A 55265-nucleotide genomic window follows, 5' to 3' on the forward strand; every position below is an offset into this window, starting at 1 on the left:
CGCGCTGATGTCGCCATCCTGCTGGTGACGTTCTGTCTGACGGTGTTCGCCGACCTGGTTGTCGCAGTGAACATCGGCGTGATTCTTGCGACGCTGCATTTCCTACGCAAGATGGCCGCTAGCGTTGAGGTCCGCGCCAGTACCGACCAGGAGCTGCAGTCCGAACTTGCTGCCCAAGGGGTGAGTGCGTTGCCGCCAGGTGTACTTGTCTATGCCGTTGAAGGGCCGTTCTTCTTCGGCGCGGTGGAGAATTTCGAACGGGCGCTGGCCAGCACGCATACCGACCCACGTGTGTTGATCATCCGTTTGCGTTGGGTGCCGTACATCGACATTACCGGGCTGCAGACACTGGAGGAGGTGGTCAGTGACCTGCAAAGACGGGGGGTGCGTGTCGTGATTTCCGGGGCGAATGACCGTGTGCACGCCATGCTCGAAAAGGCCGGCTTGATTGCGCTCATTGGCATGACCAACTACTTCCGTCACTTCAATGCGGCACTGGCTGACTGCGCAGCGCATACAGAGGGGAACGCAGCGCGCAGGAAGTTGAGCCAAGTGGCTGAGGCTTGGCTTGCGACCAGCAAGCAGTATTTCGACGGCGCGCCTAAGGACTCGAACGACCAATGAACGTGTCCGGCGCTATTGAACGGGTGTTTGTCTGATGCCGGTAACGCATCCGCCTGCAATCACACTCGAGATGCTGCGTATTGTCGGTCCGCATTCGGTCCGGTCTTGGCGAATCGGGTTGTCTCAGTTGGCAGAGGCATCCGAGGTGAGCTGCCGACTGGTCTGCGAAAGTAGCGACGACATCGAGATACTGGTCGAGTCGACGCGGGGCCGAATCGAGCGCTTCGGCTCGGACATCCTGCATGGCGCACTGGGCTACCTCCCGCAGTACATCGAAGTCAGGTGCCCGTTTTCAATTTCGTACTACCGTCGCAGCCGCGACGAATAGGTTTCCCCGTGTCCGATATTCCGATGAACTTTGATGCGCTGTTGGCAGCCGGCAACGACAAGCAGGCATTCGTCATGCGCGGCGGTGCTTTCCAGAGCCTGCATTTCGACCTGACGGCCGTTCAGAGCAAGATGGCGATAGATGATCCGTACCGTCTGGTACTCGGCTATACGAAGACGATGTTGGCGTTCCGCTTTTTTGTTGCCAGCCCCAAGCGCATTGCCATGATCGGCCTTGGTGGTGGTTCGCTGGCCAAGTACTGTCATCGTGCATTCCCGCTGGCAACCATCGAAGTCTGCGAGATCGACCCGACGGTCATCGCATTGCGCGACGACTTCCTGGTTCCGCAGGAGAGCCCTCGATTTACCGTGCGCTGCAGCAATGGTGCGTACTACATGCGTAACTGCGCCAAGCAGGTAGAGCTGTTGCTGGTCGACGGCTTTGACCTCAAGGGGCTACCGGCAGCTTTGTGTTCTCAGTCGTTTTATGACGACTGTGCAGCGGCTCTGGCTCCGGAAGGTATCGCGGTGTTCAACCTGCTGGCGCTGGACGCCGGCAATCCGACGCATGTGTACCGGATGAGCCGGGCCTTCGGGAACAACGTGATCGTTATTAAGGCTGAGGACGGTTTGAACTACATTGCGTTTGCCAGTCGTAACGCGGCACTGCTCGGAACGGCTGACACCCGGTTGTTGCAGCATGCAGAAGCGCTTGAGCAGGAGTCCGGGTACGGATTTCTGTCCTATGCACGACGCCTGATCGCCAGTCGCCGTAGCTACGTCAATGCCGAGGAGATTTTTGCGGCTAACGAGATCAATGCGAGAGTCGTAAAACGACGCTGAGTCCAGTGGACTTACTTGACCTTGGGATTGCCGCGGGAGATGGAGTCGTAGCTGACGTTGTGCTTGGACAAGTAGTCCCGAATCAACTGACGGACGACTTGAGAAGGGGTGAGATCCTGAGTCTCACACAACTCTTCAAATGCCTTTTTTTTGGCGGGGTCGATCAGAACCGTCAAGCGGGCGGTCTTGGCTTCCATGGCAGCGCGACACAATCCAATGATGATCATTGGATGATAATTCAGTTCACATCCATCCAGGAAATGGAAATTGTCGTGTCCGCTTAAGCAGGTGCCGCTGCTACTTCAAGAGCATGCCCATCCAGCGCATACGACGATTGTTTCACGTTGCTGTGAGGCTGTGCTCGGTTCTTGCTGTACGGGCTGCCTTGGGTGACGAAGTGAATCGCCACCACTCATCTGGACACCCAAGAGCCTCTTATCTTTGGAGTGTGGGGGCTTCATGAGCGGAAAACAGATATACGGAAAAATTCAGGGTCAAGGCCGTCAAACACCTTACCGCAGCGGCCCCACCTTGTTCGCCCGCCGGTAGTGTTTGGTCATCCCCATGGTCGAATGCCCCAGCCGCTCGTTGGCGCGGAACAGGTCGGTTTCGTCGGTGGCCGATTTGGCGCGCAGGTCGCGCAGCTGGAAGTGGACGCCGGCGGCGGTTCTGGCCTGTTCGAACATCCGCCGTAGCTGGGCATAGCCCAGCGGCTCGCCCTTGGCGTTGCGGACCAGATGCAGCGAGGCGACATTGCCCGCCGGGCAGGGGCGGGTGAGCAGGCGCTGGATCACGTCGGCGAGCTGGCCTTCGATCGCGACGCCGATGAGCTTGTTGGTCTTGGCCTGGCGGATCCACAGCCGGCCGTCGCGGATGTCGGTGCGCATCAGCCGGGTGATGTCGGTGACGCGCTGGCCGGTCAGCAGATACAGATCCATCGCGTCCTGCAGCGGCGGTTCGGCCTGGTCGTACACGGCACGGAACTCATCGTCGTGCACGTAGCGATCGCGTCCCCGTTCGGAGAAGCCCTTGATGCCGGCGCAGGGGTTCGGCGCTTCGGTCGCGCCCCAGGCGCGTGCGCAGTTGAACAGGTGCGAGAGCAGGGCTTTCTCGCGGTTCGCCCGTACCTTGGCCTTGGCGCCGCGTTTGTCCATGTACTGGCGGACGTGGATCGGCTTGATCGCGTCGATGGGCATCGCGCCGAACACGGCGATCAGCCTGGCGAACTCGCGTTCGTTGTCCTTGCGGGTGGCCGGGCTTTTGCCCGGGTAGACGTCGCGCCGATAGCGCTCGACCAGCGTCGTGAACAGGTTGACCGGCCTGGCCTCGATGACGGTATTGTCGAGGTCGGCGTACCGCTTCAGCGCCGCTTTCTTGTCTTGGCCAAGATTGATCCAGCGCTTGCCGCCATCCGGGCGATCGGCGACGTAGTAGTACGTCGTCGCATGCACGCCGGCTCGGGCAAACATGCGGGCCGGCAGGCTGCGGTTGACGGACTTCGGCCGGGCCACGGATCACCTCAATCCAGCGCATCGAAGTTCGGCAGGTGCAGCGCGTCGGCCGCGCCGACGGCCTCACCCAAGGCCTGGCGCACCCTGACCCGGCTGACCTGCGGCCAGCCGTTCAGCGCCGGCAGGAAGGGAATGCCGTGCTTGCGCAACCAGCGCCGTACGCGCGCGGCGGTCGCCGTACCGTCGTCAACGCCGGCCAGCTCGATCAACTCCTCACGGGAGAGCCAGGGCGAGGGCGGGACGTAGGTGTAGCTCGGCGCGGGTGTCATGGGCTGCTCCTGTGCAAGTTGCCGCCATTAACCGACGGGACCGTCCACAACGCAATTCAGGACCGTGCTACACAAACCCGATCCGGCCGGTGTGCGGTGCGGCAATGTCGACCGGCATCGGCAACAGCGTCCCTTTCAACCGCCCGAATTCTTCGGCACTTGCGATGCTGTCGACTGCGGCGGCCAGCGCCGCTTCGAGGCGCAAACGCAGCGCGCGGATGCTGCTGCAATTTCGCAACAAGGGCGCGAGCAATGCGTCCGGCAAGGTCGCGGCGAAGACGCCGTCGAGCTGCTGCTGTTTCAGCACACTGCGATAGACGTGCTGCACCAGCGCCGGCCACTCGGCCGCCGTCGGCGGCGCGATTTGCGTCGCCCGGCAGCGCGAGCGCAACGGCGCATCGATCGGCGCCGCGTCGTTCGCCGTCAGCAACAGGCTGCAGTGGCTGAAGTCGACCGGCACCGCCAGATACTTGTCTTCGAAGCGCCTGGCATTCTCGGGCTCGGCGAGCATCAGCAACACATCGGCGACGCGGCCGTGCTGGTTGCCGCCGGTCTTGTCGACTTCCTCGAACAGCAGCAGCGGATTGGCGATCGGCGAACCCGCAAGGAAGCGCACCAGCTCGCCCGGGCCGGAACCCGACCAGTGACGCGAACTGCCGAGCAGCAACAGCGTGTCGCCCGAGCCGCCCAGCTGGAACTCCGCCAGCGGCAACGCCAATTTCTCCGCCAGCTGATGGCACAGCCACGACTTGCCGTTACCGGGCGGACCGAGCAACAGGTGCACGCCGAGGTGCAAGGCCTGTTGCTGAAACACCTGCAGCTTCACCCGCTGCGCCAGCGGCGCGAGCAGGCCGGTGAGACTCGGCGTGTCGTGCGCCAGCGCCTCGAGGATATCCAGATCCGCCGCCGTGGCGATGCGCAATGGTTTGGCCTCGCCCAGCCTGGCCAGCGCCTCATGGGCCAGACCGCGACCCGGATCGACGTGCAATCGCGCAGCCAGCTTCGCCGGGTCCGCCAGCCGAACACCCTCGCCGTCGGCGACCACCACGGCAGGACGCAGTTGGGTCGCCGTCCCTGCGAATCCATGCCGTGGCGTGCCATCAAGCGCCAGAATCTGGCGCTGGTAACGCGCCAGCAACGCCGGTGACAGCGCCGGCGGCCGCACCACCTTGAACGCCGTCGGCGAACACGGCGATGCGGTTGGCGGTGAAGCAGGGCGGCGGGCCATCACAGCACGCTCGCATGCACGGTCGCCCAGAACCGCAGCGTCGCTTGCAGGCATTCGCGCAAGCGCAGCACCAGCCAGCCACGATCAGCGCCGGGCGGGCACGACAGCATGAACGACTGATGCAGCGAGATCTGCCCTCCGTCACACCTCACCGCTGCCCGACCGAGCCCGGCGCCGAGATTCGCCTGGTTCACCAGACTCCACAACATCGGCAGCTCCGTCTCCGACCATCCCCGATGCGAACCCACCGTCAGATAGATGCACGACTCCAGCGCCGGGTTTGGCGCCGCCGGCGCATGCCAGCGCAACGGCGACACCGCAACTTCCAGCCGCAATTCCTGCTCGCCGGTCTGCAGCCGCATGACTTCGGCGCCGGTGCGCAAGGTCAGCCGCGGCGCCGGCATCAGCCCGGCGGCCGCACTGCCAAGCAAGGCTTGCACCGTATCGGTATGCAGCTCGCCAACGTCGTCATCCAGCGATGTCAGCCGCAGATCCTGCAATAGCGGCAGACACAGCAGCTGCATCGGCGCCGGAAACGCACGCCGTACCAGCCAGTGATCGGCCAGCAGCTGCAATACCACCGGCCACTGCCTGGCCGGCACCCCCAGCAGCGCCTGCGCCAGTGTCGGTGGCAACACCGGTGGTACATCCAGCCCCTCGGCCAGCCCGGCCCAGCGATGCCGGATGCGCAACAAGGCATCGACCGCCGGCTGCATCACCAGCCACTGCGCCGGCGGAATGAACCAAACGGGATCGGCGGCGTGCCACCACAGCCACACGCCACCGTTGGCCAGCGCCTGCCAGTCCGACGCATCAGGCGCCCGAGCCGGATCGAGCCACAGATACAGCGAGGCCATCATCGCGGCACTCGCATCGCTTGCCGCATGCCAGCGCAGCGGGTCATCGACCAGCGCATAGCCGGCCTCGGCCGCCAGACTCCCGACGCGTTGATGCAGCCATGCCAGATCGTCGCCGCCGTCGACGCGAACCAGCAGCGGCGGCAACACCGCGCCGGCGGCCAGCAGCCGCAATCGCGCATCGAGCAGCGAGCGCAAGCCGGGCCAGTCGGGATCGGGGAGGGGCGCGACTGGTACGTCGTCCGGCGCCGGCAGCGACGACCAGACCGGATCGCCGTTGCACAGCAACAGCACTTCATCCGGCTCGTTCAGCCCATCCAGTCCGTCCAATCCGCCGCACTCGTTCATGATCCGGTCCTCGCCACAGCAGGAACCACCGCCGGCGGAATCACCACCGGCTGCAGCGGCAAGCGCCGCGCACTGTGACGAATCTCGAGCGGACAGCCACCATGCTCGAGCCGCACGTCGTCCCGCAACCGCAACAATCCCACCAGCTCGGCACGGATCAACTCAGCCTGATCATGGCGCAGCACGACGCGCCAGCCGTTGCGCCGCTCGTCCCAGTGGAAACGGTGCCGCCACAGCCACGTCTGCAACGCCGCATCGGGCCGGCCGAACACACACAGCTCGATATACAGCGGCAGGCATTGCCACAGCAGCCCCCACAGCGCCGTGGTCGTGTAGCCGGGAAACGGCGCCGCCAGAATCGTCGCCAGCATCTCGGCATCGTGCGCCGCGTGATGCGGCAGGAAGTGCAAGCGGTACTGCGTCGCCAGCGCCAGCAACGAGTGGTCATGAATCCGGAACGCATCCCAAGGCACTTCGCGCAGCGAACACGCCCAGCGTACGTGCTGCAGGCACGGCAGCGCCGCTTCCAGCCGTGGCCGGTCGAACGCTGCATTGTGACTGACGATCAGAATCGCCCCGGTCAGCAGCCTGGCCACCACCGCGGCATCGATCGGCCCGGTCTGCCAGTCGGACAACGGCAGCACCGGCGTCACATCATCGCGATGCAGACACACCCGCGCCGACACGCCCCGCACTTCGCCGCTCGGCCAGTCGAAACACACCACCACCAAGGCCAGCTCGCGCAGACGTGACTCAAACGCGCCACAGCAATCGAACTCGGCATCGAGCACGACCACCTGCTGCAGCGTCCCGGTCGCCGCCACCGCAATTCGCGGCAGCGGGCATTGCGGTCGACGCGACACGCTAGCTGGGTTTGGTTCGTTGAGCATGACGCACCTCCTGAACTCCCGTAACCTGTTGGAATCAATCCGGGCTGTTGACGGGCTTTATGATCTACTGAAGATCAGATTTGGATGAGCCAAGTGATTCTTGCAAGCTCTTTTTGATCTTCAGGAGATCGAACGGATCAGAATGAACGCAATGGTCAGATGTAACCTGTCGCGCTTGCTGGGCGAGCGCCGCATCAAAATCAGCCAACTGGCGCGTGATACCGAGATCAACCGGGGCACGTTGACGCGGCTTTATCACGAAACCGCCGAGCGCGTGGACCTCGTCGTCATCGAGCAGCTGTGCCGCTACCTCGGCGTCTCGGTCGGCGAGCTGTTCGAACTCGTCGACGATACGACGACCACGGCACAGGAACCGCGCGACCGGCGTTGAGTCCGCGTCACTCGACCGGGCTGCCCTCATCGTCCTCGGGCGGAGGCGAGATGCCGAGAAGCTGTTCGATGGACATCAGTTTGCCCTTGTCGTCATAGATCTGCTTGTCGCGAATCCAGTCATTGCAGGCGGCTTCCTCGTCCAGATACCGCAGCGCGGCCACAAGGCGTTCGAACCGGACGACGTCGCCGTCGTCTTGCCAGCAATAGGGATCGAGCCACGCCCGATCGTCGCCGAACGGTGCCAGGATCTGCGAGTAAAACTTTATTGGTAACCCCGGACAACTTTGCGCCGTGTCCGGCTCGGTATGATGTTTCTGCACGAGCTGTTCGGCATCGGCCTGCAGGTCGGCTTTGATCGCTGCGAGGGTTTCAGGTGGCGTTGGCGCAGACGTCACCCACCGCCAGTCCCGGTTTTCGACCTGATCCAGCAATTCGATCAGTGCCTCGCCTCCCTGTGACCAGTAATGGAGAAATTTGGCCCATTCTTTGCGCGTGACTGCCATGACCAGTTCGACGGCAGCCGGATCGACCGGGGTTCCCGCCTTGAAGCGTTCATCCACGAGGGCCTGGAGTTTGGCTGCGGCGCGGCGCGCGCGTGTTGCGAACGTCCAGGAGCCGTTGCCAGCGCTGGAGCGCCAGTGTTTGATGCCTTCGTGTTGGCGCCAGGCGGCGCGATCTACGGTGTCGTGCAGGAGTTTGTCGGCGAGATAGGAAAGCCAGCCTGTTTTGCCGTTTTCGCCATAGGCTTCAACAAAAAAGCCGAGTCGCCTGAGAATGGCCAGTGCCTTGGTCACATGATCAGGGTCGACATAGAAGAATCCGTGATCGTGTGCATGCCGGGCACACCGGCCATCTGGATGATTGGCCAGATGCGGTTCCCTGATGCATTGGCTTCGGGCTTCGATATTATGTCGGCGAAATTGACGCTTGGCACTCGCGTGTGCGGTATCCAGCTGGGCAATGCTTTCTGCTGGGTTCTTTGAGTTCGGTGCCGTCAGCGTAAAAATCAGCGCACAACGGTTGAGCGAAGTGGTTTGGTATTCGAACTCGGAATAAAGCCGCGCCGTATTGACTCTGCGTTGATGCGGAATTCTTTTGCGCTCAAGCTCGCCAATCGATAACTCAATATGGGTTGTTGTTTTAACGCCATTCAGGTCATGGCTGGTGTGCTCCCGGCTGATTCGGGTGTGGTTGGCAAGGTTCAAGCTGCTACGGCGGCGGCGTACATAATGGCGAATGGCCCTTGGCGAAGCGGCCGTCGGACGATACGGATTGAATGAGCGATTTTCATATTGCCTGTTGAACCGGCGCCACATGACCTCGTTCAGCCATTTGGGCGTGAGTGTGTCAGGCCATTTGATTTCACCGACTTCATCCGGAAACCCGCCGATGATATCCTCGTACTTGTATTGGCTGAGGCCGGCGCGAACGCAATCCAATGCACCGATGACAATGATGCGGCTGATGATGCTTTGGGGTGGTCGCTGCGCACTGGATGGGCAGAGCGGAATGCAAAAGCCTTGTTTCGTATTGCTGGGCGAGTTGGCGCCTGAGGGAGATTGATGCGGACGGATGACCAAGGCCGAATCGGAGATAGAGGCGATGTCGCTAGAGGACGGTGAATGTGCATGACCGTATTTTTCGGCCAAATAGTCGTGTGCGGATTTCGAACTCATGGCAGCAGCTCCTCAATACGAAGTGGCGTTGGACTTCCGTTGTCGCGGCGATCGCGCGGGGTGCCGCGATGCAGGTCATCGGTGTTGCGCCGCGTTTTTAGCACCGGGGCACCTGGCGAGCAATTCGGGAGCGTCGTCTCTCCGGCGCCGTTACAACATGAGGACCGCACGCTCATCGAGTCTGCCTAGGGCGTGGGTACGTTGATTCAGACCTAGACGTTACCCGGTACCTGCGCGCCGGTCCGACGCATATTCCACATGCACTTTTACGCTTATTCCACGCCCGCAGGGCAGTGGAATAAGTGGGCCCAAGGTGGCGAGGCAGACGCCGAGCCACGCACGGAGTGCGACTGGGCCTCGAGTACACCCGAGTCCAGGAGGGGGTTACGGTTGGAGGTTCCGAGGTCGGCAAGTGTCGACGCAGTCGGGCGCCATACTCAGGAGCCCGGTCGGCTCAGGCATCACGATCGGCACACGCCAGTCTTGTTGGGGCCGCTTGCAGTATGTCTGATCGCATTGATCTGTCGAGATTGCCCCTGGACGGTGTATCGCAAACATCCCGGTTCAAGCTGAAAAGCCTGCCGGGCGCGGCGCGCCATGGTATTGCGTTCAAGTGCTATTGACAGTTGTCGGCATCCAAACCGGCGGGTAACGTCAGGATCGATCCGGCTGAATCTGTTGCGTCGCTTCTTCAGATTGAGGTCGTGGCCGGATTGATGATCCGTGTTGCTATTTCATGGCGTTCTTTCAGGGGGAAGTGAAATCATGATGGTCAATGACGAAACAACGAACCAAGCCGAAGCGCTCAGCGTCGAGGAGCTGAAACGGATGCGCACCGATCGGGATGCCTTGCGGAAAATCGTAAACGCAGAAAAGTATGACTGGTCGAAATCAACACTGAATCAATACAGTGCCATTTGGGAGCGAGTGAGGAAGAGCAACCTCAATCCCTTGGTATTTTTGAATGCATGTGCCTCCAAGCCGAGCTACGATCAAACGCGTGCAGCAATTCGTTTTCGGTGCTTGGAAAAATCCAAGCAGTATTTGGTTGATTGGGGGCGCCTTGATCAAGGTTCCGACGCCGAAAATTATCCGGCTTTGGTTGAGCTGAACAAAAAAATACTGGAAGTGTATAATTTCCTTAGCGTTATTCTGCCAAAGCGCGCCTGCGATGAAATTGCCCGCTCGGGGAAGAGCGAATTTCAATGCAAAGTAGATAAAGGCGTCATTAAACCAGGTAAGACAAAAAAGAAGGGCAAACGCCGCTCGATTATAGGTTTGTCCAATGACTGGCAAGTGGCCGTGCTCAAGAAAATACCAGAGCAACATCGCGAAGCCTTTGTGATCCAGACATTGACGGGGTGTCGCCCCCGTGAATTGAAACTGGGCGTTGAGATCGGTTTTGATCCGAATACCCAGGAGTACAGGATCTTGATCCAGGGGGCAAAGGTGACAGCAAAGAACGGTCAGCCGACACGAACGATCCGTGTCGTGTTGGACGAAGCGCATGAGGTTTATCGCGATGTGCTCGATCAGTTGGTCCAGCAGCAGGCGCAACAACAGAAGCAGTACGTCATGATGCAAACAACGAAAGCGTACGGAATGGCCGTGACCCGGGCAGCGGCAAAGCTGGAGATGAAAAAGTTGTCGCCGTATTCACTCCGGCATCAGGTGGCGTCGGATCTGAAGGCAAGCGACCGGTTCACCGAAGAGCAGGTTGCGGAGGTGATGGGGCACTGTTCGACCAAAACGCAAGGTTGTTACGGCCGCAAGTCGACAGGTGGGCACTGTGCCGTTGTGGGGGCCGATGCAGCACGACAGGTTCGGACGGCATCACGCACGACAGCGACTCGGTCAAGGACGGGATCGAGCACCGACAATGAGCCGGAGTAAGCGCAGATTGCGGCTCCCGCGCGCGTACGACGGGGCGTTGAGATTGTCGGGAAGGGCGCTGGAGACGGGGAGTTATTGCAAGTTGCAATAACTCCAGCTTCTTGAAAGCAGAGTTGTCAGCGCAGAACAGGCTGCAACCCGCATAAAACCTATGGTGCCCAGGGTCGGACTCGAACCGACACGCATTGCTGCGGGGGATTTTGAGTCCCCTGCGTCTACCATTTCGCCACCTGGGCGGGCAAGGGCGGGATTATCGCCGAAGTGGCGATGCCCGGCAAGCCTATTCCGCGGTGTTCTTCAGCGTCAGCGCACGTTCGTACAACAGGTTGCGCGGTGCGCCGGTGATCGACTGCGCGAGTGCAACGGCCTGTTTCAACGGCAGTTCGGCAACGAGAGGGGAGAGCACCGCATCGTGCGCGGCTTCGTCGGTGTTCTCGACCGGTTCGGCGGCGTCGACGACGAGGACGAATTCGCCGCGCTGCTGATTGCTATCCGCCTGAACCCACTGCAGCAGTTCGCCGAGCGTGCTGCGACGGATGGTTTCGAAGGTTTTGGTCAACTCGCGCGCCATCACCACCTGGCGTGCATCGCCGAATACTGCCGCGAGGTCGGTCAGGCAGTCGACGATGCGGTGCGGTGCTTCGTAGTACACGGTCAGGTAGGGCAGCACGACCAATGGCGCGAGGGCGTCGCGGCGCTGCTTCGATTTGGGCGGCAGGAAGCCGTAGAACAGCGTGTGCGGGCAACTGAAACCCGCGGCCGACACCGCGGCGGTCAGTGCGCTGGCACCCGGCACCGGCACCACCGGGTAACCGGCGGCATGCACCGCGGCGGCGAGCACCGCTCCGGGGTCGGAGATGCCCGGTGTACCCGCGTCGGAAATCTGGGCGACCGATTCGCCGGCGGCCAGCCGCGCGATGATGCGCTCGGCCATGGCACGTTCGTTGTGCTCGCGCAGGCTGAGCAGCGAATTCTGGATGCCGAAATGTCGCAGCAATTGGCCCGAGACACGGGTATCTTCGGCGGCGACGACGTCGACACCGGCGAGGACATCCAGCGCACGCTGGCTGATGTCCCGCAGGTTCCCGATGGGCGTGGCCACCACATATAATGTAGCCCGGGCTACCTGGTAAGGATCGTGATGCACATTCAGGCTCCATGGCGCGTGTTGCGCCGGATAGGATACGGCGGCGGCCGTGGATTGCGGGCGCTACTATACGGCGCGCTGCTGGCCGGTGTCAGTACCGGCTGCGCCACCAAACCCGCGCCGGTCGCGTCGCAGCCTACCCCGGCGCCCAGCGTCGTGGCGCGTCCGGCGCCGGTCAAGCCATCGCCGGTAGAAATCACGCCGCTGCCGCACGAACCCGTCGTCACCGCGCCGGTGCAGCACGATGCCTACATTGCGCTGCTGTTGCCGACGTCGAGCAAGGCGCTCAAGCCGGCGGTGCAGCAGATCATGGACGGCGTGATGGGCGCCGAGCGCGTCTACGGTCAGGGCAAGGAACCGCCGGTGCGCGTGTTCGATACCAGCGACCAGGACGACGACGTGCTGGCGCAGTACAACAAGGCCATCGACGGCGGCGCCGCTGCAGTGATCGGCCCGCTGACGCGCAGTGCGGTCAATTTCCTCGCCGACAACGGCCGTTTCCCGGTCCCGGTCGTGGCGCTCAACGGCTTCGATGCGCAGACATTGCGTCGCGCCAACCTTTACAGCTTCAGTCTGTCGGTCGAGCAGGAGGCCAGCGAAGTCGCGCGGCTGATGCGCGAGGACGGCGTGCGCAATCCGGTGATCGTCCAGGCGCCCGGCGTGCTGACCCGGCGCATGGCGCAGGGATTTTCCGCCGTCTGGTCGGCCGGTGGCGCAACCCCGCCACCGGTGATCGACATCGGCAATACGCCGGCACTGGGCGGGCTCAAGGCCCAGCTCAAGGGCTACGACGCGGTCTTCCTTGCCAGCGGCTTCAAGCAGGGCCGCAAGCTGCGGCCCTTCATCGGCGCCGATGTACCGGTTTACGCAACCTCGCAGATCAGTCCGGGACCGCTGCCGGCAACGGCGCTGACCGATCTGGCCGGCGTGCGTTACCTCGACATGCCCTGGCTCGCCAATGCCGACGATCCGTATTACGCGCTGTTTGCCCGGGCACGCACGCAGTCCAACGATCTGGAGCGGCTGTTCGCGCTTGGCGTCGATGCCTGGCGGGTGGCTGCGGCGCTGGTCGTGGCACCGGGCCAACCGGTGGCGTTCGACGGCGTCAGCGGCCAGCTGTCGCAGGGCAAGGACGGCGTGATCGAACGACGACTGCTGCCGCAACGGATCGGCGACAGTGCGCCGGCGAGCAGCGACATCGTGCCGGACGACGGTGTTCCCATCCTCTAAACGAGAGGCCGGTGCCGCGGCCGAACAACGTGCCGCGGATTACCTGTGCACGCAGGGTCTCTCGCTCGTCGCGCGCAACTGGTCGTGTCGGCGCGGCGAGATCGACCTGATCTGCCGCGACGGGAACACGCTGGTGTTCGTCGAGGTCAGACAGCGTGCTTCCGGCCGTTTCGGTGGCGCCGCAGCCAGCATCACCCCGGCCAAGCAGGCCAGACTCGTTGCTGCGGCGCAGACCTATCTTCTTGGCGTTTCGCCCGTGCCGCCGTGTCGCTTCGACGCGGTATGCATCGACGGCGACGCCATTTCCTGGCTCAAGCACTGTATCGAGGCCTGACCCCCGGCGGGGCGGCTCATTGAATTGGAAAGGCAAGCACATGGATTTACTGCAGCGGGTGCGCCAGCACTTCGAAGAAAGCGTCACCACGCAACAGATGGCGATGGACGTCCTCGGTCCCAGCGTCGGTCTTGCGGCCGAAAAGGTCGTACAGACGCTGATCTCCGACGGCAAGGTCCTCGCCTGCGGCAACGGCGGCTCGGCCGCGGTGGCGCAGCATTTCGCCTCGGCGATGGTCGGGCGTTTCGAGCGCGAGCGCCCGGGTCTGTCGGCGGTGGCGCTGACGACCGATTCGTCGGTGCTGTCGGCCATCGCCAACGACTACGACTACGATCTGGTGTTCTCGAAGCAGGTGCACGCGGTCGGCCGTGCCGGCGACGTGCTGCTGGCGATTTCGGCCTCGGGCAATTCGGCCAACGTCGTCGCCGCGATCAATGCCGCGCACGAACGGCAGATGAGTGTGATTGCGCTCACTGGCAACGATGGCGGCCAGATCGGAGACTTGCTGGTCGGTGACGACCTGCACCTTTGCGTGCCGGCCGAGCGCACCGCACGGATTCTGGAAGCACACATCACCCTCGTGCACGCGTTGTGTGACACGATCGATTACATGTTGTTGGGAGGCGAGTAAATGAAGAAGTCCCGTATCGTAGCGGCCGCGCTGGTGGCGTCGCTGTCCCTGTCGGCCTGCGTGCCGATCGTCGTGGCCGGCGCCGTCGCGGTCGGTGCGATGGTCGGTTCCGACCCGCGCCGCGCCGAAACGATCAAGACCGACTTCGACCTCGGCGCACGGATCAGCGCCAGGATCCTCGACGCCTACAAGGACCGGGCGCACGTCAACGTCAACACCTACAACGGCATCGTGCTGCTGTCGGGCGAAGTGCCCGATGCGGCCGCGCAGCAGAAGCTGACCGAGCTGGCGCGCACCGAGCCGGGGCTGCGCAAGCTCTACAATGAAACCGTGGTGGCGCCGGTGTCCGGCAGTACCGATCGGCTCAACGACACCCAGCTGACCGCCAGGGTGAAGACGGCGATCATGACCAGCGCCGGTGACAGCGGCGCGCTGCACCTGATGGTCGTGACCGAGCGCAAGGTCGTCTACCTGATGGGTATTTCGCGGCCGGACATCGCCGATGCGGCGGCGCGCGCCGCCAGCATGGTCGACGGCGTCGCACAGGTGGTGAAGCTGGTCGAAGCGAATCCGGTCGGTCCGGCCGACGAGGCGCTGCGCAAGTAAACCTGCCGGGGGCGCAGCGCACTGCCGTTCGCAGGAGGAACGGTCGTGAAGCGCTGTGCCCTGATTCTGCTGCTGGTCCTCGTCGCCGGTTGCGTGCCGCTGATGCTGGCCGTCAACCTGATCGAGATCGGCGTCGTCGTCGGCACCGATCCGCGTCCGGTTGCGGTGATCAAGGACGATTTCGAACTGGCCGGCCGGCTCGGCAAGGCCATCGACGCCGAGTTCGCCGGGACGGCCCATGTCAGCGTCAACGTGTTCGACGGTGCGGTGCTGCTGAGCGGCGAGGTCCCCGACGCCGATGCGCGCGGGCGGCTGGCTGCGCTGAGCAGGGCCGATCCCGGCGTGCGCCGGCTGTACGACGAAACGGTGGTCGCGTCCCCGTCGTCGCCCGCCGAACGCGCGACCGATACCCGCCTGACCGCGCAGGTGAAGGCGAACGTCATTGCCTATGCTAGCGACAGCCTCGATTCGATGCACCTGATGGTCGTCACCGAACGGCGCGTCGTCTACCTGCTCGGCAAAACCCGACCGGCCTACGCCGCACACGCTGCCGTCGCGGCCAGGCTGGTCGGCGGCGTCGAGCGCGTCGTGGTGCTGATCGATACCGGTGCGGCCGATGCCCTGCTTGCACCGACGGACGCACCGGGCGACGCTGAGCCGCCCGACGATGGCGTGCCGACACCGACACCGACACCGACACCGACACCGACACCGACACCGACACCGACACCCGGTTCAGAGTAGCGGTGCGAGGTCCCTGGCGATCATGGCCGCGATCGCCGGCTGCGCATCCGCAACCGGATGCAGCTGGTCGGGCTGGAACCAGTCCGGCCGGTTGATCACCGGGGCCAGCAGAAAGGGCGTCAATCCGGCGCGGTACTGCTTCGCCAGGGCCGGATACATTGCGGCGAAGTCGCGTGTGTAGTCCGGGCCATAGTTTGGCGGCATCTGCATGCCGACCAGATGGACCCTGGCACCGGTTTTCTGCGCTGCGGCGATCATGGCGCCGAGGTTGCTCCTGGCCTTGGCGACCGGCAGTCCGCGCAGGCCGTCATTGGCCCCCAGCTCGATGATGACCAGCCTGGGTTTGTGGATTTTCAGCGCTTGCGGGAACCGCGTGAGCCCGCCGTCGGTCGTTTCTCCTGATACGCTGGCATTGACGACGGTGTACGGCTTGCCTTTTTCCGACAGCAGCGACTCGAGCCGCACCGGCCAAGCCTGATTGGCGGCGATGCCGTAACCGGCCGACAGGCTGTCGCCGAACACCAGCAGTACCGGTTTCGCCGCCTGTGCGCCGCCGGCCAGCAGCGCGATGCCGCAGAACACCGTAAGCTGAAGCAGCATCCGTCCCCACACCTTTCCCATCCGGTCCCTCATGTCCATTGCCAGTTCTGCTCCCGTGTCCGATTCCGTTCTTGAATGCCGTGCGCTCGGCAAGCGCGTACTTGTGGCCGACGGCCCGCTCGACCTGCTTGCCGATATCTCGTTCTCGCTGCCCGAAGGCGAAAGCCTGGCCATCGTCGGCGCGTCCGGGTCGGGCAAGTCGACGCTGCTGGCGCTGCTCGCCGGGCTTGACCTGGCCAGCAGCGGCAGCGTTGCACTGGCGGGGACCGATCTGGCCTCGCTGGACGAAGATGGTCGTGCACGGCTGCGCGGCCGGCTGGCCGGCTTCGTGTTCCAGTCCTTCCAGCTGCTGCCCGAACTGACCGCGATCGAGAACGTCATGCTGCCGCTGGAGCTGGCATCCCGCAAGGGGGCGCGCGACATCGCCGCAGGCTGGCTCGAGCGCGTCGGCCTCGGCAAGCGGCTCGAGCACACGCCGCGCACGCTGTCGGGCGGCGAGCAGCAACGCGTCGCGCTGGCGCGGGCATTCTGCACCGAGCCGCGCATCCTTTATGCCGACGAACCGACCGGCAGCCTCGATACCCACACCGGCGAGAAAATCGCCGACCTGCTGTTCGAGCTGAACCGTGAAACCGGTGCAACCCTGGTGCTGGTGACGCACGACGAGGCGCTGGCCGCACGCTGCAGCACCAGTCTGAGGATTGCCGCAGGGCGCGTGATCGAGCAACGCGGGTTTGCCGCATGAAGCTCGCGCTGCGCCAATTCCGCCGGGGCCTTGCTGCCGGCGACTACCGGACGCTGATCGCCGCGCTGGTCGTGACGATTGCCGCGCTGACGGCGGTCGGACTGTTTGCCGGCCGCATGGCCAAACTGCTCAACACCGAGGCGAACAACCTGCTGGCCGCCGACGCGGTACTGACCGCCGACCACCCGATCCCGGCGCATTTTGCCGGCGCAGCCCGCGCTGCCGGGCTGGTCGTCGCGCAGACGCAGGCGTTCCCGAGCATGGCAGCCAAGGGCGACGCGGCGGTGCTGGCCAGCGTCAAGGTCATCGACGGCGCGTATCCGCTGCGCGGCAAGCTGTGGCTGACCGGGCACGCCGAGTCCGCTACCGGCGCGCCGCCGGCAGGGTCGGTCTGGCTGGATCCGCGGCTGGCGAACCGCTTGAACCTGAAGGTCGGTGATGCCCTGCGGTTGGGGAACACGCAATTCAACGTTGCAGCGCTGATCGAACGCGAGCCCGACGCCGCGCTCGACTTTGCCAGCCTGCAGCCACGGCTGATGATGAATGCCGCCGACCTTGCCCGGACCGGGCTGGTCGGCTTTGGCAGCCGGATCAAGTACCGTCTGCTCGTTGCCGGCCCGCCGCAGGCGGTCGCCGCGTGGCAGCAGCAGGCGCGTAGCGCGCTGGCGCGCGGCGAGCGGCTCGAGGACGTGCGCGAGGCACGGCCCGAGGTCAAGACCGCGCTCGAACGCGCGGAAACCTTCCTGCGGCTGGTCACGCTGCTCGCGGCGACGCTGTCGGGGACTGCCGTACTGCTGGCGGCCCGCCGCTTCGCTGCCCGCCGTGCCGATGCCGTTGCGCTGTACGTGACGCTGGGGGCCACACGGGCGCAGATTCGCGGCATCCTGCTCGGCGAATTGCTGTTGCTGTTCGTGTTCGGCGCGCTCGCCGGAGGTGCTTTGGGCTGGGGCGCGCAGGAGGTGCTGGGCTGGGCGGTACGCGACCGTCTGCCGGCACCGCTGCCGGCCGGCTCGGTCTGGCCGTGGATTGCCGCCTGCGGTTTCGGCGGCGTGCTGCTGATCGGTGTCGCCGGACCTGCGCTGCTGCGGCTGGCGGCGACGCCGCCGATCCGCGTGCTGCGGCGTGAAACGACCGCGCCGCCACGGCTGTGGCTGACGCTGGCGCTGACCGGTATCGCCACGGCAGCGCTCTTCGTCGGCGTGGCGGGCAACGCCAAGCTCGCCGCCATCGTCGCCGCCGGCATCGCCGGTGCGCTGCTGGCGGCCGGCCTGCTGGGCTGGGCCTTGCTGCTGCTGTTCGGCCGTTTCGCCAAGGGCTTCGCTGCGCGGATTGCCGTGCGGCAACTGGCCCGCCGACGCTGGCTGGCAGCGGCGCAACTCGGCGCGCTGGCGGTCGGCCTGCTGGGGCTGTGGCTGCTGACGGTGGTCGAACGCGATCTCCTGAGTGCCTGGGAGAAACGCGTCCCGGTCGATGCGCCGAACCAGTTCGCAATCAACATCCAGCCCGATCAGGCGGCGTCGTTCGACAAGGCGTTTGCCGATGCCGGCTTCGCACCGCCGGCACTGCAGCCGATGATTCGCGGTCGCTGGGTGGCGCAGAACGGCAAGCCGGTCGATCCGAAACGTTTCGAGGAAGACCGCGCGCAGCGGCTGGCCGAGCGCGAGTTCAACCTGTCCTGGGGCGAGACGCTGCGGGCGGACAACCGGCTCGACGCCGGTACACCGCTCGACGAATCGAAACCGGGCTACTCGGTCGAAGCCGGGCTGGCGAAGACGCTGGGCATCAGGCTCGGAGATACGCTGACTTTCGACGTCGCGGGCACCTGGGTGAGCGCGCCGGTCGTCAACCTGCGTACGGTCGACTGGGATTCGTTCCGGGTCAACTTCTTCGTCGTCGGCACGCGGTCGCTGTTCGCCGAGCTGCCGGCCAGCCTGATCACCAGCTTCCACCTGCCGGTGGAGCGTCGCGATGTCGTCGCGCGCTGGTCGGCACAGTTCCCCAACGTCACCTTCATTGATGTCGGCGAGGTGCTCGGCGAAGTCCGTCGCGTGCTCGAGCTGGCATCGAGCGCCCTGCGGCTGGTGTTCGGCTTCTGCCTCGCGGCCGGGCTGACCGTGCTGCTGGCCGCGCTGGAAACGACCGCGCCCGAACGCCGGCGCGAGGCGGCGGTGATGCGCGCGCTCGGCGCCAGCAGGGCGCAGATCACCAGGGTGCAATGGATCGAAGGCGCGGCCATCGGCGCGACGGCGGGGCTCGTTGCCGGCGTCGCGGCCAGTGTGTCGGGCTGGCTGCTGGCGCGCGAAGTGCTCGAATTGACGGTGCCGTGGAACTGGCAACTGCCGCTGATGAGTCTGGCAACCGGCGTGCTGCTTGCCGCACTGATCACCGCGTGGGAGCGGCGTCAGCTGTCGCGTGCCTCGGCGCTGCGCTTGTTGCGCGATCCGGGCTAGCGCCGGGCGAACGGCACGGGCAGTGCGGTGTGCGATCAGCCGCTGCAGGCGGCGGCAACGGCCTTCGGTTCGGTAACGAAGCGGTTGCCGTTGCCCTGGATGGCGGCAATGCGCCGGTCGCGAGCGGTCTCCCAGGCGTCGACCGGGTAGGTTTTCGCCCACGCGCACATCAGCTGCTTTTCCTGCCGGCTCATCGTCAGGCCGTAGCGCTCGTACATGTAGAGATAGGTCCGGCCGATGCGGCCACGGACTTCCTCACGCGGCTGGGCCCGGCGTTGCTGGAAGTCGACGATGGTCCGGCACTGGCCGTACATGGGCACAGGATTGCGCGTCCACGCGCCGTAGCCGAAGTTGCTGCGATCGCCGTTGACTTCGCCGACAGCAGGGACGAGGTTGACCAGGTCGCCTTCGGCGGTCTGGAACACCGGGTCGCTGTCGGCGCATTGCTTGCGGCCGCCCTTTTGCCAGCACTGCCGCTGGTGGCCCAGATTCCACGCGGGAACGATGTGTTCCCATTCGATGCGTGCGGCACGTTCCGGGTTCTTGCGCGGCTTGAAGCCGCAGGACGACCAGTTCACCTTCTTGTCGCTGTAGTCGCAGCCGCAGTAGAACTCCTCGCGCAGATCGCCGGTAAAGATGCGCGGCAGTACGCGCTTGGCGTTGACGAAATCGCGGTGGCCGACATCGGCGGCGCGGCTCACCAGTGGCGCGGCGCCGACGCCCGAATCCTCTCCGGATGTCGTTTGCAGCAACTGATCACCCAACCTGGCCAGCGCCTGGGTGACTTCGTGACGGGCGAGCTTTTGCAGCTCGCGCTGGACATCCTTGGGAACATCGTCACCGCAGGCGGTGAGTGCGAGGGAAAGCAGGAGGGGGGGCAGGTAACGCATCGGCGGCATTCTTGCCGCCGATGCGTCCGCTTGCCATGTGAATAAGCCCTTGCCAGCGTGCGCGGGCTTTGCTCCGCGGTCTGGCGGGGTACCGAGGCCTAGACGCGGATCATCGGAGTGTCCTTGAGGGCCGCCAGATCGCGGCCACCGGCATAGCTGATCGACGACTGCAGGTCCTGCTGCAGCTCGACCAGCAGCTTCTCGATACTGCCCTTGTAGGGCACAAGGATTTTCTTGCCCTCGACGTTTACGTACGCACCCTTGTTGTGCTCGGAGGCGCTGCCGAAGTATTCCTTGTAGTGCTTGCCGTCGATCTCGATCAGTCCGCCTGCCGATTCGTCGTAGCCGGCGAACAGCGAACCGGCCATGACCATGGTCGCGCCGCAGGCCAGTGCCTTGGCGATGTCGCCGTGTTCGGTGATGCCGCCGTCGGCGATCACCGGAATCGTCACCGCGCCGGCGCAATCGAGCGTGGTCGAGATCATCGGCCGGTGGAAGCCGGTCTTGTTCTTGGTGATGCAGACGCGGCCACCGGCAATGCCGGCCTTGATGGCATCGCAGCCCCAGCTTTGCAGATCGCGCGCGGCGTCGGCGGTGGCGATGTTGCCGCCGATCAGGTAGGTGTTCGGAAACAGCTTCTTCACGTGCGCAATCATGCGCTCGGCCTTGACGCACCAGGCATTGGCGATATCGAGTGTCATGTATTCGGGGGCGATCCCTGCAGCACGCAGGGCGTCGAGCTGGGCGTAAGTGTCATCGTTGACTCCGACCGAGATCGATGCGAACAGCCCGGCATCGTGCATGTTGCGGCAGAAGGTCACCGGATCGACGTTGAAGCGGTGCATGGTGTAGAACCAGCCGCGTTCGGCGAAATGGCGGCAGGTCGCTTCGTTGATCACGCTTTTCATGTTCGATGCGTAGACCGGCATCGCGAAACGTCGCGGACCGAAAGCGACCGAGGTGTCGCAATCCTTGCGACTGTCGACGACGGTTTTCTGCGGTACGAGGTAGACGTCGCCGTAGTTCAGTTCGGGGGTGATGGTCACGATGGACATCGGGTGTATTCCTCTCCGTTGGCATGGACCGGGTGTGCACCGGCCCTGCACGCCGGAACGAAGTTCGAGCGCGCAGACTGCAATTGAAAAAAAACGGGGGCCCCAATAAAAAAGGGAGCGGTATGCCGCTCCCTTTTCTCAAAAAAACCTTGCAAAAATCCTTGCTTCGTCAGCCACTTAGCGGCCAAGCACGCTTCTGAATCTAAGCTGCATCGGCGACGAAGTCAACCCTGTGACGCCCGCCCGATGCACGTCGCTGACCTGGATCAATCCGTGCCTGGACAACGCTGCACATTCGTTGACGGCATCGCCGTCCGTTGCCGACTACTGTGCGGCCTTCCAGCTGCCGTCCGGGTCGAAGCGCGTCATCCGTTCGGCAACACTGGCAGTACGGGTTCCAAGGTTCTTCTCGAACACGGTGCCGTCCTGATTGACCATGAAGGTCATGACACCGGAGACGCCGTACTTGGCCGGCCAGGCGACGAGCGCAAAGCCGCCGAGCATCTTTCCCTTGGCCATGTAGTCGTACGCGCCGCCTTTGGCGTTCGGCCCCTGTGCGGACAGGATGCGGTAGTAGTAGCCGTAATAGGGTGCGCGTGCCTGGCTCAGTTTCTTGCCGTAGCCGTGTCGCGTGGCGTCGGCAAACAGCGGTCCCAGCGGGCTGGCTTCTTCGGCATCGGCGGTTGGCCAGTACAGGCCGTCGCGCTCGCCCGCGGTACTGACCATGCGCTGCGCGTAATGCAGCAGGCCGGAACGGTCCGGATCTCGCCGGTAGAATTCCTCCTGTGCATCGACATAGGCAAGGGCCGCCTGGATGGTGGCGTTCTCGTTCCGGCCGATCCTGCGATTGATCAGCTCTTCGCGGCCTGCGGCGGCATCGAACTGCCACTGGCCGTCGAGCTTGCGCAGCGGAATCGGAAACGGCCAGCGGTTGTCGCCGACCACCAGCGTGGCGCGGTCGGCGGTTTCATCCTCGATTTCGTGATGTGCCTGATATGCGGTGGCGAACTGCTCCCGGCCATACCGGTCGGCCACGGGGTCGCCGGAGTCGATGAGCGGCTTGGCCTGATTGCCGAGAACCTTCAGCATGGCTGCCGGTTTGCCCGACTGGACTGCCGATTGCAATGCGGCTGCGGCATCGTCGGGGGTGGCGTAGCGGCCGGTGGCGGTGGCCAGTGCGGGTGCCGCGAACAAGGCCACAGCAGTCAGCAACGAGGCGATTTTGAGCGAGGCAAGGCGCTTTTCGGTCATCGGTGCGCTCCCCGTTTAGCGGCGTCCGCCGCGGGACGGCGTCGGGCGGTTGATCTGGCCGCGGCTCGAGGCACCGCGCATGCTGTCCTGACGGGCCATCCCGCCACGATCCATCTGGTTGAAGGAGTTGTTGCGCTGGCCGGCGTGGTCACGAGCGGCGCTGCGGTCGGTCGACGTCCGACGCTCCGCGGCACTGCGGTCTGTTGCACTGCGGTCGGTGCCGCGATCGATCCCGCCTTGCGAGGGGCTGCGCACATCCCGGGTGCCGGCTGTGTTCTGGCGGTTCTGTCCGGCGTTGGGGCGTTCCCGCAGCGAGCTCTTGTCGACATTGCCGAGCTGACCGCGTTCCTGATCGGCACGACCGCGGAAGGCTTCGCGGTTGTCGGTGCCGGTGCGGTTGTTGCCGCGATAGCGCTGCTGCGTCGCGTTGTCGCGGTACTGCACGCCGCGGCGGTGGTCGACGTTGTGGTTCCAGTTGCTGTTGCTGATGTTGGTGCGGTTGAAGTTGTTGTAGCGGTTGACGTTGATGTCGACGTCGCCGCGCCCCCAGTTGCAGCCGCCCCAGAGTGCGGAGCCGACGATCACCCCGGCGGTGAACGAGAAGAAGGCTGCACCGGCGGCGTAGCCGGGCGGGTACCAGTAGTACGGCGTGTATGCCGGATACGGCCACGGCCCGTAGACGACGGTCGGGTTGTAGGTCGGCACATAGACGACTTCGGGCTGGGCCGGTTCGATCTTGATCACCGTGGTCCCGCCGCTCGAATCGGAGCTGACGGTCTGTTCCTTGCTCGACTTCAGGTTGCCTTGCGCCTGTGCCTTGTTGCGCAGCCGTTGCGCGGCGTCGAGCACGTCCTTCTGCTGGGCGAGGAAGGCGTCACCGAGCTTCTGCGTCCAGTCGAGCTTGTCGTTCATCATCTGCAGCACCTGCGGGAATGCGGTCAGCGATTTGACGCTGGCGTCCCAGCTCTGCTTCTGCAGTGCGTCCTCGAGCGCCTTGTCCTTCAGGTTCGGGTTGGCCTGCCGCCATCGCTGCGCCTCGACGACCTCGAGCGGATACGTCGACGCCATGAGGATCTGCGCCAGTAGCGAGTCGGGATAGAGGGCGATCGGGGCGACCAGCTGTTCGAGTTCTTCCGGTTTGAATGTTGCCGGAGCGGACTGGTCGTCGGCGGCATGGGCCAGACCGCACACCAGCAGCACGACGAACAGCAATGCACGCATCAGTGCTTGCATCTTTCTTCCTTGAAAGCTGACAAAACGTGGAAAGATGCATCACTTTAGTTGCTGGTGACGGCCCCGACAACGCGAACTCGCCCGGAGGGCGATGACTGCCTCGTTCGTGAGACAGGCCGGGTTCAGTGCGCTGCGATCACCGCGAGGAATTCGTCGCCGTACTTGTCGAGCTTGCGGTCGCCGACGCCGGTGACGCGACCCAGTTCGTAATGGTCACCCGGACGCAACCGGACCATTTCCTTCAGCGTCGCATCGCCGAAGATCACGTAGGCCGGGACGTTCTGTTCGTCGGCCAGCGCCTTGCGCTTGCGGCGCAGCGCCTGCCACAGCGCGTTGTCGGCCGGGCTGTCGAAGCCGGCGTCGCGGCTCTTGGCGGTGAAGGTCTCGCTGCGCGCGCGCAGGAAGACGTCGGCTTCGCCCTTGAGGATCGGTCGGGCCGCGTCGGCCAGCGCCAGCCCGCCGCGGCTTTCGGGCGACAGTTGCAGCGCGCCGCGCGCGACCAGCTGGCGGAAGATGGCCCGCCAGGTGGCTTCGGGCGTGTCCTTGCCGATGCCGTAGGTCGACACCGTCTGGTGGCAGTGCTCGCGCACCTTGGCGTTGTCCTTGCCGAGCAGCACGTCGACCAGGTGGCCGACGCCGAAACGGTTGCCGGTGCGGAACACGCACGACAGCGCCTTGCGCGCCGCGTCGGACACGTCGACGAGTTTGGGCGGGTTCAGGCAGTTGTCGCAGTTGCCGCAGGCCTGGGTTGCTTCGCCGAAGTAGCCGAGCAAGGTCTGGCGGCGGCAGTCGGTAGCCTCGACGAAACCGAGCATCGCGTCGAGTTTGCGGCGCTCGACCATTTTCTGTTCGTCCGGGGCGTTCGAGCCTTCGATCATCTGCGTCAGCAGCATCAGGTCGTTCAGCCCGTAGGTCAGCCATGCGTTGGCCGGCAGGCCGTCACGGCCGGCGCGGCCGGTTTCCTGATAGTAGTTCTCGATGCTCTTGGGCAGGTCGAGGTGGGCGACGAAGCGCACGTCGGGCTTGTCGATGCCCATGCCGAAAGCGATGGTCGCGACCATCACCACGCCTTCGTCGCGCAGGAAAATCTTCTGGTGATTGGCACGGGTGCTGGCGTCGAGCCCGGCGTGATAGGGATAGGCGCGGATCTGCTTCTCGCGCAGCCACACCGCCGTGTCTTCTACCTTCTTGCGCGACAGGCAGTAGACGATGCCCGATTCACCCTCGTGCTCGCGACGGATGAAGCTCAAGAGCTGGTCGCGGCCGTTCTGCTTTTCGACGATGGTGTAGCGCAGGTTGGGGCGGTCGAAGCTCGAGACGAACTGGCGTGCGTCCTTGAGCCTCAGCCGTTCGGCGATTTCCTCGCGCGTGGCGTGGTCGGCGGTGGCGGTCAGCGCGATGCGGGGTACGCCGGGGAAGTCGTCGGCGAGGATCGACAGCTGCAGGTATTCGGGGCGGAAATCGTGGCCCCATTGCGAGACGCAGTGCGCCTCGTCGATCGCGAACAGTGATACCGGGCCGCTCTTGATCAGCCCCATGAAGCGCGGCGTCATCAGCCGCTCGGGCGCGACGTAGAGCAGCTTGAGCCTGCCCGAGAGGAAGTCGCGCTCGATCTCGCGTGCGGCGTCGAGGTCGACGGTCGAATTGAGGAAGGCCGCGGCGACACCGAGTTCCTTCAGCGTGTCGACCTGATCCTGCATCAGCGCGATCAGCGGGGAAACCACGACCGCACAGCCGTCGCGCAACAACGCCGGCACCTGATAGCACAGCGATTTGCCGCCACCGGTCGGCATCAGCACCAGCGCATCGCCACCGCCGGCGACGTGTTCGACGATCTCGCCCTGCTGGCCGCGGAAGGCGTGATAACCGAAAACGTGTTCGAGGACGGAAAGCGGGCTGGCGGACATCGGGGAGCTTGGAGCGCGGGAAGGGCGCCATTGTACGCCGGCCCGGGCAACAAGCGGCTGCGGCACGGCGACCGGTGCCGATATTCACCCCGATGTGCGAGCGCGGAGCGGCGCGGGGATATCGGGTAAAATGGCGGATCGATCCGAATTGACCCAGAGAAGCCAGATGACCCTGCATGAACTGATCTCGACCCGTGTTGCTGCCGCGCTGGCCGCCGTGGGCGTGCCCGATGCCCCCGCTGCCGTGGCGCCCGCATCGCGACCCGAGTTCGGCGACTATCAGGCCAACGGCGTGATGGGCGCGGCCAAGAAGCTCAAGCAGAACCCGCGCGAGCTGGCCGGCAAGGTCATCGACGCGCTCGATCTGGCCGGCATCGCCAGCAAGATCGAAATCGCCGGCCCGGGCTTCATCAACATCACCCTCGACGACGGCTTCCTCGCCGCACAGGTCGCACGCCAGCACGGCGACGTGCGCCTCGGCGCCGGCACCGACGTGATGCAGAAGGTCGTCATCGACTACTCGTCGCCGAACCTCGCGAAGGAAATGCACGTCGGCCACCTGCGCTCGACCATCATCGGCGACGCGCTCGCCAGGGTGCTGCGCTTCATGGGTCACGAAGTGATCGCCCAGAACCACGTCGGCGACTGGGGCACGCAGTTCGGCATGCTGACCGCATACCTGGTCGAGCGCGAGGAAGACGGCAGCGACGACATGCTGGCGCTCGACGACCTCGAAGGCTTCTATCGCGCAGCCAAGTTGCGCTTCGACGAGGACGAAGCCTTTGCCACCCGTGCCCGCGACTACGTGGTGAAGTTGCAGAGCGGCGATGTGCGCGTGCGTGCATTGTGGGAACGCTTCCTCGACATCTCGCTGACGCATTGCGAGGCCGTCTACGCCAGGCTGGGCGTGCAGCTGACCCGCGACGACGTGATGGGCGAATCGGCGTACAACGACGATCTGGCGCCGGTCGTCGCCGACCTGAAGGCCAAGGGGCTGGTGACAGAGTCCGAAGGCGCGCAGGTCGTCTTCCTCGACGAATTCAAGAACAAGGACGGCGAGCCGCAGGCCTACATCGTGCAGAAGCAGGATGGGGGCTTTCTGTACTCGACCTCGGATCTGGCCGCAGCGCGCTACCGCGCCGACAAGCTCAAGGCCGACCGCGCGCTCTACGTCGTCGATGCGCGTCAGGGCCTGCACTTCCAGCAGGTGTTCACCGTCGCCCGCAAGGCCGGCTTCGTTCCGGCCGACATGCAGCTCGAGCACGTCGCCTTCGGCACGATGATGGGCGAGGACGGCAAGCCGTTCAAAACCCGGTCCGGCGGCGTCGTCAAACTCGCCGAGCTGCTGGCCGAGGCCGAACAGCGTGCGTTCGATCTGGTGAGCAGCAAGAACCCGGATCTGGACGAAGCCACGCGCCGGCAGATTGCCCGCGTCGTCGGTATCGGCGCGGTCAAGTACGCCGACCTCTCGAAGCATCGCACCAGCGATTACGTGTTCGACTGGAACACGATGCTGAGCTTCGAAGGCAATACCGCACCGTATCTGCAGTACGCCTACACGCGGATTGCCAGCATCTTCCGTCAGGCCGGCGAGTTCGACGCGCATGCGGCCATCCGGATCACAGAGCCGGCCGAGCACCAGCTGGCGTTGCAACTGGCGCAGTTCCCCGAGCTGCTGCAACAGGTGGCTGCTGACACCTGCCCGCACTTCCTCTGCGCCTACCTGTACCAGCTGGCGACCAAGTTCAGCCGCTTCTATGAAGCCTGCCCGGTGCTGAAATCGGAGGGGGACGTCCGCGCCAGCCGGCTCGCATTGTGTGCCGCCACGGCGAAAACGCTGTCGACCGGCCTCGGACTGCTCGGCATCGAAGTGCTCGAGGCGATGTAAGTCGTCACGTCTGCAGCAAAAAACCCCGGCTCGATGCCGGGTTTTTTTTATATTGCCGATTCCGTTTTGACTTTCCATTTTGTTGCTTACTTGGTGCTTTTTGTTGGTGTATATTTTTGCGCGATGAGTACCACCTGTTTGACTCGCGTTCAACGCAGGGGCAACCGGGCCGGGAGCGCAGCCGGATCTTCCGGCACAACGATCTGGAATGGGCAATGCGTACCTTTGTGATGGCGATGTTTCTGATTCTGGCGATGACCGCCTGCTCCAAAAAGGAGGAGGCCTCCGCGGAAGGCGCCGTGACGAGTGCAAGCGGGCAGGGCAATGGCGCTGCGCGATTCATGGCCTACGCGCACATGGTGCGCCTGGACGTCACCGAGGGAAAAGTCGCAGGCTTGTATGAGTCGGTACAGGATGCGTGTCGCAAAGCCGTCGCCGAACAGTGCGTCATCCTGAAGTCGAGCCTCTCGACCGGGCGTGACGTGTCGGCCGAGATCAGGCTCAGGGCCACTCCCGCAGGCATACAGAAGCTGATGGACCTGCTGGCAAACGGCGGCCGGATCATCGACAAGTCCGTTTCGGCCGAGGATCTGGCCGGCCCGATCGGGGACGCGGCCAGGAAGCTGGCGATGCTGGAAGACTACCGCGCCAAGCTTGAAGCGCTCCGCGCGCGTGCAAGCAGCGATGTCGATGCGCTCATCAAGGTCAATCAGGCGCTGGCGCAGGTGCAAAGCGACATCGAGGCCGTCAGCGGGGAAAAGGCCCATCTGATGCAAAGGGTCGAAACCGCGACGCTGACCGTCTCCATTGCCACGATGCAAAGCCGGTCGTTCTGGCGTCCCGTGGCGCTTGCGTTGTCGGACTTCGGCAGGAATCTGTCCCAGGGTGTGTCGAGTGCGATTACCGGCGTTGCCTATCTGCTGCCCTGGTGCGTGGTGCTGCTGGTGTTTTTCTTTCTCGGGCGCCGGCTGTGGCGCCGCCAGAAACGATTGCCCAAGAGCGCCTGACCCTTCATGCGACCTGCGCCGGACATTGCGACGGTGTGTTCATGTGAAATGCCGCACCCCGGAGAACACGATGCGTTCCACCCTCGCTGGCCTGAACGTCGTGGTAGCCGATCTCCTGACGATTGGGCGGGGTAACGAGGCGTTCGGGCAGTGCGTCATGCCGTCACGCGAGGGCTTGCAATGACTGCGCTCATCGGTGGCGGCCGTACGGCCGAGGTTTTCGAGCACGACGAAAGCCGTGTCCTGAAACTGTTTTACGATTTTGTCGACGCCGCCGACGTCGAGGCGGAGTTTGCCAAAGCACAGCTGGCCTTTGCCAACGGCGTGTTCACGCCGGAGGCGCACGCGCTGGTGCAGCACGAAGGCCGGTACGGCATCGTCTACCAGCGCATCGCCGGACCGTCGTTGTTGCGCGAACTGCAGCGTGTTCCCTGGCGTTCGGCCGCAATCGCACGGCAAATGGCCGGTCTGCATCGTCGCATCCATGCCGTTGCCTGCCCGCCGGGGCTGGGACAACAGAAGTCGCGACTGTGCGAGTCGATCGCCCGTGCCGACGGGCTGGCGGCGAGGACGAGGCACGCCATCGTCGATTACACGATGGCGCTGCCCGACGGCGAGGCGCTGTGCCATGGCGATTTCCATCCCGACAACGTGCTGGTCGGGCAGGGACTCTGGGTGATCGACTGGATGACCGCAGCACGAGGTCATCCCGCTTGCGATGTGGCCAGAACCGCGATGTTGCTGGAGTGCACCGAGCTGCCCGGCAAGCTGCCCAAGGCCGTGCGAACCGTGCTGGTGTGGTTGCAGCAACGGCTGGCGCGGGGCTATGTGCGCGAGTATCTGCGCCTGTCCGGGCTGGATGTCGGCGAGGTGGCGCAGTGGCGTGTGCCGAACGACGCCGCACGGTTGGCCGAGCGCCTGAGTCCCGAGGAGCGCCGCGTGATGCTGCAGCGGATCGATGCTGCCTTGCCCGCGCTGCGTTGATCCGTTGAACCTGGCAACAGAACGAAGGGCATGACCATGCGAATCGAACGCGACGACCTGACGCATCCGTTGGTGCATGCGCTGCTGCGCGAGCATCTGAGCGGCATGCAGGCCAATTCGCCCGAGGGCTGCGTACAGGCGCTGGACCTGTCCGGCCTGAAAACGCCGGCGGTGACGTTCTGGACCGCGTGGGATGGCGACGCCTTGCTCGGCTGTGGCGCGCTGAAGGCGCTGGATGACGAGAACGGCGAGATCAAGTCGATGCGTACGGCGCAATTGCATCTGCGCAGGGGCGTGGCGCAGGCGATTCTGGGTACGGTGCTGGCCGAGGCTGCGCGTCGCGGTTATGCGCGGGTGAGTCTGGAAACCGGCTCGTCGCCGGCCTTCGGTGCCGCGCAGGCGCTGTATGCGCGCAACGGTTTCGTCCGCTGCGGACCGTTCGGCGACTATGTGCCGAACGATTTCAGCGTCTTCATGACCCGGGTGCTGCCGGGGCAGGGCTGCAACCCGACGGGAGAACGGTGATGCCCATGAGTTCATTGATCACCGGGGTCGCGCATATCGGTATCCGGGTGCACGAACTGGCCCGGTCACGGGCATTTTACGAGCTGCTGGGCTTCCGCTTCGTCGTCGGCCCGGTCGGGCCGGAGCCGGTGGCGGTGATGTCGCATCCGTCCGGGCTGGAGGTGAATTTCATCCTGAATGCCTCGGCTGCCGCGACGCGGAACGTGCTGATGGACATCGACGACAAGCACGCCGGTTATACGCACATGGCGCTGGCGGTCGGCGATGTGCTGGCCGTGAAGAGGGAGCTGGAAGCGGCCGGGGTTGCGATCACCGAAGGCCCGATCACCTTTTCGACCGGGTCGACGTCGATTTTCGTGCGCGACCCGGACCGGAACGTGATCGAGTTCAACCAGAAGGCCTGACCGCTGGCATCCCGTCCGTGGCGCGACCGTGTGGGCGGGGTGAGCCGGCGCGTTCAACGCAGGCGCAGCGCCCTGACGACTTCGGCATCGTGGCGCTCGACCTCGACGAAGCCGAGCGACGCATACAGTGCCGCGGCTGCGGAATTGGCGGGACGGTGGCCGATCAGGATGCGTTCGCCGCCTTGCGCGGCCAGCTCGTCGATCAGTCGCAGCATCGCCGCCTTGCCGTAACCGCGGCGCTGGTGTCGTGCATCGATCATCAGCATCACGATCCAGTCCTCGCCGGACTCCGGGTCCTTGCCGAGCACGGCGAAGCCGACGGGGTCGTTGCCGGCCTGAATCGCGCGCAGCCGAAAGCTCGGTTCGAACTTCGACTCGGCGATCCATTCGAGCACCGAGAACGGAAAGTGCTGCTTCTGCCCGGCCGAGACGCTCAGTGCGGCGCAGGCGCCCCAGTTGTCGCGGGTGACTTCATGCAGCGACACCATGGGCTCAGGCCGGGGACGTGACCACCGCCGTACCGCTGGCCGAGACCATCAGCATGCCGTTGTTCTGGCCGAGTACTTCATAGTCGAGATCGATGCCGATCACCGCGTTGGCGCCCAGCGCGGCGGCGCGTTCCTGCAGTTCCTGCAATGCGATGTCGCGGGCCTTCTGCAGCTCCTTTTCGTACGTGGCCGAGCGGCCGCCGACCAGATCGCGAATGCCGGCGAACAGGTCCTTGAAGACGTTGGCGCCGAGGATGGCTTCACCGGTGACGATGCCGCAGTAGCGGCTGATCTTGTGGCCTTCGAGCGTGGCCGTGGTGGTAACGAGCATGCGGGACTCCAGGTCGAGGAACGGGCGGAACGGTTTTCAATGATCGGACAGGATGCGGGCATTTGCCCGTTGCTTGGGCAGGGGCCGTCCGGCTTGGTTCCGTGCCGGGGCGCTTGCGCGGCGCATGAAAAACGCCACCGCGGGCGGTGGCGTTGTCGTGGCGTCGAGTCCGGTCTTACAGGCCGGCGTCGACCAGCATCTCGCGCGTCAGCAGGAAGACGAAGCCGTCGCCGCTGGCCGTATCGAGCCAGACGAAAGGCAGTTGCGGGTAGGCGGCTTCGAGCACGTCGCGGTTGTGGCCGATCTCGACGACCAGCACGCCGCGGGGATTGAGGAAGGCACTGGCGCTGTCGATCAGCTTGCGGGTGATGTCGAGGCCGTCCTCGCCGCTGCCCAGCGCCATGTCCGGTTCGTGGCGGTACTCTTCCGGCAGCTCGTCCATCGACGGCGCGTCGACATAGGGGGGGTTGGAGATGATCAGGTCGTAGACCTCGCCGGTCACCGGCTCGAACAGGTCGCCGTCGAGCAGGTCGATACGGTCGCCGAGCTGGTAGTCGGCAACGTTGATTTCGGCGACGTCGAGCGCATCCGGGCTCAGGTCGACGGCGTCGATCTGTGCGTCGGGGAAGGCGTCGGCGAGCAGGATCGCCAGGCAGCCCGAGCCGGTGCACAGGTCGAGGGCGCGGTGGACCAGTTCCGGGTGTTCGATCCACGGTTCCAGCGCCTCGTTGAACAGCAGCTCGGCAATGAAGGAGCGCGGCACGATGGTGCGCTCGTCCACGTAGAACTTGTACTCGCCCAGCCAGGCTTCGCGGGTCAGGTAGGCGGTGGGTACATGCTCGTCGGCACGCTTGCGGATCACCTCGACCAGACGGTCGACCTCGGACGGCAGCAGCCGGGCCTCGAGGAAGGGCTCGAGCTTGTCGATCGGCAGCTTCAGCGTCGCCAGCAGCAGGTAGGCGGCCTCGTCGAAAGCGTTGTCGGTGCCGTGGCCGTAGAACAGCCCGGCTTCGTTGAAGCGGCTGACGGCAAAGCGCAGGCAGTCACGCACCGTGGACAGGTGCTGGCGGGCGGCTTCATACATGGGGCGGGGCTCCGGCTTGAAAATACCGCGAGTGTAGAGTGCCGGGGCCGAATCGGCGAGCCCAGTGCCGCTCCATCTGTCTTCAGGCTTTCATTCGGGACGGTTTATCTGCCGCGCGGCGGCTTTGCGACGTGGAATGTGCCAATTGGGGATGCGGCGCGCATGGCTTGGGTGTACATTTCTGCCTTTTCCTTCAAGCTGTTGGCGCATTCTGCGCGCAGCAACCGCAGGGCACACCGCTAATGAGTTTCTCGACCCTGGGCTTGGCCCGGGAAGTACAGCAGGCCGTCGAGGCCATGGGTTACGAAAACCCCACCCCGATCCAGTCGCAGGCGATTCCGCTGGTGCTCGCCGGCCGTGACGTCCTCGGCGCCGCGCAGACCGGTACCGGCAAGACCGCCGCGTTCACCTTGCCGATCCTGACCCGGCTTGCCCAGTTCGCCAATACCAGCGTTTCGCCGGCCAAGCACCCGGTACGCGCGCTGATCCTGACGCCGACGCGCGAGCTGGCCGACCAGGTCGGCGAGAACGTCAAGACCTACTCGCAGTTCATGCCGTTGCGCAGCCACATCGTCTTTGGCGGCGTCGACATCAAGGAACAGATTCCTGCGCTGCGTGCCGGTGTCGAAGTGCTGATCGCCACCCCGGGCCGGCTGCTCGACCATGTTCAGCAGAAATCGGTGAACCTGTCGCAGGTCGAGATCCTCGTGCTCGACGAAGCCGACCGCATGCTCGACATGGGCTTCATTCTCGACATCAAGAAGATCATCTCGATGTTGCCCAAGCGCCAGCAGACGCTGCTGTTCTCGGCGACGTTCTCGCCCGAGATCAAGAAGCTGTCGAACGAGTTCCTGAATGATCCGGCGCTGGTCGAGGTGGCAAGACAGAACGCGACCAACGACAACGTCGAGCAGCTGCTGCACCCGTGCGAAACGCACCGCAAGCCGGCCTTGCTGGCGCACCTGATCCGCACGCACCGGATGGGCCAGGTCATCGTGTTCAACCGCACCAAGATCGGTGCCGACCAGGTCGCGCGCGAACTGAAGCGCGGCGGCTTCAACTGCGAAGCGATCCACGGTGACCGCGAACAGCGCGCGCGGCTGGAAACGCTGCAGCGCTTCAAGGAAGGCACGCTGCAGATCCTCGTGGCGACCGACGTTGCCGCCCGCGGTCTGGACATTTCCGAACTGCCCTACGTGGTCAACTTCGAGCTGCCGAACAACCCGGAAGACTACGTCCACCGGATCGGCCGTACCGGCCGTGCCGGCGCCAAGGGCGTGGCGATCTCGCTGGTCGATCCGGGCGAGGACAAGGCCTACGCGCTGATCCAGAAGCTGATCAAGAAGGAACTGCCGCTGACGCCGGTGCCGGGCTATTCGCCGGGTACGACGCCGGTGCAGCCGGAGCGCCCGAACCGGGGCGAGCGCCGCCATCCGGAAGAGCGTCGCGACACCACCGAAGCGCGCGCCGCTGCGCCGCGCCAGTCGCGTCCGCGCGGCAACGACATCGACGTACCGCTGCCGACCAAACCGCTGCCGTCGCTGCCCAAGCGGCCGCAACAGATCGCTGCACTGTTCCTGCCGCCGAAGCATCCGGTCAGCAAGTAATCCGCCGATGAGCGACTTCGCCGCGCGCTGGACCGCAAGGCTGCAGACCGGATTTCCGGTACTGGCGGCCATGCAGGTCAGCTTGCGCGGCGATGCTGCGGACTGGGTGCTGCATGCGCCGTTTGCACCGAACCGCAACGACCACGCCACCGCCTTCGGCGGCAGCCTGTCGACGCTGGCGACGATCGCCGGCTGGCTCTACGTCAACGAGGCAGCGGCCACAGTCGTCGGTGATCGCGTCGATGTCGTGATCCAGACCGGCAACGCCCATTTTGTCATGCCGCTGCAGGCCGACCTGCTGGCGCAGGTCGTCCCGCCGGACGAGGCCGAGCTCGCCAGCTTCCACCGCACGCTGGCCCGCCGCGGCCGTGCCAGACTGACACTGCACGCAACCGTCGGCGACGGGACCAGCGAAGCGGTGCACTTCACCGGCCAGTACGTCGCACTCCGCCTGCCGGAATGAAAAAAGCCGCTGATTCAGCGGCTTTTTTCATTGGCGGTCCGCTCGGTCAGGCGGCGACCAGACGCACTGCCAGCGGCGTGCCGCCGTCGACCAGCGCAATCAGCCGGTCGATGTTCGGGTGCTTGCCCGGGAAGGCTTCGGCATCGGCGGTGTGCTCGGCGTAGAGGCGCAGGCCCTTGTCGGCCGCGACCGCGTCGATGGCGCCGAACTCCTGATACAGCGCGTGATAGACGCGCACGCTGCCGGCCTGACCCGGCTTGTTTTCCAGCGTGGCGACGATGCTGTCGCCATGCAGCAGCTCGAGGCCGGCGAGATGGTCTACGCTGGGGAGCGTCGCGAGTAGGTGCTTGAAGTCCATGCTTTTGTCCTGATGGTGGGCGTCAACGGCGGGGATGTCGCGACGTTAACGGGTTCGGGCCGTGTGGCCGTTCAACTGGATCGGGAGTTTGCCATGAAATCAGTCGTTTTCGCGCTGGTCATGCTGGCGTGCTCGGGCTACGTTGCCGCCGACAAGGGTGATGTGACGAGGGACGAGTACCTGAAACGCGCCGAGGCGCATTTCGACAAGGTCGATACCAACCACGACGGCGTGCTGAGCGAGACGGAGCGCGATGCGGCACGCGCCAGGATGCACGAGAAGATGGCCAAGCACGGCAAGGACATGCCGGACATGATGGAGCACCACATGAAAGGCGACCTGAGCAAGGCCGACTACATGAAGCGGGCCGGGGAGCACTTCGACCGGATGGACGCGAACCACGACGGCAAGCTGACGGCGGCAGAGCGCAAGGCGTACTGGCAATCGATGCGCAACAAGGCATCTGCGGCGCAGTAAGCCGCTCAGACCGCGTCGCGGCCCCAGATGGTGTTGGCACCCAGCGCCAGCGTCGCGGTGTCGACAACGGTGTGGATACGGTAGGCCGGCAGGGCGGTATCGCGCGGTACCGGCAGCGACAGTGTCTGGCCGAAGCGGTCCAGGTAGGCGACGACCGCCGGTGCATCCTCGCGCGGACCGGTTTCGCGGACGATGGCGGTTTCGCCGTTGGCCAGGGTGACGGTGGCACCGGGCGGAAACACGCCGACGGTTTCGGTGAACAGCCGTGCCAGCTTGGCGTCGACGCCGTCGGCCAGGCTCTGCTTCAGTGCGGCATCGGCATGCTGTGCGTGGCGCCAGGCACTCTGGGTCAGCAGCGCGCAGTAACGGTCGGCCAGACCGAGCAGCCGTGCTTCGAACCGGATGGCATCGCCGTGAAGCTGTTGCGGATAGCCGCTGCCATCCGGCGCCTCGTGATGCTGCAGCACGCAGTCGAGCCACAGCGTGTCCGCAACCCCGCGCAGCCGCAGCAGGTCGCGGCTGTGTTGCGGATGCTGCTGCATCGTTTCGCGCTGTTCGGGGGTCAGCGGCGTCGTCTGGCTCGCCAACGTCGTCTGCAGGGCCTGCATGCCGATGTTCATCGTCAGTGCGGCCGCGACCACGGGCAGCCGCTCGGTACGGGCACGACCGAGTCCGGCCAGTGCCAGATCGACGACGGTGGCGACGTCGCAGGCGTGCCGGGCCGGATAGGCGCTGCGCTGGTCGATGAGGATCTGCGCCAGCGCGACATGGCGGTTCTGCGCGCAGGCAAGCTGCACCGCCTTGGCGACGTTGACGACGTCGGTGGCGAGTGGCGCATCGTGAAGGTCGTCGGCCAGTAGCGCGTCGAGACGGTGGCGGGCGGCACGGATCAGTTGGGCGGGGCTGAGCGGGTTGGAAGGCATGATGTCACGGCGTGGTCGTGGCAACGATTCTAGCCTATCCGCAATGGCAAGCCGGCCACCGGTTTGGCGTAAATGCGCGAACGCCCTTTGCCGGGCTTGCCGAACAAAGGGCGTCGCGTTGGGCGCGAAGCGGAGTCAGTCTTCGTCGGCTTCGTCGATCCAGGCCAGCTGGATCGCTTCGAGAATCTTTTCGCCGCAGTGCTTAGGGTCGTCGTTGAAATCGGGCAGGGCCAGCACCCAGTTGCGCAGGTCGACGAAATTGACCTTGAGCGGGCTGATGTCGGGATGGGTTTCGGCGAGTTCGATGGCGATCAGACGGCTGTCGGTCCATTTCATGGCTGGGTGTCCTCTTTGACTTTGGCAACACGTCCGCCGGTCAGCGCGACGAGGTGATCGGGGGCGAGTGCGAACACGCTGTTCGGCGTGCCGGCGGCGGCCCAGAGTTCGGCATGTGCGAGCAGGTCTTCGTCGATCAGCGTGATCGGCGTTTCGGCATGCGCGATCGGCGCCACACCACCGATGACGAAGCCGGTACGGGCACGCACGAAGTCGGCGTCGGCGCGGCCGATTTTTTCGCCGACCAGTGCGGCCACGGCCTTTTCGTCGACGCGGTTGGCACCGCTGGTGACGACGAGCACGTGACGTTCGCTGACCTTGGCGCGCAGGATCACCGACTTGGCGATCTGCGCGACGCTGCAGCCGATGGCCGCTGCGGCATCGGCACTGGTGCGGGTCGACGCATCGAACTCGACGATGCGGGTTTCGATCCCGGCGGCGTCGAGTGCCGCGGCGACACGCAGCTGGCTCTCGGATGCCATCTCAGTGGTTTTCGCGGGCGTGATTGATCGTGTACTTCGGCAGCTCGACGACCAGTTCGGCGTCGGCGACCAGCGCCTGGCACGACAGGCGCGAGCACGGCTCGAGGCCCCAGGCCTTGTCGAGCTGGTCCTCTTCCAGTTCCTCGGCCGGTTCCAGGCTGTTGAAGCCTTCGCGGACGAGCACGTGACAGGTCGTGCAGGCGCACGACATTTCGCAGGCGTGTTCGATCCAGATGTCGTGGTCGAGCAGGGCCTGGCAGATCGAGGTGCCGGGTTCGGCATCGAACACCGTGCCTTCGGGGCACAGCGTCGGGTGCGGCAATACAACGATTTGGGTCATTCGGTCCGTCCCCTTAAAAGTCGCTGACCTTGTGGCCAGCCAGCCCGCGGCTCACGGCGCGATCCATCCGGCGGGCGGCGAAGTCGCCGCTGGCCTGATTGAGCGCCTCGGCGGCGGTGCGGATGAGATTGGCGTTGCTGCCGGCGTTGGCAGCTTGTGCTGCGGCGAGGGCGGTATCGACCGCCTGGCGCTCGTCGGCGTTCAGCAGGTCACCGTCCTGTTCGAGCGCTGCCAGCGTGGCGTTGACGATGCTCTCGGATTCGACGCGGGCCTCGGCCAGCTTGCGCGCTTCGAGGTCGTCGCCGGCATGCGCCATCGAGTCGCTGAGCATCCGGCCGATCTCGTCGTCGGACAGCCCGTACGACGGCTTGACGACGATGCTGGCCTGCACGCCCGAACTCTGTTCCTGCGCCGAAACGCTCAGCAGGCCGTCGGCATCGACCTGGAAGGTGACGCGGATGCGTGCGGCGCCGGCGACCATGGCCGGAATGCCGCGCAGCTCGAACCGCGCCAGCGAGCGGCAGTCGGTCACGAGTTCGCGCTCGCCCTGCAGCACGTGGATCGCCATTGCGGTCTGGCCGTCCTTGAACGTCGTGAACTCCTGCGCGCGCGCGGTCGGGATCGTGCTGTTGCGCGGGATCACCTTTTCGACGAGGCCGCCCATGGTCTCGAGGCCAAGCGACAGCGGAATCACGTCGAGCAGCAGCCAGTCGTCGTCGCCCTTGTTGCCGGCAAGCACATTGGCCTGCATCGCCGCGCCGAGCGCGACGACCTTGTCCGGGTCGAGATTGGTCAGCGGCGGCTTGCCGAACAGCTGGGCGACGGCGCGGCGCACGTGCGGCATGCGCGTGGCGCCGCCGACGAGGACGACGCCCTTGATGTCGTCGGCCGTGAGCCGGGCGTCGCGCAGTGCGCGGCGTACCGGCGTGACCGTTTTCTGCACCAGATGGTCGGTGATCTGCTGGAAGATTTCAGCAGTCAGCTCGACGTCGATCACGCTGTCGTCGGACAGCTTGGCGGTGATCTGGGTGCTGGCGTGCTCGGTCAGCGCTTCCTTGGCCTGACGCGCCTTGGTCAGCAGCAGCCGGGCGTCCTTGTCGTTCAGTTGCGACAGGCCGGCGGCCTCGAGAATCCAGCAGTACAGCCGGTGGTCGAAGTCGTCGCCGCCGAGCTGCGAGTCGCCGCTGGTCGCGCGCACTTCGAACACGCCACGGGTGAGTTCGAGGATGGACACGTCGAAGGTGCCACCGCCGAGGTCATAGACGACGTAAGTGCCTTCGGACGCATTGTCGAGGCCGTAAGCGATGGCCGCAGCGGTCGGTTCGTTCAGCAGGCGCAGCACGTTCAGCCCGGCAAGGCGGGCGGCATCCTTGGTGGCCTGGCGCTGGGCGTCGTCGAAGTAGGCCGGGACGGTGATCACCGCGCCGACGAGTTCGCCGCCGAGGCTCTGCTCGGCGCGGGTACGCAGCGCCCTGAGGATGTCGGCGGACACTTCGACCGGGCTCTTGATGCCTGCGGCGGTCGACAGCTTGAGCATGCCCGGCTCGTCGACAAAGCGGTAGGGCGTCGCGGCATCGGCGACATCGGTGAGGCCGCGGCCCATGAAGCGCTTCACCGAGACGACGGTATTGGCCGGGTCCTGGTTCTGCCGCTTCTGCGCGGCATGGCCGACGGTGACGGTCTGGTCGGCGCCGTAGTGGACGACCGACGGCAGCAGGGTGCGGCCATCGTCGTCCGGCAGACAGGCGGCACTGCCGCTGCGCACGGTCGCGACCAGCGAGTTGGTCGTGCCCAGATCGATGCCGACCGCCAGACGGTGCTGGTGCGGGGCGGCGGAAAGACCGGGCTCGGAAATCTGCAGTAGGGCCATGGGTTCGCGGTATGTATGGATCAGGGCGCCGGGGCGCCGGTGTCAAACCGGCACGGGAGGCGCGGCATCAGAAAAGCACGGCTTCGATGGCGTCGCCGATTTCCTCGTGCAGCTTTTCGAGAAAGCGCAGCTTGCGTACGGCCATCGCGGCGGCGGGGTAGTCGCGATCGACGTCGATCAGTGCCCCCAGTTCGGCCGTCAGCGCAGCGGTGTCCTGCGCGAGGTCGCGGTTCAGGGCTTCGAGTGCATCGACACTGCGGGAGGCCCGGGTGTCGGCAATGGCTTCGCGCCATTCCATCTGCGCCATCAGGAAGTCCATCGGCATCGCCGTATTGGTCTCTTCCTCGGTATCGACGCCGGCCAGCGTCAGCAGGTAGCGCCCGCGCGCCAGCGGCGACTTCAGCGTCTGGTACGCCTCGTTGACCCGGGTGGCGATCTGCAGGCTCATCCGCCGGGTCGCGTCGTCGTGACTGGCGAAACGGTCGGGATGGTAGTCGGCCTGCAGGGCCTTGTAGCGGGCATCGAGCGCGGCACGATCCAGCGCGAAGGTCTGCGGCAGGCCGAACAGTGCGAAGTGGTTCTGGGCGAAATCGAAGTTCATCGGCGGGCGATCGGGACGGTCAGACGTGGAAGCTTTCGCCGCAACCGCACTCGTTCTTCACGTTCGGGTTGTTGAACTTGAAGCCTTCGTTCAGGCCTTCCTTGGCGAAGTCGAGCTCGGTGCCGTCGATGTAGGGCAGGCTCTTGGCGTCGGTGAACAGCTTGACGCCGTGGCTTTCGAACACGAGGTCGTCCTCGACCGCCACGTCGACGAATTCGAGCTTGTACGCCATGCCCGAGCAGCCGGCGGTTTTCACGAACAGCCGGATGCCCAGCCCCTTGCCGCGCTTGGCGAGGAAGTTGCTGATGTGCGTTGCGGCGGCGTCGGTGAGCGTCAGTGCCATGCTAAATACTCCTGCGGCAGGAGCGGGCCGCGCCCGTCCTGCAATCGGTACATCAGTCGTGCTTTTTCTTGTAGTCGGCCACGGCGGCCTTGATCGCGTCCTCGGCGAGGATCGAGCAGTGGATCTTCACCGGGGGCAGCGCCAGTTCTTCGGCGATCTGGGTGTTCTTGATCGACAGTGCCTCGTCGAGCGTCTTGCCCTTGACCCATTCGGTCACCAGCGAGCTCGATGCGATCGCCGAACCGCAGCCGTAGGTCTTGAACTTTGCATCTTCGATCACGCCATCGGCGCCGACCTTGATCTGCAGCTTCATCACGTCGCCACAGGCCGGTGCGCCGACCATGCCGGTACCGACGTCGTCGTCGCCCTTGTCGAACGCGCCGACATTGCGCGGGTTTTCGTAGTGGTCGAGGACCTTTTCGCTGTAAGCCATTTGGAATACCTCCAGTTCAGTGTTCGTCGGCCTGTCGATGCGTTGGCGCCGATTTTTGGCGCGGATCGCGGACTCAGGCAAGGCGCGGTAACCGCGCATTCGTTCAATCGCGCCGCGCCGAAAGGGTAGGCTGGGCGCCGGTTCGCGACGTGGGCATCATGCCCACGAGCGGGGCGGCAACAACGCCGGCCCGCACGCCGCGGATGCGATTAGTGGGCGGCCCACTCGATCGTGTTCAGATCGATGCCTTCCTTGTACATGTCCCACAACGGCGACAGTTCACGCAGCTTGCCGATCTTCTGGTGGATCAGTTTCACCGCGAAGTCGATGTCGTCTTCGGTGGTGAAGCGGCCGATGGTGAAGCGGATCGAGCTGTGCGCCAGTTCGTCCGAACGGCCCAGTGCGCGCAGCACGTAGGACGGCTCGAGCGATGCCGACGTACAAGCCGAACCCGACGACACCGCGAGTTCCTTCAGCGCCATGATCAGCGATTCGCCTTCGACGAAGTTGAAGCTGACGTTGAGGTTGTGCGGCACGCGGCGGTCCATGTCGCCGTTCAGGTGCGTTTCCTCGATGTCCGACAGGCCGGCCCACAGGCGGTCGCGCAGCTTGCGGGTGCGTTCGAGCTCGGCCGCCATGTCTTCACGGGCGATGCGGAAGGCTTCGCCCATGCCGACGATCTGGTGCGTGGCCAGCGTGCCCGAGCGGAAGCCGCGTTCGTGGCCGCCACCGTGCATCTGTGCTTCGAGGCGGACGCGCGGCTTGCGGCGGATGTACAGCGCGCCGATGCCCTTGGGGCCGTAGCTCTTGTGCGCCGACATGCTCAGCAGGTCGATCTTGAGCTTTTGCAGGTCGATCTCGACCTTGCCGGTCGCCTGGGCGGCGTCGACGTGGAAGATGATCCCGCGTTCGCGGCAGATCTCGCCAATGGTTTCGACGTCCTGGATCACGCCGATTTCGTTGTTCACGAACATCACCGACACGAGGATGGTGTCGTCGCGCAGCGCAGCCTTGAATACGTCCAGATCGAGCAGGCCGTCATCCTTGACGTCCAGATAGGTGACGTCGAAGCCCTGGCGCTCCAGCTCGCGACACGGGTCGAGCACGGCCTTGTGCTCGGTCTTTACCGTGATGATGTGCTTGCCCTTGGTCTTGTAGAAGTTGGCCGCGCCCTTGATCGCCAGGTTGTCCGACTCGGTCGCGCCCGAGGTCCAGACGATTTCCTTCGGGTCGGCATTGATCAGCGCAGCGACCTGTTCGCGCGCTTCCTCGACCGCAGCTTCCGCGTCCCAACCGTAGGCGTGCGAGCGGCTCGCCGGGTTGCCGAAGATTTCGGTCAGGTACGGAATCATTTTCTGCGCCACGCGCGGATCGACCGGGGTAGTGGCGGAGTAATCGAGGTAGATCGGCTTCTTGTCCATTGGAGCTCCTGTTTGCCCGGTCATTGCTGGGCGGGTAATTCGCTGTGTCGTGCGCCGCGCGCATCGACCAGCACGCTGGCGGCATCAAGCCGGCGGCGCTGTTTTTCCAGTTGTTTTTCCACGAGTTCGGCCAGCGTCACCGACGAGAGGAACTCGAAAATCGTCGCGTTCAGCCCGGACCACAGGTCGTGGGTCATGCAGCGGTGTTCCTCGAGACAGTTTTCCTTGCCGCCGCACTGCGTGGCATCGATCGGTTCGTCGACCGCACAGATGATTGCCGCCACGGTGATCTCGTTCGATGGCCTTGCCAGACAGTAGCCGCCGCCGGGACCGCGGACGCTGTCGACCAGTTCGCGCCGGCGCAATTTGCCGAACAGCTGCTCGAGGTAGGAAAGCGAGATGTGCTGCCGTTCGCTGATGCCGGCAAGCGTCACCGGGCCACCGGCCTCGCGCAGGGCAAGGTCGAGCATGGCGGTCACGGCAAAGCGGCCTTTGGTGGTCAGTCGCATCGGGCGTTCTTCAGTCTTTCTGTGATTGGCTCGATCGTAAAATACCCTAGTGTTTTAGTCAACTAAAATCCTGACCGAAACACTCGGTTATTCACCGGTCATTCGACCAGTTTGTTCAGGTAATCGGGGTCGAACTTGTCGCTGCTCGCGCGCTCCTGGCTGCAGTCGACACCGAGCTGCTCCAGCTTCTTCAGGATGGCCTCGACCTTGGCGTCGGTGTTTACCGAGTGGTCGAGCAGGCCGTGGATCGCCTTGACCACCGGGTCGTTGACGTCGCCGGAGATGCCGTAGGCGGAGAAGCCGAGCTGCTGGGCCTTCTGCATCCGGGCGTTCTCGCTGTCGTTCTGGATGATGCGCGCCGGGTTGCCGACCGCGGTCGCGCCCGCCGGTACCGGCTTGACGACGACGGCGTTCGAGCCGACCTTGGCGCCGGTCCCGATCGTGATCGGGCCGAGAATCTTGGCGCCGGCGCCGACGATGACGCCGGCCTCCAGCGTCGGGTGGCGCTTGCCCTTGTTCCAGGTGGTGCCGCCGAGCGTCACGCCGTGGTACAGCGTGCAGTCATCGCCGATGACGGCGGTTTCGCCGACGACGATGCCCATGCCGTGATCGATGAACACCCGCTGGCCGATGGTCGCACCCGGGTGGATCTCGATGCCGGTGAGGAAGCGGCCGATGTGCGACACGAAACGCGCCAGCAGCTTGAAATCACGTCGCCACAGTCCGTTGGCGACAATGTGCAGCGTCAGTGCATGAAAGCCCGGGTAACAGGTGACCACTTCCCACACCGAACGGGCGGCAGGGTCACGATCGAAGACGACTCGGATGTTTTCACGCAGGCGGGCAAGCATGGCGGGGACGAGCGGGGCAGCAAAGCCGAGTATTTTACTCGACTTTGCCGGCCGGCGCAGCCCTGCCGCCGTCATGGGTATCGGACAGCGGATCGGTTAACATTGGCTTTTCCGCCTTGCAGGCGGTGTCAACTAATTCATCCGGTCAGACCATGACGATCCAGACGATTTCCACCCGCGCGTTCGATGGCCAGAAACCCGGCACTTCGGGCCTGCGCAAGAAGGTCACGGTATTCCAGCAGCCGCATTACCTCGAAAACTTCGTCCAGGCGGTGTTCGACACCGTGCCGCTGGCGGGGGCGACGCTGGTGCTCGGCGGCGATGGCCGCTTCCACAACCGGGTGGCCGTCGACACCATCGTGCGCATGGCTGCCGCCAATGGCGTGGCGCGAGTACTGGTGGGGCAGGGCGGGCTGCTGTCGACGCCGGCGGTCAGCTGCGTGATCCGCAAGCACGGCGCCGACGGCGGCATCATCCTCTCCGCGTCGCACAACCCCGGTGGCCCGGATGGCGATTTCGGCATCAAGTACAACATCGGCAACGGCGGCCCGGCACCGGAGAAAATCACCGACGCGATTTATGCGGCGACGCAGACGATTACCGAATACCGGATCGTTGAATCGGCCGAGTTCGATCTCGACGCCCTCGGCCGTTACAGCGTTGGCGACATGATCGTCGACGTCATCGACCCGGTCGACGACTACGCCGAGCTGATGCAGCAGCTGTTCGACTTCGACGCGATCCGTGCCTGGTTCGCCGCCGGCCATACACTGCACTTCGACGCGATGAGCGCGGCATCGGGCCCGTATGCGACCCGGCTGCTCGAAGGTCTGCTCGGTGCACCGGCCGGTTCGGTCGTCAACGGCGTGCCGCTGGAAGATTTCGGCGGCCACCACCCGGACCCGAACCCGGCGCACGCAACCGACCTCATCGACGCCATGCGCGGGAACAGCGCGCCGGACTTCGGTGCCGCCAGCGACGGCGACGCCGACCGCAATATGGTCGTCGGCCGCAAGCACAACGTCTCGCCGTCCGACAGCCTGGCGGTACTCGCTGCCAATGCAACGCTGATTCCGGGCTACGCCAAGGGTCTGGCCGGCGTGGCGCGATCGATGCCGACCTCGTGCGCTGTCGACGTTGTCGCGAAAGAGCTGGGTATCGAGTGTTTCGAAACACCGACCGGCTGGAAATTCTTCGGCAACCTGCTCGACGCCGGCAAGGTGACGTTGTGCGGCGAGGAAAGCTACGGCACCGGCTCCGACCACGTGCGCGAGAAGGACGGCGTCTGGGCGGTGCTGTGCTGGCTCAATCTCGTCGCCACAAGCGGCAAGTCGATCGACGAACTGCTCGAAGCGCACTGGGCGCACTTCGGCCGACACTACTACAGCCGCCACGACTTCGAAGCGATCGACACTGCTGCAGCCAACGCACTGGTCGACGGCCTGCGCGCCAAACTGCCGATCTTGGTCGGTAGCGAACTCGCCGGCAAACGCATCGCCCTGGCCGACGACTTCGCCTACGACGACCCGATCGACCACAGCCATAGCGCCAAGCAAGGCATCCGCATCGTGTTCGACGACGGTGCGCGCATCGTCTACCGGCTCTCCGGCACCGGCACCGACGGTGCAACCTTGCGGGTGTATCTGGAACAGCCCGAACGCGAACGGCTTGACCTCGACGCACAGGAAGCGCTGGCGCCGCTGATTGCGGCATCGCGTGAACTGGCGGACATCAAGGGGCTGACTGGGCGCGAAGTGCCGACGGTGGTGACTTGATCGCTTTGATCATCGTGTAAACAAAACGCCGGCAGATGCCGGCGTTGTTGTTTGATTCGGTAAAGATAGTTCTTGGTGATTATGCTGGCAGGCGAGTAAAAGCGTGGATTTACAAGGCAATGAGCGAAGCAAATGATGTGTTTTGCATGTTTACGTTTTGTACACAGTTCTTCATTGCACTGGCCGGGTATACCACTCTCTCTTGCGTAGTATTATGGTTTTTTTCGGAATTTCGATTAGGTTTTCGCCAATCGCTATTTGCCCGAGATGCAAAATCCATCGTGAACTAGGTGTCGGCGGTGTGGTGTCAAAGCGAAGAATTATTCCTCCTTTGTCATTGTTCAGGTTTGTGGTATTCACTGGTAATGTTGAATAGGGTGTGCTGCTTTCACACGAATCAGACGGAACGCCTTCCGCATGCGAATTTCTGACGTAAAGCTCCGATTTTGCAATAAGTCGCTCTCCACTTTCCTTTTCTATATATGCGCCTTGCGGCGAATACAATATGAGAGCTAGGTTAGGATGCTTGCTAAAGTCGCGTGCATATAAATAAATCCATAAAGAGGATTTGTCTGTGCAACTTATGCTGATGATCGTTTCTACGGTTTCAAGTTTTCCTTCTCTTTCAATTGTGGTCCTTGAAATACTAGGCCAACTCACGTCACCCTCAAACCACGGTCTGGGTGGGGTTGTGCTTATACATCCACCAAGTAAAAGAGAGATGCAATAAATAATGCTGATTTTTAATGATTTATTCATGATTGTTTTTTCTATTTTCTTTGATTCACTCTGATGATCTATTTTTTTTCGGAAATTGTACGGTAAGTAAGAGGGTGTACGGGATCTCCAGTATCATTGGCGATATGCAGCTGTCTATCTGTTCGATAGTGGCTTTACATCGTAGACGTGTACTCCGTACCTGTGCAGTGCAAAGCAAATTGTGGCCTAAGGTTCTGGAGGCTTCGTTTGTTAATCCAAGTCTGACTTCGGTATATAAAAAACGCCGGTATTCTCGCCGGCGTTTTTATTCAGATGCGTCCAGTCAATCAAGACCGGTAATCCGCATTGATCTTCACATAGTCATAACTGAAATCGCACGTCCACACCGTCGCTTCGACGTTGCCGCGGCCCAGCTTTACGGTGATGGTGATTTCGGATTGCTTGAGTACGCGCTGGCCGTCTTCTTCCTTGTAGTCCGGATGGCGGCCGCCGTCTTTGGCGACGAGGACGTCGTCGAGCCAGACTTCGAGCTGGTCGACGTCGAGTGCGTCGACGCCGGAGTAGCCGATCGCGCAGAGGATGCGGCCGAGGTTGGGGTCGGAGGCGAAGAAGGCGGTTTTCACCAGCGGTGACTTGCCGATGGCGTAGCCGACCGTCTTGCACTCGTCCCAGGTCTTGCCGCCTTCGACCTTGATCGTCATGAACTTGGTCGCGCCTTCGCCGTCGCGGATGATGGCCTTGGCGAGGTACTGGCTGACTTCGAGCACGGCGTCGCGCAGCAGCGAGAATTCGGCGCTGGCCGCGTCATCGATTTCGGCGTTGCCGGCCTGGCCGGTGGCGGCGAGGATGAAGCTGTCGTTGGTGCTGGTGTCGCCGTCGACGGTGATCGAGTTGAACGAGCGGTCGGCCGCCCACTTCACCAGGTCCTGCAGCAGCGACTGGCTGACGCTGGCGTCGGTGGCGACGTAGCCGAGCATGGTGGCCATGTTCGGGTGGATCATGCCGGCGCCCTTGGCGATACCGGTGACGGTAACCAGCTTGCCGCCGATTTCCAGCTGCACCGACTTGGCCTTGGGCGCGGTGTCGGTGGTCATGATCGAGTACGCGGCGGCGGCCCAGTTGGAAGGCAGCAGATCGGCCTTGGCGGCCGGCAGCGCGGCGATGATCTTCTCGAACGGCAGCGGTTCGAGGATCACGCCGGTCGAGAACGGCAGCACTTCGGCCGGGGTGACGCCCAGTGCTTCGGCGGTGGCGAAGCAGATCTGCTTGGCGCGCTCGAAACCGTCGACGCCGGTGCCGGCATTGGCGTTGCCGGTGTTGATCACCAACGCGCGGATCTCGCCGCTTTCGGCCAGATGGGTCTGGCAGATGCGTACCGGCGCGGCACAGAAGCGGTTGAGCGTGAACACGCCAGCCACGCGGGTGCCCGGTGCGAACCGGAACAGGGTCACGTCCTTGCGGCCGGCGGTCTTGACGCCGGCGGAGGCAATACCGATTTCCACGCCGGCGACGGCGTGCAATTGGGCGGGATCGAGTTCGGGCAGGTTCACGGGCATGGCGGGGCTCTCTGGCGGCGCGGGGAAAACGGCGAGTTTACCGCAGTCGGGTTCAGCTTTCAGGCGTGGTTTGCGGCGCTGCAACGGTTGCCGCGGCATCGACCGGCCAGACGACCGCATTGTCGATCAGATAGAGCTGGCAAGGCTTTTTGGCAAACGACTTGCAGCCTTTGAGCGCAAAGAAACCTGCGTCGTCGGAGTCGGCGGCCCAGCCGCATGCGCCGTCGCCACTGAAGGCAAATGCACGGGGCGGTGCGTTGTCGTCGATGAACTTCCGGTAGGCGTTCTTGCAGGCCTCGCTGGCCAGCGGCAGCACGTTGATGTTGCGCGGGCTGTCCGCGTAGCCGCTGGGCTTGGGCGGCGCCGGCGGCTGGTATTGCGGGTTGACGATGGCGGTGGGCAGGCCATGCGCTTTCAGGAAGGGTTCGGCCTTGGGCCACCAGACCTGTGCGAAGCCGTCGCGGGTGCCGAACATGCCGTGGGCATCGATGCGGAAGGCCGGATAGGCCACCAGCTCGGCATGGCCGCCGCTTGCGGTGTAGTTGTCATGCAAGGCCTGCGCGATGTCGGGCGGAAAGAAGCCGTCGTTTGCACCGTAGAACCAGAGCGAGTCGACCTTGGCTTTTTTTCCCAGACTGGAAAAGGCGTTTTTCAGCGCAGGCTCCCAGTTGCAAAAGCTGGTGTCGGTAAAGCGCAGGCCGCCGGCGAAGTTGATGACGGCCTTGAGCCCCCCGACTTCCCGCTCGGCTACCGCGACGCTGGCAAAGCCACCGTGCGATTGGCCCATCACCAGAATGCGGGTGCCGTCGACATCGGGACGCTGGCGAAGCAGCTCGATGACCCGGATGACGTCGTCGGCCTGATTGCGTGCGTCCTGCTCCAGATTGCAGCCGACGTCCGGGTAGGCACTGCCTGATCTGGAAAAGCCGCGCCGCATCGGCAGGGCGACGAGATAACCGCGTTTGAGGAACTCCTCGGCGACCGCGGTATAGCGTTCCCTCGCCTGAAACGCGCCCACTCCGCGCATCTTGCCGTGGTTGATCACCACCAGCGGAAACGGCCCCGGGCCGTCGGGCTTGAACAGCGTGGTTTCAAGGTCGAAGCCGAAAATGCCCGGTTTGACCGGCAGCATCAGCACCTGTTCGTTCAGGTCCTTGCGCAAGGGCGGGCCATCGACGGTGGCGGCGTGGGCGGCAAGGCTGGCGAACAGGAGCAGGGCGGTGGCAAACAGGCGGGTTGGCATCATGAAATGACCGGGGGGCAGATTGCAGGATTTGAAAGGATTCAGCTTAATCGGTTCCTGATGCATGTCAAAAGCGGAAAGCGGGATGAAATTTGCGCTCGCCGGCGCGACCACCCGTCTCCGCCTGCCTGTGGCTGTGCGCAAATCCGCTATAGCGAAAACGGGGGCCGCAAGGGGCGGCGCCATCCGACCAGGGAGTCCGCCATGACCCGCCTGTGCCTGCTTGTCTTGCTGGTGGCCATGCCTGCCATGGCGGCCACGATCGAAACCCGCGTTCCCGAAGCCGTCGACTGCCTGCAGCCCGCCAGGGCCGAAGCGTCGCCGCTCGATGATCCGACATATCGCAACGTCTGCGCGCAGCCGGTTCGCATGCTCGGCTGCGCACTGCCCGGGGCAAGCAACGTCAACTGGCCGTGCAGCCGGGTCGAGACCATCGGCCCGGATACCGAAGCGCAGGAGCGGACGGTGCGGCCACACCAGTCGGTCAAACTGTATCGCGGCTGGACCTATGCGGTGTGCCCGGCGGATGCGAATCTGGCCGGCGGCTTTGATGGGGCCGAGCTGAGCTACCGCTGCGTGCGTACGTCGTCGCGGTGATCGTCCCTCGCGGCGGGTTCGCAATGCGGGTCGCCGCCCGCGCTTGACCACGGTCTGCCCCTCCCCGTCTCGTGACCGCGTTGGCGGCGCGCTTGCGCCGCTGCCGACCGGATGATGGCATGACGGGCGCATCCGGTCTCCGGGTTGGCCATCCGGCCGTCCATCGATCCCCGCTGCGAATTTGTCCGTACTTCAACCGGCTTCGTGCACCAGTCCGGCGTGTCGGTCTGGCTCATGCACCGCAATGCGCATGTGCGCGGAATCGAGCATTCCTGCGCCCTGATGATGTAGTGCGCTGCAAAAAGACTTCATCAAAAACCGCCCTTTGCCAGCCGGTACTGCAAAAAAGTATCAGGTTTGCCGGTGTTTTGTGGTTGTTGTCATGTAGTCGGAAAAATTATGTTTCATCTGCGCGCTGCTTCCGGATGGCAAAAGCAGGGCGCAACAGGCACCGTTTCGGGGCAAAGACCCCTGACCGAAAGAGCGGGCCGGACTGGACAACACGGAGCACGACAATGACGGCTGTGGACATGCGCGACGCCCGGACGCGCCTTGCTGCCTTGGGCAGCGGGGCGGCCAGGGGAAAACCGGATTGGTTCGGCATCGCACTCGGGGTAGAAACGATGGTTCGCCCGAGTGCCGCCGTGCGGTTCGCCGCAGTTGTCATTCGTTAAGGAAAACGCCGATGCGCTCCCATGCACCGTCATCCGTTTTCCGTCAGTTTGCAGTGGGTCGTGCCGCAGGCGCCGCCGGCTGCGGGGAAAGGAGCAGCACCATGACCCCAGACCTTGAAGTCGTCGAGCTGCAGGGCAATGAATCGTTCCGTGTCTGGTACCACGGCTATCCGTTCCGCACCGTGCGCTGGCACTACCACCCGGAATACGAAATCCAGCTGATCGCCGAAACCAGCGGCAAATACTTCGTCGGCGATTTCATCGGCGATTTTGCCCCGGGCAATCTGGTGATGACCGGGCCGAACCTGCCGCACAACTGGGTCAGCGAACTGCCCGAGGGGCAGACCGTCGAGCGCCGCGGGCTGATCGTGCAGTTTCCGGCCGAGTACATCAGCAACGGCATCGCCGCGTTTCCGGAGCTGGCGCACACGCAGAAGCTGCTGGCCGAATCGCAGCGCGGGCTGGTGTTCTGCGAACACACCGCCGCGGCCGCCAAGCCGATTTTCGAAGAACTGCTCGACGCGCAGGGCTGCCGCCGCATCGTGCTGTTCCTGTCGCTGCTCGACCTGCTGGCGCGCTGCGAGCACCGCCAGCCGCTGGCCAGCGAGGCCTACCGCGCCGATCCCGGGCACTACATGTCGTCGACGATCAACCAGGTGCTGTCCTACATCGGCGAGAACCTTGCCAGCGATCTGCCCGAAGCCGATCTGGCCGAGCTGGCCGGGCAGAGCGTCAGTGCGTTCTCGCGCTACTTCCGCAAGCACACCGGCATGTCGGTCGTGCAGTGCATCAACCGGATGCGGATCAACCGGGCGTGCGAACTGCTGGCGAGCAGCGAGTTCACCGTCACCGAGATCTGCTTCCTCGTCGGCTTCAACAACGTGTCCAACTTCAACCGGCACTTCCTGGCGCAGAAGAGCATGTCGCCGTCGAAGTTCCGAAGTTGCCAGCAGCTGAACGCCGCCTGCCTCAGCGCCGCCTGACCGGCCGCTGAAATCCGAACCGAACAACCGATCCTGCGCGAAAAAAACGCGCCGGGAGGGGAGCGCTACATCGTGACATTCCTAGGGCTAGACCTCGGCACTTCCGAAGTGAAGGCCATGCTGGTCGACGACGAACAGCGGCTGCTGGCGAGCGATGCCGTCCGGCTCGCCATTGCCAGCCCGCAACCGCTGTGGTCCGAGCAGAGCCCGGACGAGTGGTGGCACGCGACGCTGAAGGCGATCGACCGGGTGCGTAGCGCCGCGCCCGAGGCGTTCGCCGCCTTGCGCGGCATCGGCCTCTCGGGGCAGATGCACGGCGCGGTGCTGCTCGACAAGCACCAGCGCGTGCTGCGGCCGGCCATCCTGTGGAACGACACCCGTGCCCATGCCGAGTGCATCGAACTCGAGGCGCTGGTGCCGCAGTCGCGGCAGATCACCGGCAACCTGGCGATGCCCGGTTTCACCGCGCCGAAGCTCCTGTGGCTGCAGAAGTACGAACCGGCGATCCGTGCCCGCGTCGACAAGGTGCTGCTGCCCAAGGACTACATTGCCTTCCGGCTGACCGGCGAATTCGTCTCGGAGATGTCCGACGCCGCCGGCACGCTGTGGCTCGACGTGGCCGGCCGCGATTGGTCCGACCGGATGCTGGCGGCCACCGGGCTGGACCGCGCCAGCATGCCGCGGCTGGTCGAAGGTTCGCAGGCCGGGGCCGCGCTGCGGCCGGCGCTGGCGGCCGAATGGGGCATCGCCCACGAAGTCGTCGTGGCCGGCGGCGCCGGCGACAACGCCGCGGCGGCGGTCGGCATCGGCGCGGTGTCCCCGGGCGATGCCTTCATCTCGCTCGGCACGTCGGGCGTGATGTTCGTCGCCAACGAGCGCTTCCTGCCGAATCCCGCACAGGCCGTGCACGCCTTCTGCCACGCGCTGCCGCAGCGCTGGCACCAGATGAGCGTGATGCTCTCGGCCGCCGCCAGCCTGACGTGGGCGTCGCAGCTGACGCAGACGCCGGTCGGCGATCTGGCCGGGCTGGCGCAGCGTGCCGATGCCGGCCGCGCGCCGCTGTTCCTTCCCTACCTGAACGGTGAACGCACACCGCACAACAATGCCCGCGCCAGCGGCACGCTGCTCGGCCTGAACGGCACCAGCGACCGCGCCGCCATCGGCTATGCGGTGATGGAAGGCGTCGCCTTCGGCCTGGCCGACGGCTATGCCGCGCTGGCGGCGACCGGCAGCCGCGTCGGGACCGCGTCCTTCGTCGGCGGCGGTTCGAGAAGCCGCTTCTGGGGCGAACTGATCGCCAGCGCCACCGGCATCACGCTGCTGCGCCATGCCAACGGCGATTTCGGCGGCGCGTTCGGCGCGGCCCGGCTTGCCCGGCTGGCGGTGGGCGGCGAAGCGGTCGAGGCCGTCTGCACCGTGCCGCCGGTAGCCGAAACGATATGCCCGAATCCCGAAATGGCCGCGTTGCTGCACGCGCGGCACGACCGGTTCCGCCGTGCCTACGCGGCGCTGGAACCCGAATTCGCCCGGGCCTGAGGCCCGCCGACCAACCGAGAGAAGGAGAGCGCCAGACACGGCCCTTTTACCGAACCGGCCGCGCCATGAGCGTCGGTGCATTCCCGTAGTCCCTTTGTGATGAGAGATCTGGAGATCGCCATGTACCACTCGAACCGTTTTCTGAACCTGACCGTCAAGACCCTCGCCGCCGGCCTCTGTGCCGCCGCCATCGCCGCACCGGCGCAGGCCGCGCCGCTGAAGATCGGCATGTCGTTCCAGGAGCTGAACAACCCGTACTTCGTGACCATGAAGGAAGCACTGGAGCAGGCCGCCGGCTCGATGGGCGCGCAGGTCGTGATCACCGATGCCCGCCATGACGTCTCCAAGCAGATCAGCGACGTCGAAGACATGGTGCAGAAGAAGATCGACATCCTGCTGCTGAACCCGACCGACTCGGTCGGCATCCAGAACGCGGTGAAGTCGGCCAAGAAGGCCGGTGTCGTCACCGTCGCCGTCGACGCACAGGCACAGGGCCCGATCGACTCCTTCGTCGGTTCGAAGAACTACGACGCCGGCGTGATGGCCTGCGACTACCTCGCCAAGAACATCGGCAGCAGCGGCGACGTGGCCATCCTCGACGGCATCCCGGTCGTGCCGATTCTCGAACGCGTGCGCGGCTGCAAGGCGGCACTTGCCAAGTACCCGGGCATCAAGATCGTCTCGGTGCAGAACGGCAAGCAGGAACGTGCCACCGCGCTGACGGTGACCGAGAACATCCTGCAGGCCAACCCGAAGCTCAAGGGCATCTTCAGCGTCAACGACACCGGTTCGCTCGGTGCGCTGTCGGCGATCGAAGCCTCGGGCAAGGACGTGAAGCTGACCAGCGTCGACGGTGCGCCGGACGCGATCAAGGCGCTGCAGAAGCCGAACTCGAAGTTCATCGCCACCAGCGCGCAGTACCCGCGTGACCAGGTCCGCCTGGCGCTGGCGATCGCAATGGCGAAGAAGTGGGGCGCCAACGTTCCGGCCTCCGTGCCGGTCGACGTGAAGCTGATCGACAAGGCCGGCGCCAAGTCCTTCAACTGGTAAGAACCCGTTCCGTCAGGCGGCTGCGCCTGCCGGGACAGGTTCCGGATGTACCGGTACGTCGCCGCGAGGCGGCGTACCCCAACCCTCCCAAGGGGTGACGATGAATCAAAGCCACAATCAGACCGACAGCCAAACCATCCTGACGCTGGAACACATCTCGAAGTCGTTTCCGGGCGTGAAGGCGCTGCAGGACATCCATCTGTCGGTGAACCGCGGCGAGGTGCATGCGCTGCTCGGCGAGAACGGTGCCGGCAAGTCGACGCTGATGAAGATCCTCTGCGGCATCCACCAGCCCGACGCAGGCCGCATCGTGTTCGACGGCGTCGAGCGACAGTTCGAGCGCTACAACGACGCGATCGCCGCCGGCATCGGCATCATTTTCCAGGAATTCAGCCTGATTCCGGACCTGAACGCCGTCGAGAACATCTTCCTCGGCCGCGAGCGGACCAACCGGGTCGGGCTGCTGGGCAAGGCCGAAATGCGCCATCGTGCGGCGATGATTTTCGACCGCCTCGGCATCGACATCGACCTGACCGTGCCGGTGCGGCACCTGTCGGTCGCCGAGCAGCAGTTCGTCGAGATCGCCAAGGCGCTGTCGCTGAACGCCAAGGTGCTGGTGCTCGACGAGCCGACCGCGACGCTGACGCCGAGCGAGGCCGAGCACCTGTTCTCGATCATGCGCGAACTCAAGGCGCACGACGTGGCGATGATCTTCATCTCGCACCACATGGAAGAGATCTTCGCCGTCTGCGACCGGATCACCGTGCTGCGCGACGGCCAGTACGTCGGCACCACCGAGGTCGCGACGACCGACGTCGACGCGCTGGTCGAGATGATGGTCGGCCGCCGGCTCGAGCAGAGTTTTCCGCCCAAACCGGCGCGCAACCGCGACGCCCGCAAGGTGCTCGAAGTGCGCGCACTGCAGCGCTACAAGCACGATCCGGTCAACCGCTTCGACCTGCACGAGGGCGAGATCCTCGGTTTTGCCGGCCTCGTCGGTTCGGGCCGGACCGAGCTGGCACGCGCGGTGATCGGCGCCGATCCGGCGCACCGCAAGGAGGTGTGGCTGAACGGTGTGCCGGTGAAGCTGAACAACGCCGGTGACGCGCTGGCGCAGGGCATCGGCCTTTTGCCGGAAAGCCGCAAGACCGAGGGGCTGATTCTCGACTTCTCGATCCGCGACAACATTTCGATCAACAACCTCGGCAAGTACCAGCGTGTCGGGCCGCTGATCGACCAGGGGCTGGAGGGCCGCACCACGGTCGACGTGATGCGCCAGGTCGGCGTCAAGGCGCCGGGGCCGGGCACGCGCGTCGGCACGCTGTCGGGCGGCAACCAGCAGAAGGTGGTGATCGCGCGGTGGCTCAACCACCACTGCAAGATCCTGATCTTCGACGAGCCGACCCGCGGCATCGACGTCGGCGCCAAGGCCGAAATCTACAACCTGATGCGCCGGCTCACGGCGCAGGGCTACGCGATCATCATGATCTCGTCGGAACTGCCGGAAATCGTCGGCATGTGCGACCGGGTCGCGGTGTTCAAACAGGGCGCCATCGTCACCGTACTGGAAGACGACGCCATCGAATCGAACGAGGTAATGCGCCATGCAACCGCAGGTTCTCACCATGAATTCGCCTGACACCGCCAAGGCGGCGCCGGGCTTCGCCACCCGCTACAAGCGCTTCAGCCAGTCGCCGGTGTTCTTTCCGCTGATCGGCCTCGTG

59 protein-coding genes and 1 tRNA gene (1 of these 60 running past the window's edge) are annotated in these 55265 nt (G+C 64.5%); 27 read left to right on the top strand and 33 right to left on the bottom strand.

What is annotated here, in order from left to right:
• The 3 genes from IE097_RS00005 to IE097_RS00015 all read left to right on the top strand — a co-directional run.
• The coding region (locus IE097_RS00005; RefSeq protein WP_189458104.1) for an STAS domain-containing protein at nucleotides 1-624 on the top strand (624 nt) is incomplete at its 5' end.
• A 145-nt stretch (nucleotides 625-769) separates the two neighbouring features.
• Nucleotides 770-952 (top strand): hypothetical protein, encoded by a 183-nt coding sequence (locus IE097_RS00010; RefSeq protein WP_189458105.1) that lies wholly within the window; start codon nucleotides 770-772, stop codon nucleotides 950-952.
• Between the two features lie 8 nt (nucleotides 953-960).
• Nucleotides 961-1794, top strand: coding sequence for a spermine/spermidine synthase domain-containing protein (locus tag IE097_RS00015; RefSeq protein ID WP_189458106.1), 834 nt, complete (start codon nucleotides 961-963; stop codon nucleotides 1792-1794).
• 11 nt (nucleotides 1795-1805) lie between these two features.
• Here the strand turns inward: IE097_RS00015 and IE097_RS00020 are convergent, their stop codons facing one another.
• From IE097_RS00020 to IE097_RS00045, 6 genes are all read right to left on the bottom strand, one after another.
• A complete protein-coding gene (locus tag IE097_RS00020; RefSeq protein WP_189458107.1) occupies nucleotides 1806-1991 on the bottom strand; it encodes a ribbon-helix-helix protein in 186 nt (61 codons plus the stop codon).
• Between the two features lie 315 nt (nucleotides 1992-2306).
• Entirely contained in the window at nucleotides 2307-3305 is a 999-nt protein-coding gene (locus IE097_RS00025) for a tyrosine-type recombinase/integrase (protein WP_189458108.1), read from the bottom strand.
• Nucleotides 3306-3313: 8 nt separating this feature from the next.
• A complete protein-coding gene (locus IE097_RS00030) occupies nucleotides 3314-3574 on the bottom strand; it encodes a DUF4224 domain-containing protein (RefSeq protein WP_189458109.1) in 261 nt (86 codons plus the stop codon).
• Nucleotides 3575-3641: 67 nt separating this feature from the next.
• Nucleotides 3642-4802, bottom strand: a complete 1161-nt coding sequence (locus IE097_RS00035; protein ID WP_189458110.1) for an AAA family ATPase — start codon at nucleotides 4800-4802, stop codon at nucleotides 3642-3644.
• Nucleotides 4802-6007, bottom strand: coding sequence for a hypothetical protein (locus tag IE097_RS00040; protein ID WP_189458111.1), 1206 nt, complete (start codon nucleotides 6005-6007; stop codon nucleotides 4802-4804). The genes IE097_RS00035 and IE097_RS00040 overlap by 1 nt, the downstream gene beginning before the upstream one ends.
• Nucleotides 6004-6897, bottom strand: a complete 894-nt coding sequence (locus tag IE097_RS00045; RefSeq protein WP_189458112.1) for a hypothetical protein — start codon at nucleotides 6895-6897, stop codon at nucleotides 6004-6006. Before IE097_RS00045 ends, IE097_RS00040 begins: the two co-directional genes overlap by 4 nt.
• Before the next feature lie 142 nt (nucleotides 6898-7039).
• Here IE097_RS00045 and IE097_RS00050 point away from each other — a divergent pair, with 142 nt between their 5' ends.
• Nucleotides 7040-7288 carry a helix-turn-helix domain-containing protein gene (locus IE097_RS00050; protein WP_229797330.1) on the top strand — a complete coding sequence of 83 codons (249 nt, stop codon included), beginning with the start codon at nucleotides 7040-7042 and terminating at the stop codon, nucleotides 7286-7288.
• A gap of 7 nt (nucleotides 7289-7295) precedes the next feature.
• On the opposite strand, the gene IE097_RS00055 is transcribed toward IE097_RS00050, so the two are convergent.
• Nucleotides 7296-8966, bottom strand: a complete 1671-nt coding sequence (locus IE097_RS00055; RefSeq protein WP_189458114.1) for a hypothetical protein — start codon at nucleotides 8964-8966, stop codon at nucleotides 7296-7298.
• Nucleotides 8967-9731: 765 nt separating this feature from the next.
• On the opposite strand from IE097_RS00055, the gene IE097_RS00060 reads away from it, so the two are divergent.
• Nucleotides 9732-10859, top strand: coding sequence for a site-specific integrase (locus IE097_RS00060; protein WP_189458115.1), 1128 nt, complete (start codon nucleotides 9732-9734; stop codon nucleotides 10857-10859).
• Between the two features lie 152 nt (nucleotides 10860-11011).
• Here IE097_RS00060 and IE097_RS00065 read toward each other — a convergent pair.
• Nucleotides 11012-11095 (bottom strand) — tRNA-Leu (locus IE097_RS00065).
• A 44-nt stretch (nucleotides 11096-11139) separates the two neighbouring features.
• Entirely contained in the window at nucleotides 11140-11964 is an 825-nt protein-coding gene (gene rsmI, locus IE097_RS00070) for a 16S rRNA (cytidine(1402)-2'-O)-methyltransferase (protein WP_189458668.1), read from the bottom strand.
• A gap of 36 nt (nucleotides 11965-12000) precedes the next feature.
• On the opposite strand from rsmI, the gene IE097_RS00075 reads away from it, so the two are divergent.
• The 5 genes from IE097_RS00075 to IE097_RS00095 are packed head-to-tail and all read left to right on the top strand — an operon-like array spanning nucleotide 12001 to nucleotide 15551.
• On the top strand, nucleotides 12001-13236 hold the full coding sequence (locus tag IE097_RS00075) for a penicillin-binding protein activator (protein ID WP_189458116.1): 1236 nt from the start codon (nucleotides 12001-12003) through the stop codon (nucleotides 13234-13236).
• Entirely contained in the window at nucleotides 13220-13570 is a 351-nt protein-coding gene (locus IE097_RS00080) for a YraN family protein (protein ID WP_189458117.1), read from the top strand. Before IE097_RS00075 ends, IE097_RS00080 begins: the two co-directional genes overlap by 17 nt.
• A gap of 40 nt (nucleotides 13571-13610) precedes the next feature.
• On the top strand, nucleotides 13611-14201 hold the full coding sequence (locus tag IE097_RS00085) for a phosphoheptose isomerase (RefSeq protein WP_189458118.1): 591 nt from the start codon (nucleotides 13611-13613) through the stop codon (nucleotides 14199-14201).
• Entirely contained in the window at nucleotides 14202-14807 is a 606-nt protein-coding gene (locus tag IE097_RS00090; RefSeq protein ID WP_189458119.1) for a BON domain-containing protein, read from the top strand.
• A gap of 45 nt (nucleotides 14808-14852) precedes the next feature.
• Nucleotides 14853-15551, top strand: a complete 699-nt coding sequence (locus tag IE097_RS00095) for a BON domain-containing protein (RefSeq protein WP_189458120.1) — start codon at nucleotides 14853-14855, stop codon at nucleotides 15549-15551.
• On the opposite strand, the gene IE097_RS00100 is transcribed toward IE097_RS00095, so the two are convergent.
• Nucleotides 15543-16151 (bottom strand): arylesterase, encoded by a 609-nt coding sequence (locus IE097_RS00100; protein ID WP_229797331.1) that lies wholly within the window; start codon nucleotides 16149-16151, stop codon nucleotides 15543-15545. The two genes, IE097_RS00095 and IE097_RS00100, sit on opposite strands and share 9 nt — an antisense overlap.
• Nucleotides 16152-16206: 55 nt before the next feature.
• Between IE097_RS00100 and IE097_RS00105 the strand changes: the two genes are divergently transcribed.
• Together IE097_RS00105 and IE097_RS00110 are read left to right on the top strand one after the other, a co-directional pair.
• Nucleotides 16207-16896, top strand: a complete 690-nt coding sequence (locus IE097_RS00105) for an ABC transporter ATP-binding protein (RefSeq protein WP_229797332.1) — start codon at nucleotides 16207-16209, stop codon at nucleotides 16894-16896.
• Nucleotides 16893-19346, top strand: a complete 2454-nt coding sequence (locus IE097_RS00110) for an ABC transporter permease (RefSeq protein ID WP_189458123.1) — start codon at nucleotides 16893-16895, stop codon at nucleotides 19344-19346. The genes IE097_RS00105 and IE097_RS00110 overlap by 4 nt, the downstream gene beginning before the upstream one ends.
• A 35-nt stretch (nucleotides 19347-19381) precedes the next feature.
• On the opposite strand, the gene IE097_RS00115 is transcribed toward IE097_RS00110, so the two are convergent.
• From IE097_RS00115 to recQ, 5 genes are all read right to left on the bottom strand, one after another.
• Nucleotides 19382-20236 carry an endonuclease gene (locus IE097_RS00115; protein WP_189458124.1) on the bottom strand — a complete coding sequence of 285 codons (855 nt, stop codon included), beginning with the start codon at nucleotides 20234-20236 and terminating at the stop codon, nucleotides 19382-19384.
• Nucleotides 20237-20334: 98 nt separating this feature from the next.
• Nucleotides 20335-21291: a GMP reductase gene (locus tag IE097_RS00120; protein WP_189458125.1), complete on the bottom strand. Its 957-nt coding sequence runs from the start codon at nucleotides 21289-21291 to the stop codon at nucleotides 20335-20337.
• 324 nt (nucleotides 21292-21615) lie between these two features.
• Nucleotides 21616-22542 (bottom strand): DUF2950 domain-containing protein, encoded by a 927-nt coding sequence (locus IE097_RS00125; RefSeq protein ID WP_189458126.1) that lies wholly within the window; start codon nucleotides 22540-22542, stop codon nucleotides 21616-21618.
• Between the two features lie 15 nt (nucleotides 22543-22557).
• The gene (locus IE097_RS00130) at nucleotides 22558-23775 is read right to left on the bottom strand and encodes a DUF3300 domain-containing protein (RefSeq protein WP_189458127.1); all 1218 of its coding nucleotides are present in this window, start codon (nucleotides 23773-23775) and stop codon (nucleotides 22558-22560) included.
• A 122-nt stretch (nucleotides 23776-23897) separates the two neighbouring features.
• Nucleotides 23898-25682: a DNA helicase RecQ gene (gene recQ / locus IE097_RS00135; protein WP_189458128.1), complete on the bottom strand. Its 1785-nt coding sequence runs from the start codon at nucleotides 25680-25682 to the stop codon at nucleotides 23898-23900.
• 166 nt (nucleotides 25683-25848) lie between these two features.
• Between recQ and argS the strand changes: the two genes are divergently transcribed.
• The 5 genes from argS to IE097_RS00160 all read left to right on the top strand — a co-directional run bounded on the left by argS (nucleotide 25849) and on the right by IE097_RS00160 (nucleotide 30490).
• A complete protein-coding gene (gene argS / locus IE097_RS00140) occupies nucleotides 25849-27570 on the top strand; it encodes an arginine--tRNA ligase (RefSeq protein WP_189458129.1) in 1722 nt (573 codons plus the stop codon).
• A gap of 116 nt (nucleotides 27571-27686) precedes the next feature.
• The gene (locus IE097_RS00145; RefSeq protein ID WP_229797334.1) at nucleotides 27687-28577 is read left to right on the top strand and encodes a DUF4349 domain-containing protein; all 891 of its coding nucleotides are present in this window, start codon (nucleotides 27687-27689) and stop codon (nucleotides 28575-28577) included.
• A 180-nt stretch (nucleotides 28578-28757) separates the two neighbouring features.
• Entirely contained in the window at nucleotides 28758-29561 is an 804-nt protein-coding gene (locus tag IE097_RS00150; RefSeq protein ID WP_189458131.1) for a phosphotransferase family protein, read from the top strand.
• 36 nt (nucleotides 29562-29597) lie between these two features.
• Nucleotides 29598-30086, top strand: coding sequence for a GNAT family N-acetyltransferase (locus IE097_RS00155; RefSeq protein ID WP_189458669.1), 489 nt, complete (start codon nucleotides 29598-29600; stop codon nucleotides 30084-30086).
• Nucleotides 30087-30091: 5 nt separating this feature from the next.
• Nucleotides 30092-30490 carry a VOC family protein gene (locus IE097_RS00160; protein ID WP_189458132.1) on the top strand — a complete coding sequence of 133 codons (399 nt, stop codon included), beginning with the start codon at nucleotides 30092-30094 and terminating at the stop codon, nucleotides 30488-30490.
• Between the two features lie 53 nt (nucleotides 30491-30543).
• Here the strand turns inward: IE097_RS00160 and IE097_RS00165 are convergent, their stop codons facing one another.
• The 3 genes from IE097_RS00165 to prmB form a co-directional block, all read right to left on the bottom strand.
• On the bottom strand, nucleotides 30544-30978 hold the full coding sequence (locus tag IE097_RS00165; RefSeq protein WP_189458133.1) for a GNAT family N-acetyltransferase: 435 nt from the start codon (nucleotides 30976-30978) through the stop codon (nucleotides 30544-30546).
• A 4-nt stretch (nucleotides 30979-30982) separates the two neighbouring features.
• A complete protein-coding gene (locus IE097_RS00170) occupies nucleotides 30983-31309 on the bottom strand; it encodes a heavy metal-binding domain-containing protein (RefSeq protein ID WP_189458134.1) in 327 nt (108 codons plus the stop codon).
• A gap of 175 nt (nucleotides 31310-31484) precedes the next feature.
• Nucleotides 31485-32393, bottom strand: coding sequence for a 50S ribosomal protein L3 N(5)-glutamine methyltransferase (prmB, locus tag IE097_RS00175; protein ID WP_189458135.1), 909 nt, complete (start codon nucleotides 32391-32393; stop codon nucleotides 31485-31487).
• Between the two features lie 242 nt (nucleotides 32394-32635).
• Between prmB and IE097_RS00180 the strand changes: the two genes are divergently transcribed.
• Together IE097_RS00180 and IE097_RS00185 are read left to right on the top strand one after the other, a co-directional pair.
• The gene (locus tag IE097_RS00180) at nucleotides 32636-34000 is read left to right on the top strand and encodes a DEAD/DEAH box helicase (protein WP_189458136.1); all 1365 of its coding nucleotides are present in this window, start codon (nucleotides 32636-32638) and stop codon (nucleotides 33998-34000) included.
• 7 nt (nucleotides 34001-34007) lie between these two features.
• Nucleotides 34008-34463 carry a YiiD C-terminal domain-containing protein gene (locus IE097_RS00185; protein ID WP_189458137.1) on the top strand — a complete coding sequence of 152 codons (456 nt, stop codon included), beginning with the start codon at nucleotides 34008-34010 and terminating at the stop codon, nucleotides 34461-34463.
• A gap of 46 nt (nucleotides 34464-34509) precedes the next feature.
• On the opposite strand, the gene IE097_RS00190 is transcribed toward IE097_RS00185, so the two are convergent.
• Entirely contained in the window at nucleotides 34510-34821 is a 312-nt protein-coding gene (locus IE097_RS00190) for a DUF2322 family protein (RefSeq protein ID WP_189458138.1), read from the bottom strand.
• Between the two features lie 93 nt (nucleotides 34822-34914).
• Here IE097_RS00190 and IE097_RS00195 point away from each other — a divergent pair, with 93 nt between their 5' ends.
• Nucleotides 34915-35298, top strand: coding sequence for an EF-hand domain-containing protein (locus tag IE097_RS00195; RefSeq protein ID WP_189458139.1), 384 nt, complete (start codon nucleotides 34915-34917; stop codon nucleotides 35296-35298).
• A 5-nt stretch (nucleotides 35299-35303) separates the two neighbouring features.
• On the opposite strand, the gene IE097_RS00200 is transcribed toward IE097_RS00195, so the two are convergent.
• From IE097_RS00200 to cysE, 11 genes are all read right to left on the bottom strand, one after another.
• Nucleotides 35304-36221, bottom strand: a complete 918-nt coding sequence (locus IE097_RS00200) for an HD-GYP domain-containing protein (RefSeq protein WP_189458140.1) — start codon at nucleotides 36219-36221, stop codon at nucleotides 35304-35306.
• Between the two features lie 135 nt (nucleotides 36222-36356).
• A complete protein-coding gene (gene iscX / locus IE097_RS00205; RefSeq protein ID WP_189458141.1) occupies nucleotides 36357-36557 on the bottom strand; it encodes a Fe-S cluster assembly protein IscX in 201 nt (66 codons plus the stop codon).
• On the bottom strand, nucleotides 36554-37039 hold the full coding sequence (locus tag IE097_RS00210) for a YbaK/EbsC family protein (protein WP_189458142.1): 486 nt from the start codon (nucleotides 37037-37039) through the stop codon (nucleotides 36554-36556). Before IE097_RS00210 ends, iscX begins: the two co-directional genes overlap by 4 nt.
• 1 nt (nucleotide 37040) lies before the next feature.
• On the bottom strand, nucleotides 37041-37379 hold the full coding sequence (gene fdx / locus IE097_RS00215) for an ISC system 2Fe-2S type ferredoxin (protein WP_070530872.1): 339 nt from the start codon (nucleotides 37377-37379) through the stop codon (nucleotides 37041-37043).
• A gap of 13 nt (nucleotides 37380-37392) precedes the next feature.
• Complete coding sequence (gene hscA, locus IE097_RS00220; RefSeq protein WP_189458143.1) at nucleotides 37393-39249, bottom strand: Fe-S protein assembly chaperone HscA; 1857 nt, start codon at nucleotides 39247-39249, stop codon at nucleotides 37393-37395.
• Nucleotides 39250-39316: 67 nt separating this feature from the next.
• On the bottom strand, nucleotides 39317-39850 hold the full coding sequence (gene hscB, locus IE097_RS00225; RefSeq protein ID WP_189458144.1) for a Fe-S protein assembly co-chaperone HscB: 534 nt from the start codon (nucleotides 39848-39850) through the stop codon (nucleotides 39317-39319).
• Nucleotides 39851-39869: 19 nt separating this feature from the next.
• Nucleotides 39870-40193, bottom strand: a complete 324-nt coding sequence (gene iscA / locus IE097_RS00230; RefSeq protein WP_189458145.1) for an iron-sulfur cluster assembly protein IscA — start codon at nucleotides 40191-40193, stop codon at nucleotides 39870-39872.
• A gap of 52 nt (nucleotides 40194-40245) precedes the next feature.
• Nucleotides 40246-40626 carry a Fe-S cluster assembly scaffold IscU gene (iscU, locus tag IE097_RS00235; RefSeq protein WP_070530879.1) on the bottom strand — a complete coding sequence of 127 codons (381 nt, stop codon included), beginning with the start codon at nucleotides 40624-40626 and terminating at the stop codon, nucleotides 40246-40248.
• A gap of 209 nt (nucleotides 40627-40835) precedes the next feature.
• Nucleotides 40836-42047: an IscS subfamily cysteine desulfurase gene (locus tag IE097_RS00240; protein ID WP_189458146.1), complete on the bottom strand. Its 1212-nt coding sequence runs from the start codon at nucleotides 42045-42047 to the stop codon at nucleotides 40836-40838.
• Between the two features lie 20 nt (nucleotides 42048-42067).
• Complete coding sequence (iscR, locus tag IE097_RS00245; protein WP_189458147.1) at nucleotides 42068-42556, bottom strand: Fe-S cluster assembly transcriptional regulator IscR; 489 nt, start codon at nucleotides 42554-42556, stop codon at nucleotides 42068-42070.
• A gap of 98 nt (nucleotides 42557-42654) precedes the next feature.
• Nucleotides 42655-43407 (bottom strand): serine O-acetyltransferase, encoded by a 753-nt coding sequence (gene cysE, locus IE097_RS00250; RefSeq protein WP_189458148.1) that lies wholly within the window; start codon nucleotides 43405-43407, stop codon nucleotides 42655-42657.
• Nucleotides 43408-43559: 152 nt separating this feature from the next.
• Here cysE and IE097_RS00255 point away from each other — a divergent pair, with 152 nt between their 5' ends.
• Complete coding sequence (locus IE097_RS00255) at nucleotides 43560-45182, top strand: alpha-D-glucose phosphate-specific phosphoglucomutase (RefSeq protein ID WP_189458149.1); 1623 nt, start codon at nucleotides 43560-43562, stop codon at nucleotides 45180-45182.
• A 171-nt stretch (nucleotides 45183-45353) separates the two neighbouring features.
• Here the strand turns inward: IE097_RS00255 and IE097_RS00260 are convergent, their stop codons facing one another.
• The 3 genes from IE097_RS00260 to IE097_RS00270 form a co-directional block, all read right to left on the bottom strand.
• Nucleotides 45354-45941: a hypothetical protein gene (locus tag IE097_RS00260; RefSeq protein WP_189458150.1), complete on the bottom strand. Its 588-nt coding sequence runs from the start codon at nucleotides 45939-45941 to the stop codon at nucleotides 45354-45356.
• Between the two features lie 287 nt (nucleotides 45942-46228).
• Complete coding sequence (argJ, locus tag IE097_RS00265) at nucleotides 46229-47458, bottom strand: bifunctional glutamate N-acetyltransferase/amino-acid acetyltransferase ArgJ (protein ID WP_189458151.1); 1230 nt, start codon at nucleotides 47456-47458, stop codon at nucleotides 46229-46231.
• Between the two features lie 52 nt (nucleotides 47459-47510).
• The gene (locus IE097_RS00270; RefSeq protein WP_189458152.1) at nucleotides 47511-48704 is read right to left on the bottom strand and encodes a dienelactone hydrolase family protein; all 1194 of its coding nucleotides are present in this window, start codon (nucleotides 48702-48704) and stop codon (nucleotides 47511-47513) included.
• A 201-nt stretch (nucleotides 48705-48905) separates the two neighbouring features.
• Here IE097_RS00270 and IE097_RS00275 point away from each other — a divergent pair, with 201 nt between their 5' ends.
• The 6 genes from IE097_RS00275 to IE097_RS00300 all read left to right on the top strand — a co-directional run.
• Nucleotides 48906-49298: a hypothetical protein gene (locus IE097_RS00275; protein ID WP_189458153.1), complete on the top strand. Its 393-nt coding sequence runs from the start codon at nucleotides 48906-48908 to the stop codon at nucleotides 49296-49298.
• A gap of 775 nt (nucleotides 49299-50073) precedes the next feature.
• Nucleotides 50074-50955 (top strand): AraC family transcriptional regulator, encoded by an 882-nt coding sequence (locus IE097_RS00280; protein WP_189458154.1) that lies wholly within the window; start codon nucleotides 50074-50076, stop codon nucleotides 50953-50955.
• A 72-nt stretch (nucleotides 50956-51027) separates the two neighbouring features.
• Nucleotides 51028-52491, top strand: a complete 1464-nt coding sequence (gene xylB, locus IE097_RS00285) for a xylulokinase (RefSeq protein WP_189458155.1) — start codon at nucleotides 51028-51030, stop codon at nucleotides 52489-52491.
• Between the two features lie 120 nt (nucleotides 52492-52611).
• Nucleotides 52612-53541 (top strand): ABC transporter substrate-binding protein, encoded by a 930-nt coding sequence (locus IE097_RS00290; RefSeq protein ID WP_189458156.1) that lies wholly within the window; start codon nucleotides 52612-52614, stop codon nucleotides 53539-53541.
• A gap of 100 nt (nucleotides 53542-53641) precedes the next feature.
• Nucleotides 53642-55180 carry a sugar ABC transporter ATP-binding protein gene (locus IE097_RS00295; protein WP_189458157.1) on the top strand — a complete coding sequence of 513 codons (1539 nt, stop codon included), beginning with the start codon at nucleotides 53642-53644 and terminating at the stop codon, nucleotides 55178-55180.
• Nucleotides 55167-55265: the 5' portion of an ABC transporter permease gene (locus IE097_RS00300; RefSeq protein ID WP_203538249.1), read on the top strand. It continues 882 nt past the right edge of the window; the window shows 99 of its 981 coding nt (coding positions 1-99); its start codon is at nucleotides 55167-55169; its stop codon lies beyond the right edge, outside the window. Before IE097_RS00295 ends, IE097_RS00300 begins: the two co-directional genes overlap by 14 nt.

Origin of the sequence: Jeongeupia chitinilytica (genome assembly GCF_014652315.1) — a bacterium.
Taxonomy (GTDB): Bacteria; Pseudomonadota; Gammaproteobacteria; order Burkholderiales; family Chitinibacteraceae; genus Jeongeupia; species Jeongeupia chitinilytica.

Coding starts and splice junctions, on each gene's coding strand:
- IE097_RS00020 (WP_189458107.1), bottom strand. CDS start 1,991: ATGGAAGCCAAGACCGCCCGCTTGACGGTTCTGATCGACCCCGCCAAA.
- IE097_RS00030 (WP_189458109.1), bottom strand. CDS start 3,574: ATGACACCCGCGCCGAGCTACACCTACGTCCCGCCCTCGCCCTGGCTC.
- IE097_RS00035 (WP_189458110.1), bottom strand. CDS start 4,802: ATGGCCCGCCGCCCTGCTTCACCGCCAACCGCATCGCCGTGTTCGCCG.
- IE097_RS00040 (WP_189458111.1), bottom strand. CDS start 6,007: ATGAACGAGTGCGGCGGATTGGACGGACTGGATGGGCTGAACGAGCCG.
- IE097_RS00045 (WP_189458112.1), bottom strand. CDS start 6,897: ATGCTCAACGAACCAAACCCAGCTAGCGTGTCGCGTCGACCGCAATGC.
- IE097_RS00050 (WP_229797330.1), top strand. CDS start 7,040: ATGAACGCAATGGTCAGATGTAACCTGTCGCGCTTGCTGGGCGAGCGC.
- IE097_RS00055 (WP_189458114.1), bottom strand. CDS start 8,966: ATGAGTTCGAAATCCGCACACGACTATTTGGCCGAAAAATACGGTCAT.
- IE097_RS00060 (WP_189458115.1), top strand. CDS start 9,732: ATGATGGTCAATGACGAAACAACGAACCAAGCCGAAGCGCTCAGCGTC.
- IE097_RS00075 (WP_189458116.1), top strand. CDS start 12,001: ATGCACATTCAGGCTCCATGGCGCGTGTTGCGCCGGATAGGATACGGC.
- IE097_RS00085 (WP_189458118.1), top strand. CDS start 13,611: ATGGATTTACTGCAGCGGGTGCGCCAGCACTTCGAAGAAAGCGTCACC.
- IE097_RS00090 (WP_189458119.1), top strand. CDS start 14,202: ATGAAGAAGTCCCGTATCGTAGCGGCCGCGCTGGTGGCGTCGCTGTCC.
- IE097_RS00100 (WP_229797331.1), bottom strand. CDS start 16,151: ATGCTGCTTCAGCTTACGGTGTTCTGCGGCATCGCGCTGCTGGCCGGC.
- IE097_RS00110 (WP_189458123.1), top strand. CDS start 16,893: ATGAAGCTCGCGCTGCGCCAATTCCGCCGGGGCCTTGCTGCCGGCGAC.
- IE097_RS00115 (WP_189458124.1), bottom strand. CDS start 20,236: ATGCGTTACCTGCCCCCCCTCCTGCTTTCCCTCGCACTCACCGCCTGC.
- IE097_RS00120 (WP_189458125.1), bottom strand. CDS start 21,291: ATGTCCATCGTGACCATCACCCCCGAACTGAACTACGGCGACGTCTAC.
- IE097_RS00125 (WP_189458126.1), bottom strand. CDS start 22,542: ATGACCGAAAAGCGCCTTGCCTCGCTCAAAATCGCCTCGTTGCTGACT.
- IE097_RS00130 (WP_189458127.1), bottom strand. CDS start 23,775: ATGCAAGCACTGATGCGTGCATTGCTGTTCGTCGTGCTGCTGGTGTGC.
- recQ (WP_189458128.1), bottom strand. CDS start 25,682: ATGTCCGCCAGCCCGCTTTCCGTCCTCGAACACGTTTTCGGTTATCAC.
- argS (WP_189458129.1), top strand. CDS start 25,849: ATGACCCTGCATGAACTGATCTCGACCCGTGTTGCTGCCGCGCTGGCC.
- IE097_RS00150 (WP_189458131.1), top strand. CDS start 28,758: ATGACTGCGCTCATCGGTGGCGGCCGTACGGCCGAGGTTTTCGAGCAC.
- IE097_RS00155 (WP_189458669.1), top strand. CDS start 29,598: ATGCGAATCGAACGCGACGACCTGACGCATCCGTTGGTGCATGCGCTG.
- IE097_RS00160 (WP_189458132.1), top strand. CDS start 30,092: ATGAGTTCATTGATCACCGGGGTCGCGCATATCGGTATCCGGGTGCAC.
- IE097_RS00165 (WP_189458133.1), bottom strand. CDS start 30,978: ATGGTGTCGCTGCATGAAGTCACCCGCGACAACTGGGGCGCCTGCGCC.
- IE097_RS00170 (WP_189458134.1), bottom strand. CDS start 31,309: ATGCTCGTTACCACCACGGCCACGCTCGAAGGCCACAAGATCAGCCGC.
- prmB (WP_189458135.1), bottom strand. CDS start 32,393: ATGTATGAAGCCGCCCGCCAGCACCTGTCCACGGTGCGTGACTGCCTG.
- IE097_RS00180 (WP_189458136.1), top strand. CDS start 32,636: ATGAGTTTCTCGACCCTGGGCTTGGCCCGGGAAGTACAGCAGGCCGTC.
- IE097_RS00185 (WP_189458137.1), top strand. CDS start 34,008: ATGAGCGACTTCGCCGCGCGCTGGACCGCAAGGCTGCAGACCGGATTT.
- IE097_RS00190 (WP_189458138.1), bottom strand. CDS start 34,821: ATGGACTTCAAGCACCTACTCGCGACGCTCCCCAGCGTAGACCATCTC.
- IE097_RS00195 (WP_189458139.1), top strand. CDS start 34,915: ATGAAATCAGTCGTTTTCGCGCTGGTCATGCTGGCGTGCTCGGGCTAC.
- IE097_RS00200 (WP_189458140.1), bottom strand. CDS start 36,221: ATGCCTTCCAACCCGCTCAGCCCCGCCCAACTGATCCGTGCCGCCCGC.
- iscX (WP_189458141.1), bottom strand. CDS start 36,557: ATGAAATGGACCGACAGCCGTCTGATCGCCATCGAACTCGCCGAAACC.
- IE097_RS00210 (WP_189458142.1), bottom strand. CDS start 37,039: ATGGCATCCGAGAGCCAGCTGCGTGTCGCCGCGGCACTCGACGCCGCC.
- fdx (WP_070530872.1), bottom strand. CDS start 37,379: ATGACCCAAATCGTTGTATTGCCGCACCCGACGCTGTGCCCCGAAGGC.
- hscA (WP_189458143.1), bottom strand. CDS start 39,249: ATGGCCCTACTGCAGATTTCCGAGCCCGGTCTTTCCGCCGCCCCGCAC.
- hscB (WP_189458144.1), bottom strand. CDS start 39,850: ATGAACTTCGATTTCGCCCAGAACCACTTCGCACTGTTCGGCCTGCCG.
- iscA (WP_189458145.1), bottom strand. CDS start 40,193: ATGGCACTGACGCTCACCGACGCCGCCGCAACGCACATCAGCAACTTC.
- iscU (WP_070530879.1), bottom strand. CDS start 40,626: ATGGCTTACAGCGAAAAGGTCCTCGACCACTACGAAAACCCGCGCAAT.
- IE097_RS00240 (WP_189458146.1), bottom strand. CDS start 42,047: ATGGACAAGAAGCCGATCTACCTCGATTACTCCGCCACTACCCCGGTC.
- iscR (WP_189458147.1), bottom strand. CDS start 42,556: ATGCGACTGACCACCAAAGGCCGCTTTGCCGTGACCGCCATGCTCGAC.
- cysE (WP_189458148.1), bottom strand. CDS start 43,407: ATGCTTGCCCGCCTGCGTGAAAACATCCGAGTCGTCTTCGATCGTGAC.
- IE097_RS00255 (WP_189458149.1), top strand. CDS start 43,560: ATGACGATCCAGACGATTTCCACCCGCGCGTTCGATGGCCAGAAACCC.
- IE097_RS00260 (WP_189458150.1), bottom strand. CDS start 45,941: ATGAATAAATCATTAAAAATCAGCATTATTTATTGCATCTCTCTTTTA.
- argJ (WP_189458151.1), bottom strand. CDS start 47,458: ATGCCCGTGAACCTGCCCGAACTCGATCCCGCCCAATTGCACGCCGTC.
- IE097_RS00270 (WP_189458152.1), bottom strand. CDS start 48,704: ATGATGCCAACCCGCCTGTTTGCCACCGCCCTGCTCCTGTTCGCCAGC.
- IE097_RS00275 (WP_189458153.1), top strand. CDS start 48,906: ATGACCCGCCTGTGCCTGCTTGTCTTGCTGGTGGCCATGCCTGCCATG.
- IE097_RS00280 (WP_189458154.1), top strand. CDS start 50,074: ATGACCCCAGACCTTGAAGTCGTCGAGCTGCAGGGCAATGAATCGTTC.
- IE097_RS00290 (WP_189458156.1), top strand. CDS start 52,612: ATGTACCACTCGAACCGTTTTCTGAACCTGACCGTCAAGACCCTCGCC.
- IE097_RS00295 (WP_189458157.1), top strand. CDS start 53,642: ATGAATCAAAGCCACAATCAGACCGACAGCCAAACCATCCTGACGCTG.